Source organism: Streptomyces sp. NPDC047061, from assembly GCF_040643955.1.
Taxonomy (GTDB): domain Bacteria; phylum Actinomycetota; class Actinomycetes; order Streptomycetales; family Streptomycetaceae; genus Streptomyces.
Window position 1 is genome coordinate 54,996 of sequence record NZ_JBEYVI010000028.1, and the last position, 56,521, is coordinate 111,516.

Below are 56,521 nucleotides of genomic sequence, written 5' to 3' on the forward strand. Positions count from 1 at the left end.
GGGCCAGCCACCAGGGCCGCATCCGCTCCGGCGGCGTCGACAAGGACGTCACCCTCGTCGAGGTCACCGAACCCGGCGTCAACGACCGCATCGACGCCGCCTACCGCGCCAAGTACGGCCGCTACGGCGCGCGTTACATCAACCCCATGGTGGCCGCACGGGACACCACCCTGCGGCTCTCCCCTCGCTGAACCACGGCCCTCTCGCACTCCAGGAGAAGCACCTTGCCCGGTCTCGAACTCGTCGTGGTGCTGGGCGTGGCCGTGCTGGTGGGCAACGTCGTGGGACAGCGGCTCGGCATCGCCCCGCCCGTCGTCCTGCTCGTGACGGGTGTGCTCCTGGGGTTCGTCCCGGCAGTGCGGGAGGCACAACTGCCCCCGGACGTAGTGCTGTTGCTCTTCCTTCCCGTCCTTCTGTACTGGGAGAGCCTGACCACCTCCCTGCGGGAGATCCGCACCAACCTGCGCGGCATCCTGCAGCTGAGCACGGTCCTCGTGATCCTCACGGCCTGGGCCGTCGCGGCGGCCGGGCATGCCCTCGGGCTGCCATGGGGGCCGGCGTGGGTGCTCGGCGCGGCCATGGCGCCCACCGACGCGACGGCGGTCGGTGTCCTGGCCCGCGCCCTGCCGCGCCGCCAGGTCACCATCCTGCGCGCGGAGAGCCTGGTCAACGACGGCACCGCCCTGGTCGTCTACGGCCTCGCCGTCGGGATCACGGTCGACGAGGAACACCTGAGCATCCCGCACGTCGGCGGCCTGTTCCTGCTCGCCTACGGCGGCGGGGCCGCGGTAGGCGTGGCGGTCGCGTGGGTCAACATGAACCTGCGGCGCCGCCTGGCCGATCCCCTGCTGGGCAACCTCGTCATGATCCTGGCGCCCTTCACCGCCTACCTGCTCGCCGAACTGATCGAAGCCTCCGGCGTCCTCGCGGTGGTCACCAGCGGCCTGATCATGTCCCAGGTCGCCCCACGCATCATCCAGGCCCAACACCGCACACAGGCACTGGCGTTCTGGCCGCTGGCCACCTTCCTCATCAACTGCTCGCTGTTCGTCCTGGTCGGGGTGGAACTCCAGTACGCCGTCCGCGACCTGGGCCGCGCCGACCTCCGGGACGCGCTGATCGCGGTCGGTGTCATCTGCGTGGTGCTCGTCGCCGTACGCTTCGCGTTCCTGTACGCCTCCACCTACCTGGTCCGCGCCCTCGACCGCCGCCCCCGGCAGCGCACGCTCCGGGTGGGTCACCGCACCCGGGTGGTCAACGGGCTGGCCGGGTTCCGGGGCGCGGTCTCCCTCGCCATGGTGCTCTCGGTGCCGCAGACCCTCGACTCGGGCGAGCCGTTCCCCGACCGCAGCTTCATCGTCTTCGTCACCTCCGGCGTCATCCTCGTGACCCTGGTCGGGCAAGGACTGCTGCTGCCGGTGGCGGTGCGCTGGGCGAAGCTGCCACCCGACACCTCGATTGACGAGGAACACGACCTCGCCGAGACCACCGCGATCGAAGAAGCGATCAAGGCGATACCCCGGCTCGCCGCCGATCTGCGGAGCGAGCCGAACATCGTCGAGTGGCTGCGGCAGGAGTACGAAGCCCACCTCGCGTCCGTCCGCGCCCGGAGCTCCGGCGCCCACGACGACCCCGCGGTCCTCCAGCACCAGGACTACCTCGCGCTGCGCCTGGCCCTCATCGCCAACAAGCGCGCCACCGTCGTCCGGCTGCGCGACGAGCGCCGGATCGACGACACCGTCCTGCGCCGCATACAGGCCGCCCTCGACAGCGAAGAGGTCCGCCTGACTGGGGGCGCAGCAGTCGAATGACTCATCTCCGAGGAAGGACATTCTCATGAAGGCCGTAGGACTGACCGAGTTCGGCGGGCCCGACGTACTGCGGGTCCTGGACCTTCCGGTCCCCGAGGCCGGACCGGGCGAGATACGGATCCGGGTGCACGCGGCGACGGTCAACCCCGTCGACGCGCTGGTACGCCGTGGAATCGCCTTCGTCTCCGACGCCCAGCCGCCCTACGTCCCGGGGATGGACGCGGCCGGCGCGGTCGAGCAGATCGGCGAGGGAACCGACACCGGCCTCGGTATCGGTGACCACGTCATGGCCGTCGCGGTCGTCTCCGGAACGCACGGCGCCTACGCGGAACACCTCGTCGTACCCGCCGAGTCGGTGGTCCGCGTACCGGCGGGTGTGACCGACGTCGAGGCCGCCACGCTGCCGATGAACGGCCTGACGGCCCGTATGGCACTGGATCTGCTGGAACTTCCCGCAGGCGCCACCGTGGCGGTCACCGGAGCGGCCGGCGCGGTCGGCGGCTACGCCGTGCAACTGGCCAAGGCGGACGGACTGCGGGTGCTCGCCGACGCGGCACCGAAGGACGAGACGCTGGTGAAGGAACTCGGCGCCGACGTCGTACTGCCGCGCGGCGCCGACTTCCCGGACCTGGTGCGCAAGGAAGTACCCAAGGGTGTCGACGGACTCGTCGACACCGCGGGCATCGTCGCCCTCATCCTCCGCGCGGTGCGCGACGGCGGCCGGGTGGTGTCGTCGGCCGGCGGTGTCCAGATGCCCGCCGAGCGCGGCATCAAGACCCACAACACGTTCGTCCCGCAGTACGCACGCGAACACGCCAAGCTCGACGACCTTCGACAGCTTGCGGAGGAAGGCCGGCTCACGCCGCGGGTCGCACGGACCCTGCCGGCCGAACAGGCCGTCGAAGCCCACCGGCTGCTGGAGACGGGCGGCCTCCGGGGACGCGTGGTGCTCACCTTCTGAGCAGCGACGCCCCGCACCGACACTCCGCTCCGGCTTGGCCACCGCGCCCTCCTGGCCCAAAACCGGATGCCGGGCACCGGCCGGGTCGGCTACCTTCCTCGTGGTGCAGGTGCGCAGGCAGCGGATACTTCGCCTTCCAAGCGGGTGACGCGGGTTCGAATCCCGCCGTCGGCTCCGGCCGGCGTCGTCCAGCGGCCCAGGACGCCTTACGTCTCCGCCGCCGACCCTGATCTCTGCACGTCACACACGCCCCGCCCACCCAGGGATGGGTGGGCCGGGCGAGTCTTCGGGCAATGTGCTTGCCGCGGACACGGCCAGGTCGCGGAGCAGGCGGCGCTGGTCTATCAGCACTCCGACGAGGACCGACAGCAGGAAGTTGCAACCGGTCTCGACGCGACTGTGCGTAAGGCACGCCAGGAAGCTGCGGCCGTGCCAGAAGACGACGCCGTTGATCCAGACGATCAACGTTGTGGCGCGGATCCGGCACGCCACAACTGATCACGGTGGACAACAAAAGGGCCCAGGTTTCTGACCTGGGCCTTCTCCATGGAGCGGGTGACGAGAATCGAACTCGCGCTCTCAGCTTGGGAAGCTGATGTTCTACCATTAAACTACACCCGCGTAAGACGCCGACGGAGTCGGTGTCCGAACGCTCGCTCACTGTACCCCATGACGGACCCCCGGCGCTGTGACCGTGGGGTCCGTGCGTGTTCCACGGGGTGGGATCCGGCTGCGCGGGGCGGGAGTTGGGGCGTACGGTGGAGGTGTGGGAGAGGGGCCCGGCAGGCCGGAGTGCCGCCTGGAGAGCCGTCCCTTTGATCCCGTAATGTGGCTTTCCGTCGTCACGGCAGTAAGCCCGACGCGGCTCCTGGGGAAGGGACTCAAGGGACTTGATGGAACACACCGTCGTCCGCTGTGCCGAAGGGCACGTGTTCAACACCGCTTCGTTCCCGATGCAGCAGGCCGAGCGGCTCGGCCCCGGTCGGCTCGTGCGGTGTCCTAAGTGCGCCCGGCTGCGCAGCGTCGTACCGGTGGCTCTCGAGAAGCGGTAGCGGCAGAGGAGAACAGCAGTAACAGAGGCGCGTGGACTCGTCATGGTTTTCGCGGGTCCGCGCGCCTTGCGTATCCTCGGGGCGTGCTTCTCTCAGACAAGGACATCCGGGCCGAGATCGATGCCGGGCGGGTACGGATCGATCCCTACGACGAATCCATGGTGCAGCCGTCGAGCATCGACGTGCGGCTGGACCGCTTCTTCCGGGTGTTCGAGAACCACCGGTACCCGCACATCGACCCCTCCGTCGAGCAACCGGACCTCACCCGGCTCGTGGAGCCCGAGGGCGACGAGCCCTTCATCCTCCACCCCGGTGAGTTCGTCCTCGCCTCGACGTACGAGGTCATCTCGCTGCCCGACGATCTCGCGTCCAGGCTGGAGGGGAAGTCCTCGCTCGGGCGGCTCGGGCTCGTCACGCACTCCACCGCCGGGTTCATCGACCCCGGGTTCAGCGGGCACGTGACCCTTGAGCTGTCCAATCTCGCGACCCTCCCCATCAAGCTGTGGCCGGGCATGAAGATCGGGCAGCTGTGCATGTTCCGGCTCTCCTCCCCCGCCGAGCACTCCTACGGCAGTGAGCGCTACGGCTCCCGCTACCAGGGGCAGCGCGGGCCCACGGCCTCCCGCTCCTACCTCAATTTCCATCGGACGCAGGTGTGAGGGACCAGGAAGGGACCAGGAGGGGCCAGTGATGAGCAGCGGCAGTGACACCCGGGAGAACCTGAGCTACGAGCGGTTCGGCGTCGCCGTCCGCGAGCTCGCCCAGACCATTGCCGATGACGGGTACGAGCCGGACATAGTGCTGAGCATCGCCCGTGGCGGGGTGTTCGTCGCCGGCGGGCTCGCCTACGCCCTCGACTGCAAGAACCTGCATCTGGTGAACGTCGAGTTCTACACGGGGGTGGGGACCACCCTGGAAATGCCGGTCATGCTCGCCCCCGTCCCCAACGTCATCGACTTCAGCGAGAAGAAGGTCCTGATCACGGACGACGTCGCCGACACCGGCAAGACGCTGAAGCTGGTCCGCGACTTCTGCCTCGACCACGTGGCCGAGGTCCGGTCCGCCGTGATCTATGAGAAGTCCCACTCGCTCGTGAAATGCGAGTACGTGTGGAAGCGCACCGACGACTGGATCAACTTCCCGTGGAGCGTCGAGCCGCCCGTGGTGAAGCGGGCCGGGCAGGTGCTGGACGCCTGAGGCGCGCGGCAGTGCAGGAAGGGCCCCCGGCGGAGTCGCCGGGGGCCCTTCTCGTGTCTCGTGGGTGATGCGGAGGCCGGGACGTCGGCTAGAACGTGCCCAGCTTCACGATCGACAGGAGGGCGATCAGCTGGATCGCCGACGCGCCCAGGGCCTTCGGCCACGGCAGGTCGTGGGACTTGGAGACCATCAGGGTGAGGAGGGCGCCCGCCGCGACCCAGGTGGCCCAGCCGAGGACCTGGACGAAGCCGGCGTCGCCGCCGAAGAACATGGCGAAGAGGAGGCGGGGGGCGTCCGTGATCGACATGATCAGCATCGAGAGGCCGACCGTCGGCTGCCAGGCTCCGTCGCCGCCGAGCTGGCGGGCCAGGGTGTGGGTCACCACGCCCAGGACGAAGGCGGAGAGGACCATCGCGATCGCCGTCACGAGGACGATCGGGACCGCGTTGGTGAGGGTCGCGTTGATCGCGTCCGCGCGGGCGCCGTCGAAACCGAAGACGGCGAGCAGGCCGTAGAGGAACGTCACGATGAGGGCGGGGGCCCACATCGCGTAGTCCCGCATCTGGAGGAACGTCTGGTTCGGGGCGAGGACGATCCCCTTCAGCAGGTCCTTCCAGTGCAGGCGCGGGCCGATCGGGCCGGACGGCGCCGCCGACCCGGCGTGGTAGGTCGCGCCCTGCGTGTAGGCGCCGGCCTCGTCGACCGAGAAGGCCTGGGTGTGGCCCGGCTGGTTCGCCGCGTACGGGTCGGGACCGCCGGCGCCGTATCCGCCGCCGTAGCCGTTGTCGTCGCCGAAGTACTCCGGGCCGTCGCCGCCGGCGGCCTGGCCCGGGTAGCCGCCGCGCGCCTGCCCCTGCGGCCAGCCGGAGCCGCCGCCTTGCTGCGGGTACGGCTGCGGGGCCGACGGGTACCCGTACGACGGTCCCGCCGGCTGCCCGCCGAAGCTCTGGGGCGGTGCCTGCTGCCCGTACGCGGGTTGTTGCGGTCGCGCTTGCGGGGCTCGGTCGTCCCGGCCGCCGCGTCCGTTCCTGAATCCAGCCACGTCATCGAACGTACCTGGTCCCGGAGATCCGTGTGGCGGGCTCGGGCACCCGAGCCCGCCATTGCGGCAGAGCTGTGACATCCCCTAAGGGACCCTCAGGGGCGCTGAGGGGAACCCTCGGGGGCCCGCCGAGCGCCGGGCGCTCACTGACCGAACAGCGAGCCCAGCTGCGCCGACGTCCCCGACACGCCCAGCGACGCCGCGTGGAAGGACACCGCGCCGGTCGCCGTCGGGCCCGCGGCGGAGCCGGGCAGGGTCCATACCGCGCCCTGTCCGCCGTTCTCGTGCCGGGCACCGACCGCCAGATCCGCCCGGCCGTCGCCGTCGAGGTCGGCCAGGCGTACCGCGCTGCCCCAGAAGTCGTCGGCCTCGTTGAGGTCGGGGACACCGGGGGTGTTCTGGGTCCAGCGGGTCGCACCCTGGCCGGTCAGGCCGGCCGCGGAACCGCGCAGCAGGGTGACCGTGCCGGTCTGCGGGGCCGTGGTGACCGTCTCGTAGGGCGTGCCGACCGCGACGTCGTCGTAGCCGTCGCCGTCGGCGTCACCGACGGCGAGCGAGTCGCCGAACGAGCTGGTGCCCTGGGCCCGGGTGGCGCCGGGGACGCCCGGGCTGTCCTGGGTGATCGCCGCCTGCGGGGTGGGGCTGATGCCGTGCGGGCCGCCGAGGTATGCGATGACCTCGCCGGGTCCGACCTGCGAGCCGTAGACCAGGACGGTGGCGGTGATGACGTCGTCGTAGCCGTCGCCGTTGACGTCGCCGGCGACGACCGGCCGCCGGCCGCTGGTGGCCAGCGTCCGCTGGGCCCTCGGCCGGGAGTCCGCGCCCAGGTACACCACCTGGCCGTCGAAGGGTTCGTCGGACTCCCCCACGATCGTCCCGCTGACGACGAGGTCGTCGACGCCGTTGCCGTTGATGTCGCCGGCGGCCAGGGACCGGACGCCGTAGGACTCGCCGGTGCGGAACGAGGGCACCACCCAGGTGCGGGACGCCGCCCCCGCGGTCTTGGTGAAGCCGCCCCGGAAGATCTGCACGTCGGCGCCGGTGCTGCCGACGGCCAGGTCGGCCCGGCCGTCCGCGGTGAAGTCGCCGATCGCCAGGGACCTGCCGAAGCGGGTGTGGGAGGAGCGGGCCGGGTCGGCGATGATCCGGCCTCCGGTCAGGCCCTTCCTGCTCCCCCAGACGATCGTCACCGACCCGGCCCCGCCGTCCTCGCCCCGGGACCCGACGACCAGGTCGGCGTAGCCGTCCCGGTTCAGGTCGCCGAAGGCGAGCGCCGAGCCGAACTCGTCGCCCTTCTCCGCGGTGCCCGGGACGGACGCCGAGTTCTGGGTGACGACCGTGCGGTTCGACGCCTTGACGCCGGACCCGGAGCCGTAGGTGACGACCACCGCGCCGGCGTCCGTCCTGCCGCCGACCGTGGCGCCCGGCGCGGCGGTGGCGAGGTCGCGGTAGCCGTCGCCGTTGAAGTCGTCCGCGTACTTGGCGGGCGCGGCGGAGGCGGTGGCCGCGGGAAGGGCGGTGAGGAGACCCGTGGTGAGGGCCGTGGCGAGCAGCAGGGTGGTGCGCTTTGTCATGGATGTCCCCCGTGAAGTGGTGAGGTGACGCGGCGTCAAGGGACGCGTCACCGTGGTGAAGGTGCGTCAGCCGGTGAGGCCGGTGCCGAACGCGCCGTACGTGCGGGAGAGCCCGAAGGTGCCCGGGCCGAAGGACTTGGAGCCCGTCGCGGTGATGCCGGAGGCGCTGCCGCGCAGGGCGGTGACCGCGCCGACTCCCTCGTCCTCGAAGGACGCCCCGACGGTCAGGTCCGCCTTGCCGTCCTTGGTGACGTCCGAGAGCACGAGGTCCGAGCCGAAGTAGTCCATGTCCTCGGCGGTGCCGGGGACACCGGCGGTGTTCTGGGAGATCGTCCGGGCGCCGGTGCGCGAGACGCCGTCGGCCGCGCCGTTCATCAGCACGACGAGACCGGTGTCCTCGGCCGCGCCGATGTCCTTGAAGACGACACCGATGGCGAGGTCGCCGTACCCGTCGCCGTTGGTGTCACCGATGGAGACGGCGCCGCCGAAGCCGTCGCCCTCCTTGTCGGTGCCGGGGACGCCCGTGGCGGACTGGGTGAGCTCGGCCATGGGAGCGTCCCCGTTGACCGGGCCGCCCCTGCTGCCGCGGATGACGACGACCTTTCCGCCGAGGGTGCCGGTGTGGTCGTCCTCCTTCGCGAAGACGTTGCCGATGGCGATCTCGTCGTAGCCGTCGCCGTTGATGTCGCCGAGGGCGAGGGAGGTGCCGCCGTTCAGCGGGCGCGGCTGGGTCGCGACCACGCCGCCCGACGCACCGAGGTAGGCGGCGCCCTTGGACCAGCTGCCCGAGGGGTCCGAGGTGAGCGCGGTGCGGTAGGTGAGGACGAGGTCGGCCTTCTTGTCGCCGTTGGTGTCGCCCGCGGCGAGCGCGTCGATGCCGAACTCCGCCTTGTCCGGCGTGGGGACCTTCTGGGCGGCGCCGGTGGTGCCGGACTTGGTGAAGCCGCCCTTGACGATGTAGGCGTACGACGCGGCCGTGCCGGACGCCAGGTCGGCCTTGCCGTCGCCGTTGAAGTCACCGGCGGCCAGCACCGAGCCCCAGGCCTCGTGCTTGGCGGCCGAGGGGTCCTTGACCGTCGTGCCGTTCTTCAGGCCGCTCGCCGAGCCCCACAGGATCGTGACCGAACCGCCGTCGCTGTCGGTGCCGTTGTCCTCGCCGGGCGCGCCGACGGCGAGGTCGGTGTAGCCGTCCTTGTTGAAGTCGGCCACGGCGAGCGCGTCGCCGAAGAAGTCCTCGGTCTCGGCGGTGCCGGGGACACCGGCGGTGTTCTGGCTGACGACCGTGCGCTTGGCGGGGTTGAGTCCGGAGGCGCTGCCGTAGACCACGGCGACGTACCCGGCCATGCTCTTGCCGCCGACCTTGGCGTAGGGGGCGGCGAAGGCGACGTCGCCGTAGCCGTCGTGGTTGAAGTCGGCCTTGTAGGCATGAGCGGCGGCGGCGGACGCGACGGGGGCCGAGAGGGTCAGCAGACCGCCGGTCAGCGCTGCGGCGGTGACCGTCGCGAGGGCGAGGCGGTGTCGGCTGTGTCCGTTCATGGGCAGGGAGCTCCTGAGGTCGTCGTCATCGGTGACGTCGGGCGGGCCCGCCAGCCCTGCGACCGGTGGGCCTGCGGCCGGCGGGCCTAGACGGGCGGGCCTGCCCGAACGCCTTGTGGAAGAGGTCTGTTGACCTGTGGGTCAGTCGGCGAAGACGGCGCCGAGCTGCGGCACGCCGGTCGTGGAGACGCCCAGCTTGCTCGCGGCGAGCGTCCGGGAACCGGTCGTGGTGATCTTCGAGCCGTTGGACGGCAGGTAGGTCACCGCGCCGTCGCCGCCGTTCTCGTACGAGCCGACGACCAGGTCGGCCTTGCCGTCGCCGGTGACGTCGTCGAGCTTGACGTCGACGCCGAAGAGGTCGTTCTTCTCGTCGTCGCCGGGGACGCCGGCCGTGCTCTGCGCGAAGGACTGCGCGCCGGAGGCGAGGTTGATCCCGGTCTGCGAGCCGTAGAGGACGGTCACCTGGCCGGTGTTGGCGTTGCTGCCGATGTCCTCGTACGGGGAGCCGACGACGAGGTCGGCGTAGCCGTCCCCGTTGATGTCGCCGAGGTCGATCTCCCAGCCGAAGTTGTCGCCCTTCTCGGAGGTGCCGGGGACGTTGCCGGTGTTCTGGTTGAACATGGTCACCTTGGCCGGGCCGGAGGCGCTGCCGTAGGTGATGGCCACCCTGCCGCCGTTGGCGGAGTCCGGGAAGACGGTCCCGCCGCTGCTGGCGTCCCAGGAGGCGCCGCTGACGATGTCACCGAAGCCGTCGCCGTTGATGTCGCCGACGCCGGTGACGATGCCGCTCTTCAGCGTCTTGGCGCCGGTGACGGTCAGGCCCGTGGAGGTGCCCGGCAGCCAGTAGTTGGTGTTCCAGTGGTCGCTGGTCTTCGTCTCGTACCCGTCGACGATCAGGTCGGTACGGCCGTCGCCGTTGACGTCACCGGCGGTGAGCTTCATCGGGCCGTACGGGTAGTCGCTGGTACCCGGCTGGATCGGCGGCTTGACGGTGTACCGGCCGCCGGGGGTGCCGCTGCCGGAGAAGCCGCCCTTGAACACCCACAGGGTGGCGGCGGAGCTGCCGACGGCGAGGTCGGCCTTGCCGTCGCCGTCGAAGTCACCGGCGGCGAGCTGCAGCCCCCAGTAGTCGTGGCTGCTCGGCGACGGGTCCTTGATGTCGACGCCCTTGCCGGTGAGGCCGCTCTTGGAGCCCCACAGGAGGGTGACGGTACCGCCGTCGGTGTCGGTGCCGACCTTCTCCGACGGGGAGCCGACGGCGAGGTCGTCGTAACCGTCGGCGTTGAAGTCGGCGTACGCCAGGGCCTCGCCGAAGTCGTCGCCGGCCTCGGCGGTGCCGGGGACGCCGGCGGTGTTCTGGCTGATGGTGGTGCGCTTGGCAGTGGTGACGCCCGAGGCGGAGCCGTAGAGGGCGACGACCTGGCCGGCGCCCTTGTGGCCGTTGACGTAGGCGGTGGTCGCCGAGGTCGCGATGTCGCCGATGCCGTCGCCGTTGAAGTCGGCGCGTGCGACTTTGACGGAGTCCGCGGCCGACGCCGAGGCGGCCGAGAACGAGAGCAGACCGCCCGTCAGCGCGGCCGCGGTGGCCGTCGCGAGGGCGAGTCGCGGGAACGTGTGCATGCGGGTCGTCTCCTGCGGCATGCGGGGGCCGTCCGCACCCGGCGGACGGCCGGAGTCAGTGTTGTCCGGCCATCAGGAGACCCGCGTCAGGGAGTAAGGGTTGTACGTGAGTTCGGTGAATTCTCGGCGACTGGTGTGACCTACACGGACCTCGGCCGCCACTGGTGCGGGACGCCCCCGCGACAGGCGCGTCGCCGCACGACCGGCCCCGGTTGTACGGCGGGGTGGGGCCGGTGGGGGCGGGTCGGGGCGAGTTGCCGCCCTGACGGCGAAGAGGCGGTCTCGCGCCTTGCGGGCGAAGCCTTATCGGTAGCAGACCTCGGTCGGATTGCCCGGGTCGCGCAGGTCGCGCAGGACGACGCGGCCTGGCCCCCGGGGATCACGGCAGTGCGGGCCGTGCAGGTCCAGTGCACCGAGGTCGTCGGCGAGTGCTGTCCCGGCCCCCGCATAATCCCGGTCCAGCTCGAAAGCCACCCGCGTTCCCGCACCGGCCGGAGCATCGAACTCCCGGGGTTCCTCGATGGGGCGGAGCCCGGCAAGCTCCTGCCGGAAGCCGTGTCCCCCGCGCCACACCTCGATCACGGTGCGCGAAGTCAGAGCTGCCGCCGCGGCGCTGTTCCACCGGTCGGGGCCGAGCAGCGAGCCGTAGTAAGCCGGCTGCGGCCGGTCCTGTGCGTCCAGGGCGTCGGCCTGGTCGTCGGCGACCCAGAACTTCAGATCACCGTGGACTGCCGCTTCGATCTGCGGGACGTGGTCCGGTGCGACACGGGTCGCCGGATGCAGGGCGTGCCTCAGCACGGCGCACAGCACCCGGGTTGCCAACTCCGGACTGCCCCGGCCGACCCCGAAGTACATGCTCGGTGTCGCACGCACATGCTGATCGAACTCGACGACCTGGATGTCGGCCGCGCTGTACGTCTTCCCCGCCACAGATGCACGCTACTTTCCGGCCCGGCCGTTATCCAGAGGCGGTTCCGCAGCAGGGGAGACCTGACAAGGAGAACAAGGCGAACAAGGCGAACAAGGCCATGGGCTCGGCGTCCTCGCCCACCGTTCAGGCGCACGGGCTGTGGAAGCATTCCGTGTGGGCCTGGGACAGGGGGACAGTTGGCTGTTGACGGAGACGAGACGACTGCGAGAGGTGCGGCGAGCGCCGCGCAGGGGTTCATGGCGCTGCCGGGGCGCACGGAGGACGGGAGGCAGCTGTTCCTGAGGTGCCTGGCGGACGTGATCCGGGTGCTGAGCCTCGATGTCGCCCCCGAGCCGGACGCCGGTGATGAACGGCAGTGGTCGCGTCACGTGCGCGGTGCCCTGCGCAAGGCATGCCGCCAGGAGCCGGAGTTGCCCGAGGCGTCCTTCGGCGTCCTCATGAAGGCGGCGGTCCATGACCCGGACCCGAGCTTCAACCGCCAGTTCGTCGAGCCGGCTCTGCATGCCTTCGGGTACCGACGCGTCCGCTCCGCGCTGCTGGACTGTCTGCGGACGGGAACCGACCTGGAGCGGGCAGGCGCTGCGCGGGCCTGGTACTGGTCGGCGCTGCCGCTTCGCCCCTCCGGAGTCGGCGCGGAGGGCTCGGACATCGGAGGCCAGGCAGAGGCCGCAGCGGCCGACGACAGGTCTGTCCTGGTGGGTGAGTGGCACGAGGCTGCGCTCCGGGAGTTCGTGCGGAACGAGCACCTCGACGTTCGGCGCTGCATTCTGCCCGGACTGCCGCTCCGGAAGTCGGCGTACCCGCCTGAGCTGCATGATGTCGTGGAGGCGGCGGTGATGATCGCCCGATCGCATCCGGACGAGTACATCCGTCACCGTGTGGAGCACCAGGTCCGTGGTTGACGAGCCGTTGTGGGGCGCGGCGAGGACCTGGGTCGCCGAGGTGTGTAGCGGTCGGCCGCCGGGCGACGACCGTCCGCGTCGCTGAGGGACCCACAACAGGAGCACCGAGGTACTCCCGGCCGTGCCCCGGGGGCAACGCGGCTCCGAGTGGTTGCGCGGGTACCGGTCCCGGTCCCCGGCTGATGCCCTCGCGAGCGGGTGTGCCGGGCACGTACCGCCCGGGGCATCCGCCCGTCTGCTACCTGGTGAGATCGGTCGGGCTGTCGAGTCGTGCCAGCTTCTGCGGGTTGGACGTCGCGTAGATCCGGGTGATGCGCCCGCTCTCGACCAGGAGGCTGACCGCGGCCCGGCCGCCGTCGGATTCGATCCGGATCGCGGGGGCGCCGTTGAGCCACACCAGCATGGTCTCGGACTCGCCCCGTTCCGTGCCGGCGAGCATCGTTGCCACGAGTTCCGCCCCGTGGACGGGGGCCAGGGCGGCGGCCGTGAGCCCGCCTCCGTCGGCGATGAGGATCACGTCCGGAGCCATGATCTCCAGAAGGTCCTGGATGCGACCGGTGTACAGCGCGGCGAGGAACCGGTCCATCACCGCCTTGTGCTCCATCGGGCTGACAGTGACGCGTGGTTGGCGGGCGGCGACGTGGTTCCGGGCCCGCCGGGCGATCTGCCGAACCGCGGCGGGGGTCCTGCCCACGGCCTCGGCCACCTCGTCATGCGGCGTGTCGAAGACCTCACGGAGCACGAACACCGCACGTTCCACCGGTCCGAGCGTCTCCAGGACGGTCAGCATGGCGATGGAGACGCTTTCCGCGAGTTCGACGTCGTCGGCGACGTCGGGGTGGGTCAGCAGGGGTTCCGGCAGCCACTCGCCCACGTAGTCCTCGCGACGGCGTGAGAGCGTGCGTACGCGGTTGAGTGCCTGCCGGGTGACGGCCCGGACGAGGTACGCCCGCGGGTCGTGGACCTGTGTCCGGTCGACGCCGGCCCATCGCAGCCAGGTCTCCTGGACTGTCTGTAAGCACTTGTTTTGGCTCCACTGCCGGGGTGGAGGAGGCGCGAATTGGTGTGATTCACGCCCCTGTAGCAAGGTGATTTGGCTCCACTTCGATCGGGTGGTTCCGCTGGCCCGGGTGGGGGGTGATGACGGTAGTTTTGAAGCCTCGGTGGACCTCCGCCAGCGCGCCCCCGACAGGTGCGTGGAGGGTTGCCGACCCGGCTCGACTCAGGTCGCGGACCTCCCGGTGACCGCGGCGGCTGGACGAGAACGGGCGATGGTGCGGCCGGCACTGGGACTCGACGGCCGGACCCGAAACGGCTGCGGCCGGTCTCCCGCAAGGGAGGCCGGCCGCGGTTGTCGGTGCAGGTCAGCGGCGGCGTTTCCGCTGGGTCTGCGCGAACCGGTAGGACTGGGTGCCGGTCTCGACGATGTGCGCGTTGAAGGTGACCCGGTCGACGATCGCCGTGCAGAGACGGGGATCGGTGAAGGTCTGCTTCCACTCCGAGAACGGGGCGTTTGACGCGATGGCGATGGCCCGGCGTTCTTCCCGCTCGGTGAAGATCTGGAACAGCAGTTTGGCCCCGGCCTTGTCCAGGTCGAGGTAGCCGAACTCGTCAAGACAGAGCAGGTCAACGCGGCCGTAGCGGGCGATGAGGCGGGTCAGCTTCTTCTCGTCGGCGGCTTCTGCGAGTTCGTTGACCAGGTTGACGGTGGTTGTGTAGCGGACCTTGAGCCCGGCCTCGGCCATGGCCGTGCCGATCCCGATCAGCAGGTGGGACTTGCCGGTGCCGGAGTCGCCGATCAGGCAGAGCGGTTGCCCTGCCTTGACCCAGGACGGGTCCGACAGAGTTCCGACGATCTCGGGAGTGACGTTGGGGTTCTCCGCATAGTCGAAGTCCTCCAGCCGCTTGGGACGGGGGAAGTTGGCGTCCCTGACCAGCCGCTGCTTGCGCCGCTCCTCCCGCTCGCCGCACTCGGCTTCCAGCAGGTCGGCGAGGAAGTCCTTGTAGCTTGACCGCTGCCGCATGGCATCGGCGGCCATCTCCTGGACCCTGCTGCGGATCGTGGGCAGGTGCAGGGCCCGGCAGGCTTCGTCGATGGCCGTGTCCACGGCCTCTTCCGGCCCCATGTCCCTGCGCGGCGGAGGAACCAGGGCGGCCGTGGTGTCGGTCGTGCTCATGCGGTGCCTTTCGGTTGACGTGTCAGAAGCTGGTCGTAGTGCGCGACGGTCGGCAGTGGCCTTTTGTCCTCGGGCAGTTGAGCCCGGCGGGCCGTCAGCGAGACCACCCCGCTGGGCTCGGCCCAGGGCGGCGGGGCTCCCTCGTCGTCCAGGTCCTCAGGAGGTGGCGGGGCCAGCGCGGCGGCTCTGCGAGCCTCGACGGCCACCACGTCGGCGGTGATAGCACCCGCCCGGACCGCAGCGGCCATGCCCTGCTCGACAGCCGTCGCCGGCATCCGCCGGTGCAGTAGCAGAACCTCGATCAGTGCCCTCGTCCCGGCCGCGTCGCCGTGGGCGGCCCGGGCTGCGGCCCAGAACGCCTCGTGGATCTCGGTGAACAAACCGCTCTGCCGTGCGGTGACCAGCGCGGTCGAGCCGGCCATTGCCCCGGGCTTGACCAGGAGAATCTCCAAGTAGTGGTCAAGCTCGTCACGGAAGTCACCCCTGCGTGTCAGCCGCGGGTGGCGGGCGACGATCTCCCGTCGTTCGAAGACGAGAAGCTCGTTGCCCCGCAGCAGCACCCGCACGTTCTGGCCGATGAAGCGGGCCGGCACCGAGTAATGGCACTGCCTCACAGTGATCCGGCTGCTGCGGTCGACCTTCGGCGTCAGGGTGATGCCGCACTCGAACTCCTCGAACGGCAACGGCGCCAACTCGTCTGCCTCGGTGAAGAAGTTGAAGCCGACCGTCGTCAGCCTGCCCGCGAGGATCCGTTCGTCCTCGACCGCATCGATCTCCGCGATCTTCGTGTTCAGCTCCTCCAGCGTGGCGACCTCCGGAACAGGGACGAGGTGAGTGCGACGGAAACGGCCGCCCTCGTGCTCAACCCCGCCCTTCTCGTGGGCGCCGTCCTGACCAGGGATGCAGTAGAAGGCGTCGAAGCCGTAGTGGGCCCGAAAGGACACCCATCGCTCCGACTCAATGCGGCTGCGACCAGTGCAGATGCGGTTGACCGCCGGTTTGAGGTTGTCGTAGCGGATGTGCTTGGTCGGCACTCCGCCCAGGACGTTGAACGCCTCGACGTGCCCTTCCATGAAGGACTCCTGGGCCTGCGAGGCATAGACACGGTGGACGGCCTTGCCCGAGTACGACAGTCGCAGCGTGAACAGGTGGCACTTGACGACCTCGCCCGCCAGGCGGACCCAGACATCGGCGAAATCGACCTCGGCTTCCTCACCGGGCAGGTGGACCTGCGGGACCATGCCCGTCAGATGCCGACGGCCCTCCAGCACCTCGGCCTCGATCTGCAGACGCCTGGCCAGCACGTAGTCGCAGACCGTGGAGTAGGAAACCAGGTCGAAGTCGTACTCCTGGGCGAGACGCTGATGGATCCGGCGGGCGGTGTGCTTCTGCTTGCGCGGCGCACTCGCGTCCTCCCGCAGCATGTCGTCGATCCACGGCTTGGCCGGATCGAGGACCGTAGCCCGCGGCACCGGTTTCTTCCGCGGCGGCGGAACCGCAGACAGCAAAGCCTGCCGCACCGTCCGGCGGTGCACTCCGTACTTCTCCGCCAGAGCCCTCTGCGACAGTTCCGGATCAAGACGCCTGTCCCTCCGGATCGCAGCGAACAGCTCCGTCCGCGACAAACCCATCCCGGCCTCCCGACACGACCGTGATCGACGCACAAACCCTGCCGTCACCGGGCGGACGGAGCAGCGCATTCACTCCAAAGAGGGCACGTCGCGGACCTGCCCGTCGGCCTGCTCGCGCGAACGCCGCCGGCCTTCGCGCGGTCCGCCGTACTACTCGCTCTCGTCGAGAGCCCGATAGTCGCGGCTGCGCGGCAGGCCCTTCACCAACTGCAACGTGCTGACCGTCCCCGCCGAGCAGCGGGAAGTACTGGAGAAGCGGTTCGCCTCGCGGGCGCATGCCGTGGAGAACTCGGACGGGTTCGAGTGGTTCGAGCTGCTGCGGCCGCAACAGGTGGGCTGATGTACCACTAGGCCCGCTCAGCAGATCTCCGTACAGGCATCATGTGCGCGTGACTTCGCCACAACCCGACCTCGTTGCGCGCCTTGTGCAGGCGGAGCAGCCCACTGATGTCGTCCACGTCGGCGCCGCCTGCCTGGCACAGAAGCTGGGTGGCTTTGTGTGGGTGAAGTCGAAGCTCTCCCTGGAACGGCGGACGGACGGGCGCCGCGAAGTAATCGGGCTGGCGAAGAGCAAGTACAACAGGGCCGGCCACCTGGTCGAGTTCATCGTGGAGAGCCTGACCGTCTTCGACGACAGGTTGGGCGCCTGGCGTCGGGCCAATGCCGCACTCACCGTGAGCAGGCCGGAATCAGCCGAGTCGATCGTGTGTGCTTCCAGCTTCCTGGACATGTCCAGCGAGCACCGCGCGGTACTGACCCACCCCGGCAAGCGCGTGGCGAACCTGGAACAGCTCGCAATCCACCTGCATGAAACAGCGCTGCCGTGGTTCGCCAGCATGGAAGACCCAAGGTGCCTCGCACAGGCCGTCCCCGATGCTCTACTCACGCCATGGGGCTTCGCCCAGGACCTCATGGAGTTCCTCGTCACCGCCGGCCAAACGGCGCAGGCGCGCGCTGTATGGGCGCGGGTCCGCGACCTCAACCCGAACCACCAGCACGCGTTCATGGCAGGTCATGACATGGCTCGGTCCATTGATCGGCCGTGCTGGCACACGCCTGAGGCCGTCGGGTGGAGCGCAGCGGTCCTGAGCCTGATGTAGACCAACGCTGCTCTGTTCACGGCCGGAGCCGAAAAGGCAGCGGCGCCACTGTCGCCGTACCGTTGAGTCCCGACCTCGCAAAGCGATCGGCCGATACCCCATAGCCTGATCGACCACCTCATCAGCTGAAGGCTCCCGCCCCGGTGGCCAGAAGATCAAGCCGGACATGATCGGAAGGGCATGCCAGGACTCCGCCGAGCCTGTCCAGCCAGTCGGCCACCTCATCGTCTGAGGCGTACTGCGCTTGCATGATCCGCTGCATGAGCGCGACAGCCTCCGCGCGACTCATCCCCACAGCAGTCATCAGCCCCTCCGCCGAGTCACCCTAACGGGATGCGTGATCGCCCGAACAGGTCCCGGTCGCTCACGCCCTCCTGATCAATTCTGCGGCAGGATGGGGGCATGAGCGTAGTCAAGATCAACGTACTGGAAGTGCCGGCCGAGCAACGGGAGACGCTGGAGAAGCGGTTCGCCCATCGCGCCCACGCCGTGGAGAGCTCCGACGGGTTCGAGTGGTTCGAGCTTCTCCGTCCGATCGAAGGCACCGACAGCTACCTCGTCTACACGCGGTGGCGTGACGAGGAGTCCTTCCAGGCGTGGATGGAGGGGCCCATGAAGGCGGCGCATCAAGGTAGTGGTGAAGGAAGCGGCGAGAAGCCGAAGCCAGCCGCTTCAGGTTCAAGCCTGTGGTCCTTCGAAGTGGTCCAGCAGGCCGAACCCAAGAACGCTTAGCTCAGCGGCCGATAAGTTTTCGCTGCCAGCGAAGGCCCGACCCGCAGACTAACCCCGATCAAGTTCCCTCGTTATTCCCCCGTCGCGCTGGACGGGCCTGCTGCGCACGCTATCCTCCCTGCTCCGGACCGGTTAGCGCCCGTACCACATAACAGCAACCAGCCGATTGCCGAAAGAGAGGGCTACATAGTGGCTGAGGCCATCAACCCACGCCGCAATCAGTCCGTTGGAACGGCACGGCGAGCCAACACCCTCGCACGTTGACGACCAGGGCTGAAAACTTTTACGCCTTTCGAGGTCAACGGCTTCAAGTCGAGACCATCAGGACAGCCATTCAGCGAAACATGCTTCACGTTCGGAAGTTCTAGAATTTCCGAGATGTCCTCAAGATTGCTAGCGTGATCTATCGAAACCTTGGAGAGGCTTTTGAGTGAACTAATCCCCGGAAGCTCACGCCCCTGCCACTTATCCAGATAGAGATGTCTTAGATTCGGCATTTTGAGGGGCTCGCCAGAATCAATTACCTTAGTCCCGGTAAGATCGAGAACTTCAATAGACGAGCTATTGAATTCCGACAATGGAACGCCGGCGTCATATTCCTGAATCCCCAGCCATTCCACCTCGCATGACCCCAGAGCATCACGCAATCCTTGCAGGCCACCCGGACTCTCCAGAACGAGAGTCCGCAAACCCCCAAGGCGGGCCAATGGGCCTACATCCCGAAGTTGGCTACATTTTCGCAGAATAAGCCAATTCAACCTCTCCAGGCCCCAGACGGGTTCAAAGTCCCGCACCTCTGCAAGATGCCCCAGGCCGAGCAAATGCAGATCCAACGTACGCAGGGGGTCGAGGTCCGTCATCCCTTCAACCCAGACACGGAACCGACTTAGGCTGGGAAGACGTTCCACCCAATTAAGGTCTTCGATTTCATCGCTTACCAAGATAATATCTTCAAGGCGTGAATGATTTCCAAGTTCACTATGGTCGGCGTCCATTATTTCTCCGTGAAACCTTTTTGTCAGACCACGAACTGGCTCCAACATCGAAGCATCGGGCACTATGCCGTCAAATTCCAATGCCCGAACTTGAGGTAGGTCTTGCACAAACGAAAGGTGCTCAGAGTTACCTAGGGTCAGAACTCCGTCATTCAAAGGGATGCGTGAAACGATTTCCTGGGAATATTCCTCAGAGTCATAGTGATCCCAACCCAGTACCAGCTGCTGCTGAACCAGCGCCCTAGAATCCGACGCATACCCGCTCAGGAGCTCTAGAGCTTCAGGACCGTTAATCAAATAAGCAGACTTCACTACATTGGCGGCAGTGCCCTCCTTCAGACCTGACAGGCTATTAGGGAAGAAGCGCAGTACCGCATCTCCAGCTCTCGGTAGTGAGTTCGCCTCACTTTCACTTCTCGGCGGAATTAGGCTACTCAAACACTCGTCAAGCCTGCTGGATAGATCGCGTGGTACGTCAGGCATGGTCTCAAAACAGGCTGACACCAGCAGTCGCAAAGATCTCCGGTATCTTGGCTCAGCTTCGATCCGACATAGCAGGCCATCAACGAGTTCGCGCCTCAATGGACTATTTGCATGCCCTGTGGCCATAATAACGGTGTCGCGCCATTGATCCAAGTGTGCTTTGGCAACCAAAGGCTCAACGTCGCCATCTTCAGAGGCCTGCTTAGCAGTCAGGTACTCTTGAAATGTCCGATGAATGAAATCAATTCTCCCAAGGACCGGTTCCCTAATTAAGCCACTCCGTTGGATCAAATGATCAAGAACGGCCTCAGCCGGATGATTGAGATGTGGCATTGCCTTGATCTTCTCTTGCACGCGTCGTTGAACGGCATTTTTAGCCATCTCGGAGCGATTAGTCATGGAGAGGCACCAAGCAAGATCTTGGAGAATCAAAACCTTCTGACGCCTCTCCAGTGAGACTTCAAAATAACTGGGAATTTGCCTCTCGGCATCTCGCCTCTCAAGCAACATTTCCAGGGCCGCTGCGTAGAGGCCCATACGGTCCCGGGGCAGCTGCATACGGCGGTCAAGATTCAACGCACACAACATGGCGGTGAGAAGCGGAGTTGTGGCCAGCGCCTGCAAATGCGGCTGACTACTGAGTCTCTGCAAAAGAGCCCTCTGGTAGCCAGGAAGTTCACTCGGTTTACAGGGATATACCCCTGAATCCATAACTGCTGCGTGCCAATGAGAAATGAATTCTCGTACATCGGCCGACGTCATGCGTTCCAGTTGAGCCGACCAAAAACCTTCAGAGTCCAGCCAGGAAGAAGCCGCAGCAGACGGGCGCGAAGTAACGACTATTCGGAGATCCGGGTATGCTGTGATCAGCGACCTCAGCCATGCCCTGACTTTCGGACGTCGTCGTCCTGGAAGTTCATCCACTCCATCAACCAGAAGAAGCGCACGTCCGGTTGCGAGTTGCCTATGAACCCAACCTGCAGGCATTATTCCGGAAATGCTCGGGGTTGTGGCACGTACAAATTCCTCTGGAGCAGGCAGCTCCCCGTCTGAATGACTGCGCAGTTTAATGAGAAAGGGAACCATACCATTCCATGACGCCAGCTCGCGCTTAAACGTAGAACGGGATGCGGATGTTGCAATCCAGTGGAGGAGTGTGCTCTTCCCTGAGCCGGCCTCACCTCTAATAAGGTTACGGGTGCTCCCTGCTAGCACGCTTTCTACGCGCAAGGATTTCCCGGCACCCAGTATGTCCGCTGGCCCTTCGGAGCCGGGCTTCACGTCCGAGTCTTCGCCTTCCTCGGACTCCCATTCGCTGGTAACGCTGAGGCTTATGTAAGCGATACTCAAAGTTGCGCGTGGCGTGAAGTTATTTACCGGCACACCGAAAACTTCGACCTCGCTCAACGAGTCTGCCAGCAGGCGCAGATAGCGGTTTTTGAATTCGCCATCAAATTCCTGACCGTCCGGTGAATCCAATCGCCGAACGGGTATGCGGTCAAGCGCTAGTGACACATTTGCAGAAATTACAGAAAGTCGACTCAAGGCCTCGCTCGTGGCTCTTGCAGTGTACTGAGGGAGGAGCTGCACAATCTGCATCAGGCATTCGCAGCACTCTTGAACGACTAGTTCATAGAACCTTTCCCCTGCTTCCGGAAGTCCCAGGCGTACCAAACTTTCCCGATTTTCTGAGATAATGGATCGGGCTAAGTTAGTTCCCTCAGCATCAGCCTGAAGTACGGAGTCATCTGACAGGTCGGCTTGAGACAGAGCCCGAGTTGCCTCGACTATTGCGGCCAGTTTATCATTTTCGCCGAGCGATCTATATTCAATTTCAGACATTGCCTTAATTCGCTCTGCCACAGAGTCGGAGATATCCTCCAGTTGACGCTCAAGTCGGCGACGGGAAAAAGCGTCCCGGAAATTTATCCCTATAAGTTCAGTAAGGGGCTTGTTGCGATCCGCCGCATTCTTGCGATTCGACAGCCACTGCCGACCCGCCCGATCAACAACCACTCGACCAGCACTCACAGCTGCGGTCTCAAGCAAAGCCATGCCCTCAGCCCCCACTCTGAAGCAACTCAGCATGAGTATGCCAGCGTCACCACATCATCGTGGAGGAATCGGAAGAATCAGTGCGAGCAGAGAATCATGGTGAAACTGAGGCCAACGTGACCCCTCACCTGCCATTCGACCAGGTCAGCGCCAAACCGGTCGTAAATGATCACCGCTTCTCAAGCTGAGGGCTCCGGCCCTCGCTGAGATGGTCTGCTCTGGGTACTGTCCTCAACGTGTGTCCGGTGCACGTCGGGTTGGTCACCCGTGGGCGTGCGCAGGTTGATCGCGCGCGACTAGGGGAGCTGGTTCGGGCATGGCGGTTGACGCTGCTCGGGGGTCGGAAGAAGCGTTCACGTCGGCAGGGGCAACACGTGTGATGGCTGGCGCTTGCCGGCTGGTCGGGCTCGATGCCGCCGACGCAGAGTTGATCAGGTTAGGGGAGAACGCTCTCTTCAGACTGGCCTCGGCTCCGGTGATCGTGCGTATCGCCCGCTCGGTCGAGTACCTGCCGTCCGTGCGTCGAGAGGTTGCCGTATCGCGCTGGCTGGCGGGTGAGGGGTTTCCGGCGGCTCGTGTGGTCAATGACCTTGAGCAGGCGGTCATGGTCGATGGGCACCCGGTGACCTTCTGGCACCTGATTGTTGAAGACGGCCGTGCTGCTACCTATGGGGAGTTGGGTGCCGTCCTGCGGGATCTTCACTCGCTGACGCTGCCTGATGGCTTGGACCTACCTCGATACGACGCTTTCGGGCGTTCGGACTTGCGGCTTGAGCGGAGTGTCGGGGTAGCTGATGACGATCTCGACTTCCTGTGCAAGCGGGGGCAGGAACTAAAGGAGCAGTTGGCGGGGCTGCGGTTCGAGTCGTCGGTGGGGCCGGTGCACGGGGACGCTCACACGGACAACCTGATGGTGGGTCGGGATGGCGTCGTGTACCTGATCGACTTCGAGAACTTCTGCGTTGATCACCCGGAATGGGATCTTGAGGTGGCGGCGCACGAGTACGACCGGTTGGGCTGGGTGACGCAGGAGCAGTATGCCGCCTTCGTAGGCGCCTACGGGCGCGACCTGAGGTCGTGGCCGGGCTTCGGTACGCTGTGTGACGTCCAGGAGTTCAAAATGACTACTTGGCTCATGCAGAACGTGGCTGAGGGCGAGAAGGTAGCCGCGGAGTTCGCGCGTCGGATCGCGTCGTTGCGAGACGAGGGTGCACCGCGCCGGTGGCTCCCCTACTGAGCGCGTAGCGCCTACTCGTCCAAGCTGGCCAGTGCTTCGGAGACTCGGTTGTTGAATTGTTTCACGATCGGCGTTCCTGAGTGGGTACTGATTCCTTGCTGAAAGTCTGTGACGTAGCGAAGGAATCGAGCCGATTGCAGTGATTCGCCTTCTTCAACTGCCTGGGTGGCTGCGACGATTGCGCTGTCCAGTTCGCCGTTCAGGATGTGGCTCTCCGCGAGTACCATGCGGCAAAATCCCAGTGTGCGCGCGTATTGTGGATCGATTTTTGCGACGGCTTTTTCAGCGAATCGGAGTGCCTCGGCTGGCCGTTTGAGGTCGCGAAAGCAGTGGGAGAACTCGCCGATTAGTTCTGCTTCATCGAAGTAGGCGAGCCATTCGGGGTCATCGGCTGTGGCTCCCTCGAAGTGGCGTTCTGCTTCGTTCATCGCGCGTGACGCTCCGGTGAGGTCTCCGGCGCTGGATAGGGCGCGGGCCTCGTGGATCGCGTACATCGCCTTGGCGCGTGGTGTTGCGCTGTCCTTGGCGCCTTCGACTGCGGATCGCGCCAACTGCAACGCGCGTGACGTGTGCCCCAGGTAGTTCGCCTGGTGACTGAGATTGGCCAGGACGGATGCGCCGAACATCCGGTCGCCGGTGACCTGGGTGAGTCGTAGGGCATGGAGGAGGTAGCGGTTCGCGAGTCCGTGATTCCCGATGTCGTACGCCATCCACCCCAGGACTTCGGCAGTCTCCGCGGTCACCGTGAAGAGGGCATGGCCGACTTTTTCCGAGTAGCTGGCATTCAGTAGGGGTAATACTTCGTGTCGAAAATAGTGCCTTAACGCCTTGTGGCCGTGGCCGCCGCCGTACAGGAAGTCCAGGCGCATGAACATCTCGGTAGCGGTGCGGATCGCGCGTACGTCGCGCATTCCAACACGCTGGGCAGTGTGCCTGTCGGCGTCCACTCCGTCCGGACGGGCCACCATCCACGAAAGAACTGCGGCGTTTATATCCCCGTCTGGGACGATCAGAAGGCTGCCCGAACCCGGCTCGGTGCGCTCCTCGGAAAGATCTTCCAGCGCTGTCAGGGCGTCGGGCAAGAGGGCGGTGTACGCAACGGGCTGGGGTGCGGCCGGCTCCGGGGCTCCGAACAGGCCGAGATCTCCCGGAGTGATGCGGCGTGCCAACTTGGAGGCGAACACGTCCGCCATGACTGCGGCTGCCTCCGTCCGGATACCCGCTCCATCCCGCCAACGCTGTACGGCGACGTGGGTCGTTCCGAGTGTGCTGCCGCGCTGCTGCGCGAGATCTCGCATGCGCTTGGCAAGGCCCTTGTTGGAAAACCCCGCCTCATCCATGAGGGAGATCAACTGCGCGTTGGGCTCTCGGTTCATGCTCCCCTGCCAACCCGAGAATGACTGCGAGTGTCCATCGTGTCACGGCGGTGTCGCCCTGGGGGGGGGTTCATTGGTGAACCCCCCTTGTCTTTGCCGGTGTTCACGTGAACCCCCTGGTGAACGCTCCCGGTGACGTCCATTGCGCCGTGTACTGGCTTGCGTGAAGCAAGCGGAGACGTGAGAGCTGCCGGAGGGACACGATGGACGCGGGGAAAACCAAGCACGTGATGAGTGAGCTGGATGCATACGCTCACTGGTTCGTGGCGCCGGATCCGTCCTCCGGCGGGAGCTTCATGACTGTGACGCTCTTCGCCGAGTTCGGTGACACGGGTCGTATCGCCCGCGACACGGCGACCGTCTTCCTGCGCGGCGCGGTTCCGCATGACCTCGTGTATGACGCCCAACTCGCCGTCTCGGAACTGGTCGGGAACGTGGTGAACCATGCGGTGCCGGACCGTCATCGGTCCCATCCCGGCGGATGCCGGCGCATCGACGTCGTTTACAAGCTCTACCCGAAGTGGCTGTTCATCGGAGTTGCGGATGAGGACTCGACGCCCCCGCTCCTGCCCATGGGGGACTTCTACTCGCCGGAGTTGGTGACGGAGTTCTCAGAGGCGGTCCTGGCTGACAGCGGCCGTGGCCTGATGCTCACTCAGCGGATGGCGGCGGCGGTGTGGTGGACGCCGAAAGAGGGTGGGGGCAAAACGGTCTGGTGCCGCTTCGACCTGGACGGCGGAGCTGAGCACAAACCGTACTGATGATCTCCGGTCCGCCGTCCCCACATCACTCCCACGCGATCGGGAGTAGGCGGCGGGCCGGAAACCGGCCGAAGTCTGACCACTTCGGCCAAGGAGCGCGATCACTGGAAGGCCCCGGGGGGGGCTCCCCCTCCCGGGGGTCGCGCTTCATAACCCGATAAGGCCGGGCCACCCTGTCAGCCCTGGAAAGCGATGGGTGGCCCGGCTGGGAACGCGACGGTTCCCGGTGCCTGATGGTACCGGGGCCGTCGTGCTGCATTTCTGCCCTGGTGTAAGGAAATTGACGATCCGTTACCTAGATCAGGGTAGAGGTGGGCAAGGTGACTGGCTCCGGTGAGGGTTGGCTGAGTGACTGGCCCGACGTCCCGGGTACGGACTTCGGGTTCTGGGCATCTGGAGTCGACTACATGGCGGGGTGGCGTGAGGCACGAGAGTCGGCCGATCGCTTGAACCGGGCGCTCCTGGGCATGGGCTTCGAGCTGTCCGCTGTGCGGGCTGTCGCCTCGACGAACGAGGACGGGCGCGGTGTCGTACGGCTGGCGGGCTGGCCTGGTGCGGTGGAGCGCCTCGCCCAGTGCCTGGAGGCGCGTGTGGATGGCGACGGCGGTGCAGCGTGAGGCGCCCTCTCGCTGGTGAGTGGTGCGCGTGGGCACGTCGCCGGCCGCAGAGACTTTGGGCGGTAGCTGCCATGGGGCGAGTGAACAGGGGGCCTTACGCTCGCCAGCGGATCGGGCAGTCCTTGGACCTGCCCGCAATAGCCCGATCGGCCCCCTGTTCTTCGAGGCTCGCCCCATGGGAGCTGCCTAAAGTCTCGGAGGCCTGCGACCCCCAGCCCACCACACCCCGGCCTGCGACGACCGGTCGGTGCCTCGACTCCTTGGGCGTGCTGCGGGCGGGGGCGTCTGCCGGCCGGACGGGACCGGCGGCCACGCCGCACGCCCGGCCGGGGCGGCCGGGCGCCCCGGCGCGCCGAAGGCGCGCCCTTGAGGAAGCGAAGACTGTTTCGACCGATCCGCCTCGTCGGTGCTCAGGCGCGGGTGCGTCGCGTGGGCTGCTTGTCGGCGGTGATCCGGTAGGCGAGTTCGGCTCGGTCGGCACCGATGCGGAGTTCTTCGAGGATCAGGGGCCGGTCGTCGGTGTCGTGGGTGACGCGGGCCAGGTGCAGGATCGGCGTCGCGTCGGGGAGCTGGAGCGTGGTGCGCTCGTCGGGCAGGGGCATGCGGGCGCGCACGGTCTCGGACCAGGTGAGCTTGTGGCCGTCCTCGGTGAGCTGCCGGTAGAGGGCACCCGACCGCTTGTACGGGTCTTCGGCGAGTGCCGGAACCATGTCGGCGACGGCGAACGGGATCAGGGTGCGGTGCATCGCACGCGTGCCCGTGCCGGGATCGAGAAGCAACCGGTCACAGCCGAACAGGGCTTCTTCCTCGGCGAGTTGGAGGAGTCGGCCGGTGGCCTTCGTGGTGTGCGTGCGGTAGGCGCTGGGCTCTTCGCCTTCCTGCCATACGTCGCCGTTGGGCATGACGAACTTGCCATCAGGCGTACGGCTGATCCGGCGCTCGATCGTCAGCGACGGCTGCCCGTCGGACCGGACAAAGCTGCCCTTGCCGTGCCGGACGTCAATCAGGCCTTCCGCTCGCAGGGCTGCGATGGCGTTGCGGACGGTGGGGCGGGATACGCCGTAGCGGGTCATGAGCTGGGCTTCGGACGGCAAGAGGGAGTCGGGAGCGAACTCGCCCGACAGGATCGCTTCGCGGATCGCGGCGGCCACCTGCTGGTAGAGGGCTCCGGGGCGCTGGATCTCCGGCATCTGAGTATCTCCGGCGGGTCGGGGTCGTAGGCACGTCGCACGCGCGGCGTCACTCGTCAGCATAAGTACTTGCGCTCTCGCCGTACAGGGCTCCATAGTCATAACTCGTAAGGACAAGTGACGTCAGAGTGAGTCTGGCGTCTTGATTGGCCAGGGAGGCCGAAGAAATGCAGTCCATTCCCGTGGACACGGCGCGGCTGGGCGTACTGCGGTGCGCCATCGCGCCCGAAGCGAAGATCAACAACAGCGAGACACAGGAGGTGAAGAGGGACCGGGACGGCAATCCGGTCTGGACCGTTGCCGTGACCGTGCGGCAGGACGGGCGGCGGATCTCCGTCATCGAGATCGCCGTCAGCGGCCCGCCCAAGGGCATCGAGGAAGGTCAGATCGTCAAGGTCACCGGACTGACCGCGTTCATGTGGTCGATGGGCGACCGCCACGGCGTCAGCTTCCGCGCCGACGCCATAACGGCCGTGCACGGAACCCCTGTGCAGAGCAAGAGCGGTGACGCCTGATGGGACCCATCCTGATCGCGTTCGCTCTCACCGTGCTGGCTTGGATGCTGGTCGTCGGTGACCTGGTGCGCCGGCACCGGCCGGTCTGGCACTGGTACCTCGCCGGCTACCCGGCAACCACCTTCCGGGTGCTGGCGACCTGGCGCAAGGTCGCGATGCTCAACGACCTGTCCGTGTCCCGGCGCCCGCCCCGCGGGCTCCTCGGCGACCTGGTCGTCAAGGGCGACCCGCTCCGGCCGATCATCCCGCGGGCCTCGTTCCCCCGCGCCACCCGCCTGGGTCTGACCGTGTCCGTGCGCCTGCACGCGGGGCAGACCCCGGCTACCTACATGAAAGCGGCGGATGCCCTGGTGCACGCCTGGAAGGTGCATGCCGTGCGGGTCACCTCGCCGGAACGCGGGCTCGTGCTCCTGACCGCGACCGCCACCGACCCGCTTCAGCGGCCCGGCTTAGCCACCGCGCCGGCCGAACTCCTCAGCGCGCTGATCGGTGTCATGGAGTCCGGCGGCGCCTGGGTCATGAACCTTCGGCTCGTGCCGCACTGGCTGATCGTTGGGGCGACCCGTTCCGGCAAGTCCACGCTGTTGGCCCGGCTGATCACGCAGCTGGCCCGGCAGCGGGTCGCCCTGGTCGGGATCGACTGCAAGGGCGGCATGGAACTCGGCCTGTTCGCCGACCGGCTGAGCGCGCTGGCTACCTGCCGGAAGGAGGCGGTCACCGTGCTGTTCGCGCTGGCGGCTGACATGCGGGACCGGATGAGTGCGTGCCGGTCGGCCGGCGTCCGCTCGATCTGGGAGCTCCCCGACAAGCTCCGCCCGGTCCCGATCGTCGTGATCGTCGACGAGATCGCCGAACTGTACCTGTCCGACGGCACCCGCGAGAGCAAGGCGGAGGCCGAGCAGTGCTCCACGCTCCTCCTCCGGCTGGCCCAGCTCGGGGCCGCGCTCGGCCTGCACCTGGTCGTCGCCGGGCAGCGCGTCGGCTCCGACCTCGGCCCTGGCGTCACCGCCCTACGCGCCCAGCTCAGCGGCCGCATCTGCCACCGCGTCAACGACCCCGGCACGGCAGAGATGGCCCTCGGCGACCTCAACAAGGACGCCATCGCCGTCGCCCAGTCCATCACCGCTCAGGAACGCGGGGTGGCCGTGTGCTCCGGCCCGGACGGCGGCTGGAGCCGCGCCCGCTCCCACCTCACTCCCACTGAAGAAGCCATAGCCGTCACCCGCAAGTACGCCGCTCTCACCCCCGAACTGCCCGTCCTGGTCCGCGTCCTCGCGGTGCCGGAAGGAGACGACAAGTGATCAGCGAAGGTACGGCCTACGGGTTCGCGGTGATCTTCGGGATCATCACCGTCCTCCTCGTCCGATCCCGCGACGTCCGCCCCTGGGAAGCCGTCTGCGTCGGCCTCTTCGGCCTCTACGTCGGCCAGACCCCCGTGGGCCTGACCGTGCATGAACTCGTCACCTGGGCCATCAGCGGCTTCTCCCACACCTGAGCAGAAAGGGACCACCACCATGCCCATGCCTCGCGTGAGGTGCCCGTACTGCAAGGGCGACGGAGCACGGAAGACCTGGACCGGACGACTCCGGCGCTGCCGCATCTGCCGTGGCACCGGCACCATCCGCTGACCCACAACCCATCCACCGGACCGCCGAAGGGACAACCCCATGGACAACGGCGCACCACCACCCACCCAGCGTGCCGCCTCGGCGGCTCACCCCGGAAGGTCACCACCATTACCCCGGAGTTCACCCCGGCCGGCAGGCGCGCCGCCCTCGACCGCGCGGCGCGCCTGCGTCAGCTCCCCGAAACCGACCGCGACGCCATCCGCCTCGCCCAAGACCCGCAATTCCCCCGCTGGCTTCAACAGATCACCGCAACCGGCGGTTGCGCCCACCCCGTCCACCTCTCCGGCTCCACCACCACCCTGGACGGCACAACCGGCGAGATCCTCCACCACTACGACACCCGCACCGAACCCGGTGAACGTCTCCTCGTCCGCTGCCGCAACCGCCGTGCGACCATCTGCCCCGCCTGCTCCCGCCTCCACGCTGGCGACACCTACCACCTCGTCCGCGCAGGCCTCCTCGGCGGCAAGAACATCCCCGAGACGGTCCGCCACCGCCCCCGGCTCTTCGTCACCCTGACCGCCCCGTCGTTCGGCGCTGTGCACCGGACCGGGGAGGTGTGCCGCCCCCGCCGCGAAGGCGGAACCTGCGCACACGGGCGGCCCTTCGGCTGCGGCGCCGTCCATGCCCCGGGCGCTGGTGTCGTCGGACAACCGCTCTGCCCCGACTGTTACGACTACACCGCCCACGTCCTGTGGCACGCGCACGCTTCCAAGCTGTGGGACCGGTTTGTCATCGACGTCCGCCGGCGCCTCGCCACCTCCGCCGACCTCGTGCAATCAAGCTTCACCCAGCACGCCCGGCTGTCCTTCGCCCGCGTCGCCGAGTACCAGAAGCGCGCGGCCGTCCACGTCCATGCCGTCGTACGCCTCGACGGCCCTAACGGCCCGGAAGACCAGCCCCCGGCCTGGGGCACACCGGAACTGCTCATCGACGCGGTACGCGCCTCCGCCCGACGGGTCCTGGTCCACACCCCCTACAGCCCGGCCGCGGGGGAACTGACTCTTCGCTGGGGTGCCCAGGTCGACGCCCGGCCACTGCGCACGAACGGCGACACCCCCGACGATGACGCGGTGGCCGCGTACGTCGCCAAGTACGTCACCAAGGGAGCCGGCGAGACAGGCGCCGGCCTCGATCACCCCGTCACCGACCAGGTGGACATCGAGTCGGCACCCGTGAGCGAACACGTCCGCTCCCTCATGCGGACCTGCTGGCGCCTCGGCCGCCTCCCCGAGTACGAGCCTCTCCGCCTTCGCTCCTGGACTCATACCCTTGGCTATCGGGGCCACATCCTCACCAAGTCCCGGGCCTACTCGACTACCTACGCAGCACTCCGCGCCGAACGCGCCCGCCACATGGGCCATCTCGAAGTGCCCGATGTGACCAGTGAACGGCAATGGCGCTACGTCGGCTCTGGCCACACCCCCGGCGCTGCACTGATAGCGGCTGGCGTTGCCTCCGACATCCTCCTCAACCGGGAGATTGCACGCACTGAGGCGCGTATCGCCGACGGGGGTGCCGTCTGGTGAACGACCCGGATCAAGAGTTGCGGGAATGGGCACGAGCGCACGCTCGCAATGCGCCGCGTTGGTCGGAGCGGAAGTGGCGACGGGTGAACGTCACACTTCGACTGGACGTCACTACCCGGCGCCCGAGTTCTCCTCAGCCCTCGCCATGATGGGGATTCTTGAAAACGGCTCGGGCCGCAATTGCGTGAGGGCTACCCCAGATACTCGTCGCCCACGCAGGCTTCCGGCTCGCACAGCTTGGCAGCGCGGGCACCAGCCCGTCAGCATCCGCTTTGACTGCCAAGTCGCCGTCAGCCGGATGGAGTGGCTCGGTGTTTGGCCAGGGGCATGGCCGGTCACATTGCGATCATGCCCGATTCCCAGGGCGGCGGACGTCAGCACCCGCCGCGGCGCCGGGGCCCGCGCGTGCGTGGCCCCAGGGGGGACCGGCTGTCGCGGCCGGGTCCTCCACGGTGGATGTCGTTGCTAGACAAGGCGGCACGCATCCTCGCGCCGGGAACGCTCGTGATCGGCTTGCTCTACTTTTACGGCAGCACGTACACAGATGCGTACTACTCCTTCTTCGGGGTGCCAGCGCGCGATCTCCAGATGTCCGTGCAGGGCTACTTGACGAAAAGCCCGCAGGCGATTTTTTTACCGCTTTGCACCCTGTCCGTCCTTGGCTTGATCCTGGCGATGTACCTGCTACTGATCAACCATGCGCTGGCAGGCCCCCGGAATGAGGCCCGGCGCCGCGTGGTGGCCAGGTGGTTCATGTACCCCAGCATGGCTGTCTCGCTGTTGATCCCCTGGATGCTCTCGGACTCGGCGGCCGGAGCATCGCGCCTGGCCTCGGCGTGGAAATCACTTTGGCTGTGGGCACCCCTTGTCGTAGCTCTGGGAGCGTCGCTGTGGCTGTTCGGCCTCCGGCTAAGTCCTGGAGACTGGGGTAACCCGGACAAGCGTCAGCCGACCGGCAAACGGGTGTGGTTCGTGGCTGAGGTGATGCTGGTCGTGTTGGCAGTGGCCGCATTGTTCACCTACATGACCCGCTACGCGATGTTCAGTGGCTGGACTGCTGCCCGCATCGACGCAGACAACGGTTTCAAAGACGAGCCATCTGTTGTGATTCACTCGCGGGTGAGGATCACCCACGGTGTTCCGGGCGTCACCGTCAAGGACCAAGGCAGCGGAAGTGCCCCTTATCGATTCCGCTATGACGGCTTCGTCGCCCTTGCGAAAACGCCCACTCACTTCTATCTCGTCTCCCGCAACTGGCAATCCGGACGAGTGGTGCTCGTGCTGCCGGACGACGCCACCATCCGGGCCGAGCTGAAGCCGGCGTGAGTCCAGAATCAGGGCATTCAACACGCTCACACGCCCAGACAGAAGGCTGTGTGAGCGATTCCGTGGTGTGCCGGAGGCCTCTGTAGGCGATGCGTATCTGGCGCAGTCACCACGGAACCACAGTCAGCACCAGATTCAGATGTCGCTATCAGCCAGAGGCGTAGGCCTCATCCTCCGTCCGGAAGAGGGGGGTCAACCTAGTCTGGACTGGCTTGCGCCGTCCGACTGCCGGGCTGACCAATACCGCGGTGAGGGTCTGCTCCACGTACGCCCGCTGTTCTGGCAAGGTGAGTCCCTCCCACTCCGCGCGAAGGTCGACCGGCTTTCCGTGTGCGGCAGACTGCTGTTTGATCCAGCGGTTGCGGTCCCGCGTCAGCCGACGCTCTTGAGCTGTGAGTTCCTGGAGCATGGCGAAGTAGCGCTCTTTGGTCAGGAGGCGTTCCCTGCGGGCTTCCTTGGTCTCCTCGATGTCCTCACGGACGCGTGTCAGTGCCTCCTCTCCATCCCACTCCTGCGGTGCGGCCTCGGCCTGACGTGCTGCTGCTTCCTCCTCGTACTTGGCGATCACAAGCTCGGTGACCGCCTTGTCCGTCTCGGGACCGGGGATCCTCGTACCGCCTCCGCACCCGCCCTGCCCCTTGTCCGGGCACATGTAGTAGAAGAACCCTTCGGGCTTGTTGGCGCTCTTCGGGGCCTTCATCGCCCGGTGGGCGGCGCCGCACTCGTCCTTGTCGCAACGGAGAGTTCCGGTCAACAGGTACTTGCGGGCGTTGTGCCCGTTGCCGGGCTGCATGTTCTCGCCGATGACTTCGAGCAGGGCTTCCCACTGGTCGACGGAGATGATCCTGTCCCACTGTCCACGGACCGGTTCGCCATCGTCCCCGTAGACGATCTCCCACCGTTCGTTCTCGGTTCCCGTGTCGGGGTTGAGGGTGCGCGCCTTGCGAGAACGGATCCCGCATATGCGCGGATTGCGCAGCACCATTTTGAGCTTGGTGGGGTTCCACGCGCTTCCGCGCGGAGTCGTCACGCCGGCCTCGTTCCAGCGGACCGGGTAGGCGCGCACCGGGGCACCGCCGAGAATGGCAAGTGCCGCTTCGCGTAGGAGTTTTGATTCGACCGGGTGCAGAGTCCGCTTGTCGGCCTGCCAGCCGAACGGTCGTGCTCCCCCGGTCGGGATCCCCTCGCGCTCCAACGCCCGGTGCTTACGGCGGACGCGCCTGGCGGTGTCCGCGGACTGCTTGTTGCTCATCGCCACGACCACGCGAGCCGTGGCGCGTCCGTTCTCCGTGAGCAGGTCAAGGCTGCCGTTGATGTCGATGATGGGCCGTCGGTGGCGCTCCACGACGTCGATGGCGTCTTCAAGGTGACGGTTGTCGCGTGTCAGGCGGTCGATGTCGTAGACGATCAGGCCGTCGAGACGTTGGCCTTCGGGCGCCCGACCGGACTTGAGGTCCTCCAACGCGCCTTCGAAGACGGGGCGGACGACTCGGTACACGACACGGCCGTCGGGCAGGCGGATGCGCTTCTTGCGCCATGCGGACGTGTCGGGCTCATAGTAGATGTGTACGCAAGTGCCGCCGTGGCGGGCTATGTAGTCCCGGCCGTCTCGCTCCTGCTCCTTGGTGCTCTTGATGTCGCGGCCGGTCATGGGGCCGCGTCGCTGCCCGCCCTCGGAGGGTTCGCCGGCGGGCTCGTCGTCGTCCTCGTCGGTGGAAAGGCGGACTAGAACTGCCCAGTTCTGGTTCTCTAAGTTCCCCCACTGTGCGCGAGAGACCAAGTCATCTTCGCTCATGGTTCGTAAGGTACATCCGCACATCCTGTGCCCGGTCGAGGGGACCGAGCAGTACCTGGTGTACACGCGTTAGAGGGACGAGGAGTCCTTCCAGGCGTGGTTGGAGGGGCCGATGAAGGCCGCGCACCAGGGGGGTGCGGAGGGTGAGCGGCCGAAGCCGGCGGCTTCCGGTTCGACCCTGTGGTCCTTCGAGGTGGTGCAGTCGGCAGGGCCCAAGGGCTGACCGTAGGCCCTGCCGGTGGGGTGCGGTCAGGCCGGGGTCGTGGTCGGGAGCGGGGTGTCCGTCGGCGCCGGGGCCGGTTGCGGGACGGCGCGGCGGCGCCGGGCCGGGAGGCCGAGCGTCGGGTGGGCTACGGCCCAGGCCGCGCCCTTGCAGATGAGTTCCTTGTAGAGGGCGGCGGTCCGGCCCGTCAGGGCCGCCCGTACGACGCAATCGTCGGCCGTGACGTACTGGATCAGGCCCTCCGCGCGGCCCAGCGAGACGCACTGGTTGACATAGCGCAGCGGGGTGTTCGGGAGCTTTCCGCCGGTCAGGCGGGCCGCGATGGCGTCGGCGGCCTGCCAGGCCATCGGGAGGCCCGAGGCGCAGGACATGCGCAGCGGATTGCCGGCCGGGCCGGTCGCCATGGCCGCGTCGCCGATGGCGTACACGTCCGGGTGCGAGACCGAGCGCATGGTCCGGTCGACGACGATCCGGCCGGCGGCCGTGACCTCCAGGGCGGTGGCCCGGGAGATCGGGTGGACGGCGAAGCCGGTGGTCCACAGGGTGACGGCGGCCGGGACGGCCGTGCCCTCGGCCGTGCTGACGTGGCCGGGCGCGACGGCCGTGACGGCGGTGTGCTCGTGCACGGTGATGCCGAGGCCGTCCAGGACCTTCCGCAGGTGCCGGCGGCCCTTCGGCGAGAGCCAGTCGCCGAGGGCGCCGCGGGCGGCCAGGGCGACGTCGAGGTCCGGGCGGGCCTCGGCGATCTCGGTCACGGCCTCCAGACCGGTGAGGCCGCCGCCGACCACGACGACGGGCTCCCCGGCCGCCAGACCGGCGAGGCGCTCGCGCAGCCGGAGCGCTCCGGCTCGGCTCGCGATCTGGTCGGCGTGCTCGGCGGCACCGGGGACGCCCTGGTCGTTCCAGGCGCTGCCGAGGGCGTACACGAGGGTGTCGTACTCCAGTTCCAGGGCGTGGTCCCCGTCGGGGCCGGCCACCTCGGCGGTGACCGTCTTCCGGTCGACGTCCACGGCGGTGACCCTCGCGAGCCTCAGCTCCACGCCGGTCCCGTCGAACATCTCGGCGAAGGGCCGGGGCCTGAGCTCCTGGCCGGTCGCCAGCTGATGCATCCGGACGCGCTCGACGAAGTCGGGTTCGGCGTTGACGAGGGTGAGGGCGACGTCTTCGCGGCGCAGCCGCCGGGCGAGGCGGCCGGCGGCGACGGCTCCGGCGTATCCGGCGCCGAGGACGACGATGCGGTGCTGCATGTCCGTGCTCCTGTCATCCAGCTCTTCAGCGGGTCGCCCCCTGAACCGGGCGGTCCGCCGTTTCCTGACAGGAGGGCGGTGTGAAGCGGCTCACATCGGCTCACATCAGAGCCCGCATCAGGTCAGAAGAGGCGGAGTAGCGGGGCGCCGTGGTCGGTCGCCGCCCACTGCCTCGTCGCGCGCTCCAGCTTGTCCGGGTTGACCTGGTTGCGGAACGCGGCGATGCCCTCGGTGGTGATCTCCAGGCACATCACGCCGAAGACCCGGCCGCCGACGAACGCCAGCAGGGCGGGGCCGCCGTTGGCGGTCGTGGCGTACAGCTCGACGGAGCCGCCGGCCAGGGCCCGCTGGGCCGGGCCCTGCTTGAACAGGCCCCGCATGAACTTCGCGACCGCGACGGCACCCTCGAACGCCCTGGCCGCGGCCGGGACCTTCCCGCCGCCGTCACCGACCGCGACGGCGTCCTCGGTGAGCAGCCGGACCAGCGGCTCGGTCCGGCCGCTGGTGGCCGCCGCGAGGAACTCCTCGATGATGCGCCGGGCGGCGGCCTCGTCGACCGCCGTGCGGGCCCTGCCCTCCGCGACGTGCTTCCTGGCCCGGTGCAGGATCTGCTGGCTGGCGGCCTCGGTGAGGTCGAGGATCCGGGCGATCTCCCGGTGCGGGTAGTCGAAGGCCTCCCGCAGCACGTACACCGCGCGCTCGGCCGGGGTGAGGCGCTCCAGCAGGACCAGGACGGCGTACGACACCGACTCCCGCCGTTCCGCGGTGTCGGCGGGGCCGAGCATCGGGTCGCCGGCGAGCAGCGGCTCGGGGAGCCACTGGCCCACGTAGGTCTCGCGCCGGGCACGGGCCGAGGTGAGCTGGTTGAGGCAGAGGTTGGTGAGGACCTTCGTCAGCCAGGCCTCGGGGACCTCGATGCGGCCGGTGTCGGCGGCCTGCCAGCGCAGATACGTCTCCTGCACGGCGTCCTCGGCCTCGCTCGCGGAACCGAGGAGCCGGTAGGCGATGGCGGCCAGGCGCGGCCTGGCCGCCTCGAACCGGTCCACGTCGGTCACGGTCAGCGCCATGGGCCGGATCCTAGTCCTGCCGGTCGGCGGCGGCCCGACCGCGGTGGCGGTGGGAGCGGTAGTAGGTGACGGTGTCCGTCGTCGAGTAGTTGCCGTGGTCGACGTCGAGGACCGCGACCACCGCGATGTCGCCGTTCGTCGTGTCCCGCAGGCAGAAGGTGCGGCCGGGCGGGGCGTCGCGGAAGTGCAGGATGTCTTCGGCGGGGTGGTGGACGGCCTTGGCGGCGCACTGTGCGGCGGTCGGCGCCGCCTTGCCGGACACGACGTACACGTCGGTGAGCGGCTGGATCTCGAAGGCGCCGTCACCGTCGTGGCCCGAGTTGGTGCTGATGCTCCACTCGGTCTCCTCGGAGCCGGACACACCGGCGCGCAGGTCGAAGTAGTAGTGGTAGTCCTTCAGGAACAGCCTCCGGTGGGCGTACACCCGCGTGTAGCTCTCCGAGGCCGAGGTGGACGAAGAGGCCAAGGAAGCCGTGCCGGTGTGGTCGTGGTCCGGTGCCAGCGCCGCGTAGACGATCCCGCTCGCCGTGGCCGCGACGGCCACCGCCACCACGGCGGTGGTCACCCGGTCCCGGGCCCGTAATCGACGTCCCGGAGCGGACGGCTCCGGCGTACGCACGGAAGGGTCCCCGTCCGGGCCGCCGCCCGACGGGTTCCCGGGCGGCGGGGGGTCGGAAGGGTCCCCGGAGGGCGCGGGGTCGGAAGGGTCCGGGGACGGCGGAGGGGCGGGCGGGTCTCCCCTCGGGTCGTCGTCCTGGGCGGCCGGCGGTTCTGCGGGCGGGACGGCCTGGTCGGCCCAGGGCGACACCGCCTTGTCCACCGCCCCGGACGCCGCGACGGCGAAGGCGATGGCGATCGCCCACCGGTCGGCCGAGTCATGGGACGTCCACAGCCCCGTCAGCGCGTACGCCCCGGCCAGCGCCGTGCCGAACGTCCCCAACGTCACAAGGAGTAGAACCGCTCTCCGGCGCCCTGCGCTCACGTCCGCTCCCCCTGCCCCTCACGGCCCACCCAGCTTGGCATGGAACCGACATGCCGGGGAGGGGTGATACCGGGCATCCGCCCGCCCTCGTCGGACGACGGCGGTCCGGGCGACCCGGGTCGCTGTTGCCGGGGGAAGCTGTGCACATATTGTCGTGAATAGGCGGTATGCACCTCTCCAGGGGAACGCCCGCGTACGAGGCGTGCCTCCCACCGCACACGACCGGAGGGCGAACGTCATGCGGCTCCGTGCCCGGCCCGGGAGTGACCTCCCGGTCGACGACGCCCTGGGCGTGGCGCTGGCCGACATGGTGCGCCGGACGGGCGCGGCGATCGGCGGCCTGTACCTCGTCGAGGAGCCGGCCGCGCTGCTGCGCCTGGTGGCGCTGTGCGGACTGCCCGTCGACTTCACCGCGCCCTGGCAGCGGCTGCCGCTGACCGCGCCGGTCCCGGTGGCCGACGCGATCGCGGCGGACCAGCTGGTCTGGATCGGCTGCCAGGACGAGATGGCGCGCCGCTACCCGCGGGCGGCGGCCGTCCTGCCGTACCCCTTCGCGCTCGCCGCGGCCCCGGTGCGCGGGGTGCGCCGCCGGTGGGGCGGGGTGGTGCTGATGTGGCCCGCCGACCACCCCTCCCGGGCCACCACCCGCGAACGCCACCACATCACCGCGAGCGCCCGCCGGCTGGCCCGGCTCCTGGACGACTCCCCGGTGCCGCCCGCTCTCCCCGACCGGCCGCGTGTCGTGGCCGTGGACTCGCTGCACCACCCGGCCCAGACCGCACTGGCCGCGGTCGACTACCTCGACCGGATCCCGGACGGCGCCCTGGCCCTGGACCTGGAGGGCAGGATCACCTTCATGTCCGCCCCGGCCGCACGGCTGCTCGGCCGGGACGCCGACCGGCTGCTCGGCACGCGGCCGTGGCAGTCGCTGCCGTGGCTGGACGACCTGAGGTACGAGGAGCGGTACCGCCTGGCGGTCGTCAGCCGGGCGCCGGTCGCCTTCAGCGCACTCCGCCCGCCGGACCACTGGCTGACCTTCCACCTCCACCCGGACGCCAGCGGCATCAGCGTGCGCATCACCGCCGGTGCGGAGACGGCGGCCGGGGCGAGCGGGCGCGCGGAGCCCGCGCCGACCACGCCCGGACGCCTCTACCAGCTGATCCACCTGGCGGCCGCGCTCACGGAGACGGTGACCACCCGGGACCTCGTCGCACTCATGGCGGACAACGTCCTGACCGCGTTCGGCGCCCAGGGGCTCGTGATCAGCATCGCCGAGGCGGGCCGGCTCCGGATCGCCGGGATACACGGCTACTCCGCCGAAGCCGCCGAACGCCTCGACGCCCTCCCCCTCGACACCGGCGTCACCCCGGTCGGCCAGGTCATGGCGAGCGGTGTCCCCGCCTTCTTCGGCAGCCCGGCCGAGCTGACCGCCGTCTACCCCCGGGCACCCCAGGTCAGCGGGAAACAGGCGTGGGCCTTCCTGCCCCTGATCATCTCGGGGCGCCCGGTGGGCTGCTGCGTGCTCTCCTACGAGCGCCCGCACGCCTTCACCGCCGACGAACGCGCCGTCCTCACCCCACTGGCCGGTCTGCTCGCCCAGGCCCTGGACCGGGCCCGCCTCTACGACACCCAGCACCACCTCGTCCACCAGCTCCAGCAGGCGCTGCTGCCGCGCAGCCTCCCCGCCCTGCCCGGTCTCGACGTCGCCGTCCGCTATCTGCCGGCCGGGCACGGCATCGACGTCGGCGGCGACTTCTACGACCTGCTGCGCCTGGACGACACCTGCGCGGCCGCCGTCATCGGCGACGTCGAGGGCCACAGCATGGCCGCGGCCGCCCTGATGGGCCAGGTCCGCACCGCCATCCACGCCCACGCCACCGCCGGAGCCACCCCGGACCAGGTCATCGCCCGCACCAACCGGCTGCTCGCCGACCTGACCCCCGACCTCCTGGTGACCTGCCTCTACGTCCACCTCGACCTGGCCCGCCAGGAGCTCACCCTGGCCGGCGCCGGCCACGTACCGCCGCTGCTGCGCCCGGCGCCCGGCCGGGCCCACCCCCTCTACCTCGACCCCGGGCCGCCGCTCGGCGTCGACGCCTGCGCCCGCTACCCCGTCACCCGCGGCGCACTCCCGGCGGGCGCCGTGCTCGCCCTCTACACCGACGGCCTCGTCGAACGCCCCGGGACCGACGTCGACCGCGCCACCGCCGACCTCGCCGAGCACCTCGCGCACGCGGACGCCGACGACCTGGAGCGCCTCATCGACAGCCTCGTCCACCAGGCCTGGCCGGCCGGCGGCCACACCGACGACCTCGCCGTGCTCCTGCTGCGGACCGGGCGCCCGGGATCGTCGAGCGAGATCCGCTGACGGCCGCTCGGGACGCGGGGGATACTCGCCGCATGCCGACGCTCTTTTCCCGGATCCTCGCCGGAGAACTGCCCGCCCGGTTCGTCTGGCAGGACCCCGAGGTCGCCGCGTTCCTCAGCATCGCCCCGCTGACCCCGGGGCACACCCTGGTGGTGCCCCGGCGGGAGGTGGACCAGTGGACGGACGCGGACGGCGAACTGCTGGCCCGCTGCGTCACGGTGGCCCAGGCGGTCGGCCGCGGGGTGCGGCGCGCCTGGGACGCGCCCCGGGCCGGTCTGGTCATCGCGGGCTTCGAGGTGCCGCACCTGCACATCCATGTCGCACCCGCCTGGGGCATGGCCGAACTCGACTTCTCCCGGGCCACGTTGGAGAAGGACGAGGCCGCCCTTGACGAGGCCGCGGCACGGCTGCGCACCGCGCTGCGCGAGCTCGGGTTCGCCGAACAGGTCGAGCAGGCGGCGGCGTCCGGCGGCTGACGCCGACCCGGCCGGCCCCGCGGGCCCGTCAGCGGGGGTGGGCCGTGAAGACGTCGTGCAGGACGTCCATGTAGGCGCCGTGGCCGCTGGCGCTGGCCCAGTCCGTGGCGGACTCGGCGGCCGTGCCCTCGCCCCATTCGTTGTAGGTGACGAGCAGCTGGAACGGCGCGCCGGAGGTGGCGACGGTCGTGGCGTCCCGGCGGAAGCGGTCCAGGTCACGGGGGACGACGGGCTTGTCGGCGTCGTACTTGTAGAAGCCCGGCGAGAGGATCGCCGAGTAGCCCTGCTGGAGGTCCAGGCCGGACGCGTACTGGTGCCAGCCCTGCGGCTGGTTCGCGCACGTGCGGTAGCCGCCGAACACCTTCAGGACGACGTAGTAGCCGGCGGTGCGGTTGGCCTCGGTCCACCGGTCGACCATGGCGCAGCCGTCGTCGCCCGCCGCGTACACGAAGATCACCGGCTTGCCGTCGACGTGCAGCCAGGTCTTCTGGTCGGAGTACTTGCGCAGGTACACGAGGTCGCTGTGGATCTGGGTCGCGGACGGGTTCCCGTACGCCTCGTTCTCGTAGTACGTCGTCCAGGAGAAGCCCAGCCTGGCGCCCTCGGACATGAGCAGCGGCATCCGCTTGTCCTCACGCTTGCCGGCGCCCCACCAGGAGGCGATGCCGGCCTGGAGGCCGCCGTACTGCATGTCCTTGATCTGCCGGTCGACGGTGGCGGGATCGTCCTGGTCGTAGTCGGCCGCCGACGCGGTGTACTGACCGGATTCAAGCGGTCGTTGCAACACCGGCTTGTTGAATCAACTGTAGCTGCTCGTTGAGTGCTTCGGCGGGTGTCTTCCAACCGAGCGTCTTGCGGGGTCTGCTGTTGAGAGTGTGAGCGACGGCCTCGACTTCCTCGGCGGACCATCTGGAGAGATCGGTGCCTTTCGGAAAGTACTGACGCAAGAGCCCATTGGTGTTCTCGTTGGTGCCGCGCTGCCATGGACTATGTGGATCGGCGAAGAACACGGGAATGCCAGTCTCGACCTTGAATTGAGCGTGTGCCGACATCTCCTTTCCTCGATCCCACGTCAGCGACCGTGCCAGTTGCTCGGGCAGGTGCAGCACGGTGATGGTGAGGTCGGCGAAGTCGGCGCCGGGATCGGCGAGTTGCGCGGTCTCGTCCAGCCACTCGGCGTCGGCCTGCGGCGGCGCCGCCCGCCGCAGCCGCCAGTGCCGGCGCACCTGGCGCATCGCGATCGCCACCAGCCACGAGCGGAACGCGGCGGGATCGCGCAGCTGCCCCACGTCGCGGACCATCTGCAGCATGACGTCCTGGACGACGTCGTCGGTGTCGGAGGGCGCGTTCAGGGCACGCCCGACGACGTTGTAGACGAGGGGCAGATGGTCCGCCACGAGCACGTCGAGCGCCCGCTGGTCGCCGGCCTGCGCGGCCCTGACGACGGCGGTCTGCGCGTCATGTCCACTGGGTGAGAAGTCGCTCATGCAAGGGGAGGGTCGGTCGACGCCGTCGGCATGACAGAAAACCGCGGCCAGACTAGCGAGCGGGTGTCCGCCGCCCGACAGCCTGTACGACGGCGGCCGTCAGGTGGCCGGTGTCGTCCCCCTGGCCAGCCGCTCCACCCGGTCGTGCAGGTACTCGACGTGGTCCTCCGACTCCGGCTTCATGAGGACGCTGCGCAGGATCCGGGCGTCGTCCGCGTCCGCGGTGACCTTGGGGTGGCGGGCGGCGAAGGCGTCGCGGTCGGCCTTGAGGGTGCTGAGGAAGACCGGTTCGGGGGCGGTCATGCCGTCGGTCAGGACGCGGGCGGAGGCGGCGTCGATGGTGGTGAGGGCGGCCGGGTCGGTGGCCGGGAAGAAGGTGACGATGTCCAGCTGGGGTCGCTGGTAGAGCTCCAGGGCGTCCGACGCCTCGATCAGGTCCGCCCAGCGCAGGGCGGCCCGGCGCCCGGCCGCCAGTACCTGGCCGAGGCCGTCGGGCGTGGGCGGCAGGAGTCGGAAGGTGAGCCACAGGGCCGCCGCCGCGGCACCGGCACGGGAGCACTCCAGGCTGATCTCGCCCAGGTGGAGCTCGCCGGAGGTGAAGTAGGTGTACGGCGAGTCGTGCAGGTAGAAGCGGCCGACGTCGGGGTCGCGGAAGAGGACGGCTCCGCAGCCGTAGGGCTGGAGTCCGTGCTTGTGCGGGTCGACGACGATCGAGTCGGCGCGGGCGAGGGCCCGCCAGGGCTCGGGCGGCAGGCCCTCGGGGCCCGCGGCACCGGCGAGGAGCGTGAAGAAGCCGCCGTAGGCCGCGTCGACGTGCACGCGGACCCCGTGGCGTTCGGCGAGCGGCAGGATCTCGTGGACGGGGTCGACGGCACCGAGCCCGGTGGTGCCGGCGGTGACGACGACGGTGCCGACGGCACCGGTCGCCAGGACGTCCGCGAGTGCGTCGAGGTCCATCCGGCCCTGGTCGTCGGTGCGGACGGGGTGGCTGGTCATGTCCAGGACGTGGCACATACGGCCGTGGGTGTAGTGGGCGTCGGCGCTGTGCGCGATGCCCCGGCCGGGGTGGAGCTCGCGGGCGACGAAGAGGGCTTCGAGGTTGGCGATGGTGCCGCTGGTGGTGAGGTGGCCGAGGTGCGTGTCGTACCCGAACATCGCGGCGAGCTGCGCGACCGCCTCACGTTCCATCTTCGCCGTGGCGGGGCCGCCGTCCAGGGCGTGGTTGTTGGGGTTGATCAGCATCGCGGTGAGGTGGCCGACCACCGCGGCGGGGTGCGGGGGCTTGAGCATCTGGCCCGCGTAGTGCGGGTGGAAGAAGGGGTAGTTGTCCTTGAGCCGGTCCGTGAACTCCGCGAAGACCGGCGCGAAGCGGTCGTCGGCGACGTCGAGGGACGGGTGGCGCCGGTAGAGGCCGAAGGTGTCGGCCCACTCCTGTATCGCGTCGGTGGCTCGGCCGAGCCAGTGCTGCAGATCCACGGATCTTCCTCTCGCTCGCGGTGCTCCCACCGTACGATTTAATTGACTAGTCAGCAATCATCTAGTCAGCAATTGAGTGCGCAGACATCACCTCTGCGGTGAGTGCCGTCGCAGTAGGGTCGGTCGCGATGAACTCCACGCCCGAGCACGACGCCGAAGCCGCCGCCCGCGCCGCCAACAGTCCGCTCGTCCGGGACTTCGGGCTGCTGATCACGTCCGCCACCCGTCTGGAGCAGCGCATCGACAGCGCACTGCGCCGGGAGTGCGGGATCAGCCACACCATGCTGGAGGTGCTGATCCTGCTCTGCCGCCGGTCCGGCGAGGAGATCTCCCAACGGCAGCTGGCCGACGACCTCACGCTCACCAGCAGCGGTACCACCCGCCTGATCGACCGCATGGAGGAGGCCCGGCTGGTCCGGCGGGTGCCGTCCCCCGGGGACCGGCGGGTGGCCCTGGTGGAGCCGACCACCGAGGGGCGGACGGCTTTCCTGGCCGCGGCCGCGGTGCACGCCCGGGTCGTGGAGGAGTTCTTCGTCGGACCCCTGACCGCCGACGACTACACGCGGCTGACCGGTGCGCTGGCCGCGATCGACCGGGCCCTCCGCGAGGACACCGGGTGACGGCTTCACTACCCTGATACCGGACATTTTATATGGGGTGATTCTTGGGCACATCACCCAAAGAGTCGGTCATGGGTCCGGTTACTGGTCCGGTCATCGCTCTGGGCAGGGGGCTCGTCATGAGTCTCGGCGTTTCGGGTGGGCGGCGGAGGCCGTTCGTCCGGGCGGTCGTCGCGGTCGCCGTCGGCGCCGGGTTCGCGCTGACCGGCGCCTGCGGCGGGACCGGAGGCGGGGGTGGAGGCGGGGGTGGGCAGGGGGCGGGGCTCAGTGTCGGCGTGCTGCTGCCGGGGGGCGGTGCCTCGCGGTTCGGGCAGTTCGACCGGCCGTTCATCGAGCAGAAGCTGAAGCAGCTGTGCCCGCACTGCCCGGCCGCGGCCGTCGTGGCCACCCCCGAGCCGGACGTCCAGCAACAGCAGCTCGACGCCATGATCACCCGCCGCGTGGACGTCCTGATCCTCTCCGCCATCGACCCCAGGTCGCTGCGCTCGTCGGTGGAGGCCGCGCACCGGGCCGGCATCCCGGTCGTGGCCTACGACCGGCTCGCCCTGGGGCCGGTCTCCGGTTACGTCACCTTCGACGGCGCGGCGATCGGCAGACTCCAGGGCGAGGCGCTGCTGCAGGGCATGGGGGCGAAGGCGGACGACGGCCAGATCGTCATGGTGAACGGCGCCGCGTCCGACCCCAACACCGGCTGGTTCGAGCGGGGCGCGCTCTCGGTCCTGCGGGGCAAGGTGCGGATCGGCAAGTCGTACGACACCCCCGGCTGGCGGCCGGACAACGCGTACACCGAGATGGCCGGGGCCATCGCCGCCCTGGGCGCGGACAACATCCACGGTGTCCTGGCCGCCAACGACAGCCTCGCCGGTGCCGCGATCTCCGCGCTCGAGGCCGGCGCGGTCCGGCCGCTGCCCCCGGTGACCGGCCAGGACGCCGACCTCACGGCGGTGCAGCGGATCGTCGCGGGCCGGCAGTACATGACCGTCTACAAGTCCTACCGGGCCGAGGCCGGGGCCGCCGTCGAGATGGCCGTCGCCCTGGGCCGCGGCGAGCCGGTCGGATCCGTCGCCGCCACCACCGTCGACAGCGCGACCACCAGGGACATCCCCGCGGTGCTGCTGCCGGCCCACTCGGTGACGACCGGCACGATCAAGGACACTGTGGTGAAGGACGGTATCTACACGATCGACCAGATATGCACCCCCAAGCTGCGGTCCGCCTGCGCCAAGGCCGGACTCACCTCATAGGGCCCGGGGAAGGAGGTGGTGGCCCGTGGTCCAGCCCCTGCTGGCGCTGCACGGTGTCTCCAAGCGGTTCGCCGCCGTCCAGGCGCTGGTCGACGTCGACCTGGAGATCCGGGCCGGGGAGGTGGTCGCCCTGGTCGGCGGGAACGCGGCCGGCAAGTCCACACTGGTCAAGGTGATCTCCGGGGTCGGTCCCCCGGACCGGGGCGTCATCGCGTGGGAGGGCCGCCCCGTCCAGATCAGACGCCCCCACGACGCCCGGGCGCTCGGCATCGCGACCGTCTACCAGGACCTCGCCATGTGCGGGAACCTCGACGTCGTCGGCAACCTCTTCCTCGGCCGGGAGATCCAGCGGTACGGCGTCCTCGACGAGGTCGAGATGGAGCGCCGCACCCGTGAGCTGCTGCGGACCCTGCCCATCGACATCCCGGACGTGCGGGCCCCGCTCGCCACGCTGTCCGGCGGCCAGCGGCAGGTCGTCGCGATCACCCGGTCGTTCCTCAGCGCGCCCCGGCTGCTCCTTCTCGACGAACCCACCGCCTCCCTGGGCATCGAACAGACCAACCATCTCCTCGACCTCGTCGAGGAGCTCCGCGACCGGGGCACCGGGATCCTCCTCATCAGCCACAACATGGGGGACATCAAGGCCGTCGCCGACCGGGTCGCCGTACTGCGCCTCGGCCGCAACAACGGCCTGTTCGACGTCGGCACCACCTCGCAGGAGCAGATCATCGCCTCCGTCACGGGCGCGGCGGACCACTCCGGCCGGCACCGCCCGTCCGCCGACCCCGGGGAGAGATGGTCGTGAGGGGGCCCTTCACCGGACGCTTCCGTCGAGGCCGCCTCGGACAAGACCGTCTCCGACAGGACCGCCTCCGCGCATACGCGGACACCGCGCGCCGCCGGCTGCACGAGGGCGGCCTCGGTCCGGCCCCGGTGCTGCTCGCCCTCGGCGTGATCTGGGCGGTCTTCCAGAGCCTCAACGCGAACTTCCTGTCGCCGCGCAACCTGTCCGTGCTCAGCGTGGACATCGTCGGGACCGGGATGGTCGCCGTCGGTGTCGTCTTCGTCCTGCTGATCGGCGAGCTCGACCTGTCGGTGGGGTCGCTGGCCGGCCTGTCGGGCGCCCTGTTCGCGGCGCTGAACGTGAACCACGGGGTGCCGGGGTGGCTCGCCGTGCTGGTCGGGGTCGCGGTGGGGGCGGGCGCCGGGGCCTTCCACGGGTTCGTGTACACGAAGACCGGGGTGCCCGCGTTCGTCGTGACCCTCGCGGGGCTGCTGACCTGGAACGGCCTGATGCTCTACCTGCTGGGCCCGGAGGGGTCCATCGACTTCGACGGGGACGGGCTGGTCGCCGCGCTGACCAGCCGCCACTTCCCGGCCGCCGTCGCCACCTACGGCCTCGCCGCGCTCGGTACGGCCGCCTACCTCGCCGTCTCCTTCCACGACCGCGGCCGCCGGGCCGCCGCCGGCATGCCGAACCGGCCCACGGCCGAGATCTGGGCCCGCACCGCCCTGCTCGCCGTCGCCGCCTTCGCCGCCGCCTACGTCCTGGACCGCTTCGAGGGCCTGCCCCTCGCCCTCCTGATCTTCCTCGCGGTCCTCGTCGCCTCCGACCTCCTGCTGCGCCGCACGGCCTACGGCCGCCAGGTCCTCGCCCTCGGCGGCCGTGCGGAGGCGGCCCTGCGGGCAGGTGTCGCGGTGGCCCGGGTACGGGTCTCCGTCTTCCTCGTCTCGGGCGCGCTGGCGGCGGTGGGCGGCCTGTTCGTGGCCTCCCGGCTGACCTCGGCGACCACGGTGCCGGGCTCCGGCATGCTGCTGATCAACGCCATCGCCGCCGCCGTCATCGGCGGCACCAGTCTCTTCGGCGGCCGCGGCTCGACCTGGTCGGCGCTGCTCGGCGTCCTCATCATCCAGTCGATCGCCTCGGGCATGGCGCTGCTGGGGGTCCAGCCCGCGGTCCAGTTCATGATCACGGGCGGGGTGCTGCTGATCGCGGTGGTCTTCGACGCCCTGGCCCGACGGGCGGCGGCGGGGCGGGCGCGGGCCTAGCGGCTGTCGGGGCGGTCCGGCGGCGCCGCGCGTCCTGTGCCGGTTGAGCGGAGCAGCGCCTGGCGGGATCCTTGGAACGGGGTGGGGCGGGGTACCGGGACGGGTACCCGGACGTCCGGAGGCACCATGGAAGGACGCATACCGGAGGACCTGGCGGTCGTCGTCGACGCCGACGGCGTGGTCCTGGTGTGGAGCGCGGGTGCCCGGCGGCTGCTCGGGTACGAACCCGCCGAGGTATGCGGCCGCTCCACCCGGATGCTGCTCGCCGCCGAGCTGCCCCCGTCCGCGCGCCGCCACCTCGCCGACGGGCAACGGTGGTCCACCGAGGTGGCGCTGCGGCACCGCAACGGCGACCGGATCGTCGTACGCCTCCAGGGAACCCCGCTCGCGGACACCGGCGACAGGCCGCTCTGGCTGGTCACCGGTGGCCCGCCGGCGACCGTGACCGGACGGGACCAGCCGGGCGCGGCGACCCTGTGGGACCTCACGCTCGCCCAGCTGCCCACGCCGGTGGCGATCTACGACCGCGAGGCCCGGTTCGTCGCCGCCAACGACGTCATGTCCCAGATCATGGGCCTGCCCGCGGCGGAGATGCGGGGCCTGACCCTGTCGGAGATCGAGCCCAGCTTCCCCTTCGACGAGTACGACCGCCTCCAGCGGCAGGTCCTGCGCACCGGGCGGACGATCTTCCACGAGCAGCACGCCCAGGCGCCCGGCGAGACCCGGGAGCACTCCTGGTCGATGTACTTCTCCCCACTGAAGGACGAGGACGGCACGGTGCAGGGCCTGTCCGCGGTCGTCTTCGACACCACGGAGCAGTACTGGGCCCGCCGCCACCTGGCCGTCCTCAACGACGCCGGCATGCGCATCGGCACCACCCTGGACGTGACCCGCACCGCCGAGGAGCTGGCCGAGGTGGCCGTGTCCGGGTTCGCGGACTTCGTCACCGTCGACCTGCTGGAGTCCGTGGCCCTCGGCGACGAGCCGGAGCCGCTGACACCGGGCGAGCCGGTCGCCGTGCGCCGTACGGCACAGCGGTCGGTGCTCGAGGGCTGCCCGGAGGCGGTGGCCGACCCCGGCGACGCGTTCCGCTACCCGGTGGACACGCCTCCGATGTGGACCCTGCTGGCCGGCCGCGGCACCCGCCACCGGCCCGGCGACCCCGGCATGCAGGAGTGGCTCAGGACCTCCCAGGCCCGCGCCGACTCCGTCGCCCGGCACATGATCCACTCGGTGCTGATGGTCCCGCTGCGGGCCCGCGGCGTCACCCTCGGCCTGGCCCACTTCCTGCGGCACCGCACGCCCGAGTCCTTCACCGAGGACGACCAGCGGCTCGCGGAGGAGATCGTCGCCAGGGCCGCGGTGAGCGTCGACAACGCCCGCCGCTACACCCGCGAGCGCCGCACCGCCCTCGCCCTGCAGCGCAGCCTGCTGCCCGGCCGGCCGCCCGGCCTGGCGGCGACGGAGGTGGCCTACCGCTACCTGCCCACCGGCTCCGGCGCGGACGTCGGCGGCGACTGGTTCGACGTCATCCCGCTCTCCGGGGCCCGGGTCGCGCTGGTCGTCGGCGACGTAGTCGGCCACGGCATCCACGCCTCGGCCACGATGGGCCGGCTGCGGACCGCGGTACGGACGCTGGCGGACGTCGACCTCGCCCCCGACGAACTCCTCACCCAGCTGGACGACCTGGTCATCCGGCTCGACCGCGAGGAGGGCCCGGAGGTGCCCGGCCGGACGGACGCGGCGTCCTCCGGCGAGGTGGGCGCGACCTGCCTGTACGCCGTGTACGACCCGGTGACCCGCCGCTGCACCATGGCCCGCGCCGGCCATCCGCCGCCGGCCCTGGTCACCCCCGGCGGCGACGTCCGCTTCCTCGACCTCCCGGCCGGCCCGCCGCTCGGCCTCGGCGGCCTGCCCTTCGAGTCCGCCGAGGTGGACCTGGCCGAGGGCAGCGTGCTCGCCCTCTACACCGACGGCCTGGTGGAGACCGCCGACCACGACATCGAGGTGGGCCTCGGCCTGCTCCGCCGCGCCCTGGCCGACCCGGCCGCGCCCCTGGAGGAGACCTGCGACCACGTCCTGCGCACGGTCCTGACCGGCCGCCCGGCCGACGACATCGTCCTGCTGCTCGCCCGCACCGCCGCCCTGGACACCGCGCAGGTCCGCACCTGGCAGCTCCCCCAGCACCCGGCCGCCGTCGCCGGGGCCCGGAAGATGGCCTGCGAACAGCTGGAGGCGTGGGGCCTGACGGACACGGTCTTCGCCACCGAACTGATCGTCAGCGAACTGGTCACGAACGCGGTCCGCTACGGCGACGGCCCGATCGCCCTCCGCCTGATCCGCGACGCGTCCCTCATCTGCGAGGTCTCCGACGGCAGCAGCACGGCCCCCCATCTGCGCCGGGCCCGCGTCTACGACGAGGGCGGCCGCGGCCTGCTCCTGGTCGCCCAGATCTCGGAACGCTGGGGCAGCCGCCAGACCCCGACCGGCAAGACGATCTGGGCGGAACAGTCGCTGTCCGCCTGACTCACCGGGGCAGCGGCAGGTCCCGCCGCAGGGTGTCGGCCACGGCGGAGACGACGGCGGTGGCGACGAACGTCCCGGCCATGACCAGCACCACGCCGACCACGAAGAGCCCGCTGGCGTCGTCCGCCCAGTCGACGCAGGCGGCGAGGGTGAGCCCCGCGGTGGTACCGCCCACGGCGGCCGCGCTGTGGCCCCGGGCCGCCGCCCAGCAGACGGGCACGAGCAGGGTGAGGACCAGCCCGACGACCTGCCAGACCGCGTACGGCCCGCTGGTCGACCCGTCGGGCCGTACGTCGTACTGCTGGTCCCAGCCCAGCCAGGCGGCCCAGGCCGCCACCGACACACCGGCGAGAACGCACACCGGTACCGACGCCCTGAGCACAGGCTTGTGAAGTCGCATGCCCCCAGCGTTCCTTCCGGGCCGGTCATCGGACAGAGTGCGCGTACTCAGACCGGCCGTCCGGATGCCCCGGGGGCGACCTGAGTACGGGCCCGGCCCGCCGTACCACCGCCTGCACCACCGCCTGCACCACGAACAACACCACGAACAATGCGGCGAACAACAACCCGACAACACCCGGGCAACGAACCATTGATTGACTGCTTTGCCTAACCGTCACATGAAGCGGTGGCGCATGTGCGCGCCCCGTACCGCCCAGGAGAGCCACCCGATGAACCCCCGGCCAGGACAGGAGATGCGGTTCGGCGTGCTCGGCCCCGTGGAAGTCCTCCGGGACCACGTGCCCCTCGACCTGGGGCCCCGGCAGCGCCGGTTGCTGCTGCTGCGGCTGCTCGTCGAGGACGGCCGGCCCGTCTCGCAGGAGACGATCCTGCGCGACCTGTGGCCGACGGACCGGCCGACCGGCGCCGCCTCCTCGGTGCGCGCCCACGTCAGCAGGCTGCGCGCGGTCCTCGACCCGGTACGGCAGGGCAGGTCCGCCATGCTGGTCAGCGGCACCTCCGGGTATGCCCTGAAACTGCCCCGCGAGGCCCGGGACACCGTGCTCTTCGAGGACGGCGTGGGCCGGGCCCGCGAGGCGCTGCGGAACCGTCAGTTCTCCTTCGCCCGGCAGGAGATCGACGCGGCGCTCGGGCTGTGGCGCGGCGAGGCCCTGGCCGAGGCCGGTGAGCACGCCTTCGCGATCCGGGAGCGCACCCGGCTCGACGGCGCCCTCCACGACGCCAGGGAGCTGCGGGCCGCGCTCCTCGTCCAGCAGGGCGAGACGGAGCAGGCGATCGACGTCGCCGAGAGCCTCGTCCTCAGGGCCCCGCTCCGGGAGACCTCCTGGGCGCTGCTGATGCGCGCCCTCTACACGGCCGGACGGCCGGTCGAGGCGCTGAAGCGGTACGAGCGGTTCCGCGACATGCTCGCCACGGAGCTCGGGCTGGACCCGAGCCCCCGGCTGCGGGACCTGCACACCGCGATCCTGCGGCACGACGTTGTCGTCCTCGGTGCCGCCGGGCCGCAGCCGCCGCCCCCGGGGCCCGAGTTCACCGCCGCCGGCACGCACCCGCGACCGGCCGCCGCGGCCGCGCCGTTCGCGGGCCGCGGCGAACAGATGGCGCAGCTGGCCGCCCTGCTGTCGGAGGCGACCGCGAACCGCCCCCACTGGGCCGTGGTCGCCGGCGAACAAGGGGCGGGCAAGACCCGGCTGGTGGAGGAGACCGCCGCCCGTGCCGAGGCCGCCGGTTTCACCGTCGCCCGCACCCGGGCCGGTCAGGCGCTCAGCGGCAACCGCGGGATCGTCCAGACCTGTCCCACCGTCCAGCTCCTGGACGCGCTGCGGCAGGACGGCAAGGACTCCGCCGAGGACGAGGTCGCGCAGAAGGACCCTCTCGCCACGGTCGTCCGCGAACTCACCCAGGCGCCCACGCTCGTCGTCGTCGACGACCTCGACCGGGCGCCGCAGGGCTTCCACCGTCTGCTGCGGCGGCTCGCCCAGGTGCTGCGGGAAGCCCCGGTGCTGTTCGTGTGCACCCTGCGCAACCCGGACGCCCCCGTCTCCAGCACGCTGCTCGCCGAACTGGCTCTGCTCGGCGCGGCCTGGCTGACCCTGGAGCCGCTGACCGCCGACGACGTGGCGGACATGCTCACGGCACACGGCGAGGAGGCCCCGCCCGAGACGGCGGCCGCGCTGCACCGGCGTGCCGAGGGCCACCCGTTCGCCCTGGCCGAGCTGCTCAGGCTCCCGCCCCACCGGCGCCTCGGACCGGAGGCCCAGGTACCGGCCGCCGTCCGCAACATCGTCCACGCCCGCCTGGTCGAGCTCCCCGAAGCGGCCCGGACCATGCTCACCTACGCGGCCGCCGACGGCGACCGGCTCGACCTCGACCTGCTCGCCGCGGTCCAGGGCGTCGCCCCGGACGAGCTCCTGCACCTGATCGACGCCGCGGTGACCGCCCGGATCCTGGTCTGGGACGCCGACCCCGGCGCGGCCGGCACCGGCCGCTACCGGCTGCCCGAGCTGCCCCGCGACGTGGTGCTGAGCACCCAGACCCCGTCGGCCCGGCAGCTTCGGCACGCCGCCCTCGCCCGCACGCTCGCGGGCCGCGACGACAGCGACCCGGCCCGCCTCGACCGGCACCGCCGGGCGGCGGGCCCGACGGCGCCGACGCCTCCCTGACCGGGGCCCGCCCCCTGTCACTCCTGCCACCTCTGCCACCCCCCTCCACAGCTCTCCATCTCTCCGGCGGATCAGCAGATCCCCGGCCACACACTCACCTCAGGAGTCGTGATGAGCACGAAGACGGGACCCCAGCGCTACCCCGGCGCCAGCCGCGCCAACTGGTACCAGGACGACTTCGGCGGAGACCCGATGGAGGTCAACGTCGTCGTCCTGCACACCACGGAGGGCTACTCCCTGCCCACCTACGAAGGCGGGGCCACCGCCCCCAATCTGACGGCGGTGCCCGACCTCGCAGCCAAGAAGCTGAAGTGGTACCAGCACTTCGACATAGAGACCTCCTCCCGCGCGCTGGTCAATCTGAAGGGCGGCGTCGAGACCAACACCATGAACGTGTGCCAGGTCGAACTGACCGGCACCTGCGACCCGAAGACCCACGCCAAGTGGACGTCCGCCGGCCACGACCACGTCTACTGGCCGGACGCGCCGGACTGGGCCCTGAAGGGGGTCGCCGCCTTCCTGGCCTGGATGCACGAGCAGCACGGCGTCGCGCTGTCCGGCCCGAAGTCCTGGCCCGCCTACCCCACGTCGTACGGCGACGGCGCGGGCCAGCGGATGACGGGTGCGCAGTGGACGGACTTCAGGGGGGTGTGCGGGCACACGCACGTCCCCGAGAACGTCCACGGCGACCCCGGTGCCATCGACTTCGCCCGGATCGTCAAGTACGCGAAGGCCGACCTGGACGTGGAGGACGACCCGGCGCCGAAGACCACCACCAAGCCGAAGGTCCCCGCCTTCCCCGGCCGCAAGTTCTTCGTGACCGGGGCCTCGAACTCCTACGTCCTCAAGCTCGGCAAGCAGCTGGTCAAGCGCGGCTTCGGCGACCACTACAAGGTCGGCCCGAGCCGGACCTGGGGCGACGCCGACCGGCTGAACGTGCGGGACTTCCAGAAGTCCCGCAAGGAGCTCCGCGGCGACGCCGACGGCACTCCCGGCCCGCTGACCTGGCGCCTCCTCTTCTCCTGATTCTCCTGACACCCCCGGTGAAGGCCCGGGCCGACGCGGCCCCGGGCCTTCGCGGCCCTCTCCTCCGCCAACTCGGCGAAGCCAACCAGCGAAGCCAACTGACGAAGCCAACTGACGAAGCCAACTCGGCCAAGATGTAAGGCTGTTCCTGCCCCCTTCCGGAAGGAGAGCCTCATGGCCGAGGAGTTCCCGCCCGTCGAGCCGTATGCCCATGGTCTTCTCGATGTCGGGGACGGCCAGCGGATCCACTGGGAGACCAGTGGCAACCCGGAGGGGAAGCCGGCCCTGTGCGTGCACGGCGGCCCGGGCAGCGGGGGGCGTCGATGGAGCCGCCGGATGTTCGACCCCGAGGTCTACCGGGTCGTCCTCTTCGACCAGCGCGGCTGCGGCGAGAGCCGGCCGCACGCCTCCGACCCGTCGGTCGGCCTCGCGCACAACACCACCGACCATCTGATCGCCGACATGGAACGGCTGCGCGAGCACCTCGGCATCGAACGCTGGCTGCTCTACGGCGGCTCCTGGGGCTCGACGCTGATCCTCGCCTACGCCGAACGGCACCCGGAGCGGGTCTCCGAGATCGTCATCGCCGGTGTCACCATGACCCGCCCCGAGGAGACCGACTGGCTCTACCACGGTGTGGGCCGCCTGCTGCCCGGCCCCTGGGAGGCCTTCCGCGACGCCCTGCCGCCCGCCGACCGCGACGGCAGTCTCGTCGTCGCCTACAACAGGCTGCTGAACAGTCCGGACGCCGCGGTCCGGGTCGCCGCCGCCCGTGCCTGGGTCACCTGGGAGGACGCCGTCATCGCCCACGAGGTGCTGGGCAGCCCCGGCGCCTACAGCGACCGGCCCGACGACTCCCTGATGGCCTTCGTCCGCATCTGCGCGCACTACTTCGCCCATGACGCCTGGCTGGAGGACGGACAACTGCTGCGGGACGCGCACCGGTTGGCCGGTATTCCGGGGGTGCTGATCCATGGCCGGCTGGACATCGGCAGCCCGCTGAAGACGGCGTGGGAGCTGGCGAAGGCCTGGCCGGACGCGGAGTTGAAGGTGATCGACGACGCGGGCCACACCGGCAGTCCCACGCTGCGGCGGACGACCCTGGCGGCGATCGCCCGCTTCGCCGAAGGCGGGTGACCGGGGCCGGGACTAGACCGACCTGCCCTGCGCGCCTGGGCCGCGGCGGCGCAGCGCCGGGTCGAGGAGGGCGGGCGGGGTGTCGTACTTCTCGTGTGCGGCCAGGTCGGTGCCGGGGGCGACGATCGCGTCGATGGCGTCCAGCACGTCGGCGGGGAGCACGGTGTCGGCGGCGGCGAGCTGGGAGCGCAGGTGCTCCGGGGTGCGGGGGCCTATGAGGGCGGTGGTGACGGCGGGGTGCGCGGTCACGAAGCCGAGGGCGAGCTGGATCAGGGTCAGCCCGGCCCCGTCGGCGACGGTGGCCAGCCGCTCCACCGCGTCGAGCCGGGCCTGGTTGGCCGGCAGGGTGAGGTCGAAGCGGTCGGGCAGCATACCGGCGCGGCTGGTGGTGATGGACCGGCCCCTGCGCACGGCGCCCGACAGCCAGCCGGAGGCCAGCGGGCTCCACACCAGCACGCCCATCCCGTACTCCTCGGTCACGGGCAGGACATGGGACTCGACGCCCCGCTGGAGGATCGAATAGCTGGGCTGTTCGGTGACGTACCGGCTCAGGCGGTGCTCGCGGGCGGCCCACTGGCCCTGCACGATCCGGTACGCCGGGTAGGTCGAGGAGCCGAAGTGGCGGATCTTCCCGGCGCGTTGCAGATCGGTCAGCGCCGACAGGGTCTCCTCGTCGCTCGTGGCCGGGTCCCAGCGGTGTATCTGGTAGAGATCGACGTGGTCGACGCCGAGCCGCCGCAGGCTGTTCTCCAGCTCGGTGACCAGCCACCGCCGTGAACCGCCCCGGTGGTTGCGCTCGTCCCCCATCGGCATGCCGGCCTTCGTGGCCAGCACGATGTCGTCGCGCCGGCCGGCGATGGCCTTGCCGACCATCTCCTCCGACTCGCCCTGCCCGTACATGTCGGCGGTGTCGATCAGATTGATCCCGGCGTCCAGGGCGGCGTCGACGATCTCGGTCGCCTCCTCCTGGGTGGTACGCCCGATCGCCCCGAAGTTCATCGCGCCGAGCCCGAGCGCGCTGACCTGCACGCCGGTACGGCCCAAGGTGCGGTACTGCATGACCGAGTCTCCTCACATGGCGGAAAGACAGCTACCCCAAACGGGACCGCGTCCCGTTTCGCGTCTTCGACAATACGGAACGCTGTCCCGTTTGACAACGCCCCGATAGGGTGACGGCCGGAGGGTGCGCAACGATGAGGGATCACGACGATGAAGGATGAGCAGCGGCCGACCCGGCCCCGGCGGGCGGACGCCCGGCGCAACGAGGTGACGTTGCTGGAGGCGGCCGCTGCGGCGTTCGTCGCGTCGGGCGTGGACGCGCCGGTGCGCGACATCGCGGCCCGCGCGGGTGTCGGCACGGCGACGATCTACCGGCACTTCCCGACCCGTGCCGACCTGATCATCGCGGTCTACCGGCACCAGGTGGACGCCTGCGCCGAGGCCGGTCCGGCCCTGCTGGCCTCCGCCCCGACCCCGTACGACGCGCTGCGCGAGTGGATCGACCTCTTCGTGGACTTCCTGGCCACCAAGCACGGCCTCGCCGCCGCCCTGCACTCCGACCAGGCGGGCTTCGACACCCTCCACACCTACTTCCTGGACCACCTCGTCCCCGCCTGCGCGCAGCTCCTCGACGCGGCGACCGCGGCCGGCGAGATCCACGCCCCGCTGACGGCGTACGAGCTGATGCGCGGCGTCGGCAACCTCTGCATCGGCGCGGAGCACGACCCCGGTTACGACGCCCGCCGCCTGGTCGGCCTGCTCGTCACGGGGCTACGTCGCGTGGCCTGACTCGCCGGGCGGGACAGGCGGGAGCGAGGCCTGCCGCGACCCCGCCGCCGGGCGGGGCCGGGCGTCTCACCCGGCCGGACCGCCGAGCGCGGCGGCGATCAGTGCTTCGAGCCGGGCCGCCACCCGGTCCAGCGGCGCCATGTCGCGCGCGGCGCGGCACATGGCGATCGCGCCCTCCACCGAGGCCACCACGAGGGTCGCCAGCTCGGCGGCCCGGTCGGGGTCGACTCCGTGCTCCCGCAGGGAACCGGCGAGCAGCCCCTCCCAGCCCTCGAACGCCTCGGCCGCCGCGGCGAGCGCGGGCGGGACGTCGTCGCCCGGGGGCGGCTCCTCGACGGCGACGGCCAGGACGGGGCAGCCGGCCCGGAAGTCGCTCGCCACGACGATCCCGCGCCACAGCCCGAGGAA

General features: G+C 69.5%; 46 protein-coding genes, 1 tRNA gene and 6 pseudogenes (2 of these 53 only partly in view). 29 read left to right on the forward strand and 24 right to left on the reverse strand.

Features of this window, described 5'->3' with window-relative positions; translation table 11 throughout:
* The 3 genes in view from ABZ887_RS32725 to ABZ887_RS32735 are tightly spaced (at most 33 nt apart) and all read left to right on the forward strand, a layout consistent with a single transcriptional unit that may run on beyond the window.
* Positions 1-191, forward strand: the 3' portion of a protein-coding gene (locus ABZ887_RS32725) for a DUF2255 family protein (protein ID WP_361297274.1). Its footprint begins 181 nt before the window's first position; the window shows 191 of its 372 coding nt (coding positions 182-372); its start codon lies off the left edge, out of view; it ends in the stop codon at positions 189-191.
* A gap of 33 nt (positions 192-224) precedes the next feature.
* Complete coding sequence (locus ABZ887_RS32730) at positions 225-1,811, forward strand: Na+/H+ antiporter (RefSeq protein WP_361297277.1); 1,587 nt, start codon at positions 225-227, stop codon at positions 1,809-1,811.
* Positions 1,812-1,836: 25 nt separating this feature from the next.
* Entirely contained in the window at positions 1,837-2,772 is a 936-nt protein-coding gene (locus tag ABZ887_RS32735) for an NADP-dependent oxidoreductase (RefSeq protein ID WP_361297280.1), read from the forward strand.
* Between the two features lie 547 nt (positions 2,773-3,319).
* On the opposite strand, the gene ABZ887_RS32740 is transcribed toward ABZ887_RS32735, so the two are convergent.
* Positions 3,320-3,393 (reverse strand) — tRNA-Gly (locus ABZ887_RS32740).
* A gap of 514 nt (positions 3,394-3,907) precedes the next feature.
* Here ABZ887_RS32740 and dcd point away from each other — a divergent pair.
* Positions 3,908-4,483, forward strand: a complete 576-nt coding sequence (gene dcd, locus ABZ887_RS32745; RefSeq protein ID WP_133023558.1) for a dCTP deaminase — start codon at positions 3,908-3,910, stop codon at positions 4,481-4,483.
* A gap of 31 nt (positions 4,484-4,514) precedes the next feature.
* Complete coding sequence (locus tag ABZ887_RS32750) at positions 4,515-5,021, forward strand: phosphoribosyltransferase (protein ID WP_361297284.1); 507 nt, start codon at positions 4,515-4,517, stop codon at positions 5,019-5,021.
* Between the two features lie 88 nt (positions 5,022-5,109).
* On the opposite strand, the gene ABZ887_RS32755 is transcribed toward ABZ887_RS32750, so the two are convergent.
* From ABZ887_RS32755 to ABZ887_RS32775, 5 genes are all read right to left on the reverse strand, one after another.
* Entirely contained in the window at positions 5,110-6,144 is a 1,035-nt protein-coding gene (locus ABZ887_RS32755) for a YIP1 family protein (protein WP_361297287.1), read from the reverse strand.
* A 62-nt stretch (positions 6,145-6,206) separates the two neighbouring features.
* A complete protein-coding gene (locus ABZ887_RS32760; RefSeq protein ID WP_361297290.1) occupies positions 6,207-7,637 on the reverse strand; it encodes an FG-GAP-like repeat-containing protein in 1,431 nt (476 codons plus the stop codon).
* A gap of 66 nt (positions 7,638-7,703) precedes the next feature.
* Entirely contained in the window at positions 7,704-9,173 is a 1,470-nt protein-coding gene (locus ABZ887_RS32765; protein ID WP_361297293.1) for an FG-GAP-like repeat-containing protein, read from the reverse strand.
* 141 nt (positions 9,174-9,314) lie between these two features.
* Positions 9,315-10,793, reverse strand: a complete 1,479-nt coding sequence (locus ABZ887_RS32770; RefSeq protein ID WP_361297296.1) for a VCBS repeat-containing protein — start codon at positions 10,791-10,793, stop codon at positions 9,315-9,317.
* Between the two features lie 303 nt (positions 10,794-11,096).
* Complete coding sequence (locus ABZ887_RS32775; protein ID WP_361297299.1) at positions 11,097-11,723, reverse strand: hypothetical protein; 627 nt, start codon at positions 11,721-11,723, stop codon at positions 11,097-11,099.
* A 177-nt stretch (positions 11,724-11,900) separates the two neighbouring features.
* Here ABZ887_RS32775 and ABZ887_RS32780 point away from each other — a divergent pair, with 177 nt between their 5' ends.
* The gene (locus ABZ887_RS32780) at positions 11,901-12,626 is read left to right on the forward strand and encodes a hypothetical protein (RefSeq protein ID WP_361297302.1); all 726 of its coding nucleotides are present in this window, start codon (positions 11,901-11,903) and stop codon (positions 12,624-12,626) included.
* A 238-nt stretch (positions 12,627-12,864) separates the two neighbouring features.
* Here ABZ887_RS32780 and ABZ887_RS32785 read toward each other — a convergent pair.
* The 3 genes and pseudogenes from ABZ887_RS32785 to istA form a co-directional block, all read right to left on the reverse strand.
* Positions 12,865-13,635: pseudogene (locus ABZ887_RS32785) on the reverse strand (sigma-70 family RNA polymerase sigma factor); the annotation flags it as partial.
* A 355-nt stretch (positions 13,636-13,990) separates the two neighbouring features.
* Positions 13,991-14,803 carry an IS21-like element helper ATPase IstB gene (gene istB, locus ABZ887_RS32790; RefSeq protein ID WP_361297305.1) on the reverse strand — a complete coding sequence of 271 codons (813 nt, stop codon included), beginning with the start codon at positions 14,801-14,803 and terminating at the stop codon, positions 13,991-13,993.
* Positions 14,800-16,434, reverse strand: coding sequence for an IS21 family transposase (gene istA, locus ABZ887_RS32795; RefSeq protein ID WP_361297308.1), 1,635 nt, complete (start codon positions 16,432-16,434; stop codon positions 14,800-14,802). Before istA ends, istB begins: the two co-directional genes overlap by 4 nt.
* Positions 16,435-16,618: 184 nt before the next feature.
* Between istA and ABZ887_RS32800 the strand changes: the two are divergent.
* Positions 16,619-16,759 (forward strand): annotated as a pseudogene (locus ABZ887_RS32800) (antibiotic biosynthesis monooxygenase); the annotation flags it as partial.
* Positions 16,760-16,823: 64 nt separating this feature from the next.
* Positions 16,824-17,534: a hypothetical protein gene (locus ABZ887_RS32805; protein ID WP_361297498.1), complete on the forward strand. Its 711-nt coding sequence runs from the start codon at positions 16,824-16,826 to the stop codon at positions 17,532-17,534.
* Between the two features lie 78 nt (positions 17,535-17,612).
* On the opposite strand, the pseudogene ABZ887_RS32810 reads toward ABZ887_RS32805, so the two are convergent.
* Positions 17,613-17,838 (reverse strand): annotated as a pseudogene (locus ABZ887_RS32810) (e9imm peptide); the annotation flags it as partial.
* Between the two features lie 98 nt (positions 17,839-17,936).
* On the opposite strand from ABZ887_RS32810, the gene ABZ887_RS32815 reads away from it, so the two are divergent.
* Positions 17,937-18,266: an antibiotic biosynthesis monooxygenase gene (locus ABZ887_RS32815; protein ID WP_361297311.1), complete on the forward strand. Its 330-nt coding sequence runs from the start codon at positions 17,937-17,939 to the stop codon at positions 18,264-18,266.
* Between the two features lie 218 nt (positions 18,267-18,484).
* On the opposite strand, the gene ABZ887_RS32820 is transcribed toward ABZ887_RS32815, so the two are convergent.
* A complete protein-coding gene (locus ABZ887_RS32820) occupies positions 18,485-21,799 on the reverse strand; it encodes an NACHT domain-containing protein (protein ID WP_361297314.1) in 3,315 nt (1,104 codons plus the stop codon).
* 316 nt (positions 21,800-22,115) lie between these two features.
* Between ABZ887_RS32820 and ABZ887_RS32825 the strand changes: the two genes are divergently transcribed.
* Entirely contained in the window at positions 22,116-23,036 is a 921-nt protein-coding gene (locus ABZ887_RS32825; protein WP_361297317.1) for an aminoglycoside phosphotransferase family protein, read from the forward strand.
* 11 nt (positions 23,037-23,047) lie between these two features.
* Here ABZ887_RS32825 and ABZ887_RS32830 read toward each other — a convergent pair whose 3' ends face one another.
* Complete coding sequence (locus tag ABZ887_RS32830) at positions 23,048-24,412, reverse strand: tetratricopeptide repeat protein (RefSeq protein WP_361297319.1); 1,365 nt, start codon at positions 24,410-24,412, stop codon at positions 23,048-23,050.
* A gap of 203 nt (positions 24,413-24,615) precedes the next feature.
* On the opposite strand from ABZ887_RS32830, the gene ABZ887_RS32835 reads away from it, so the two are divergent.
* Together ABZ887_RS32835 and ABZ887_RS32840 are read left to right on the forward strand one after the other, a co-directional pair.
* Complete coding sequence (locus ABZ887_RS32835) at positions 24,616-25,173, forward strand: ATP-binding protein (protein WP_361297322.1); 558 nt, start codon at positions 24,616-24,618, stop codon at positions 25,171-25,173.
* Positions 25,174-25,493: 320 nt separating this feature from the next.
* On the forward strand, positions 25,494-25,790 hold the full coding sequence (locus ABZ887_RS32840) for a hypothetical protein (protein ID WP_361297325.1): 297 nt from the start codon (positions 25,494-25,496) through the stop codon (positions 25,788-25,790).
* Positions 25,791-26,200: 410 nt separating this feature from the next.
* Here the strand turns inward: ABZ887_RS32840 and ABZ887_RS32845 are convergent, their stop codons facing one another.
* Entirely contained in the window at positions 26,201-26,980 is a 780-nt protein-coding gene (locus tag ABZ887_RS32845) for a GntR family transcriptional regulator (protein WP_361297327.1), read from the reverse strand.
* A 167-nt stretch (positions 26,981-27,147) separates the two neighbouring features.
* On the opposite strand from ABZ887_RS32845, the gene ABZ887_RS32850 reads away from it, so the two are divergent.
* From ABZ887_RS32850 to ABZ887_RS32870, 5 genes are all read left to right on the forward strand, one after another.
* Positions 27,148-27,495 (forward strand): hypothetical protein, encoded by a 348-nt coding sequence (locus ABZ887_RS32850; RefSeq protein ID WP_361297330.1) that lies wholly within the window; start codon positions 27,148-27,150, stop codon positions 27,493-27,495.
* On the forward strand, positions 27,495-28,796 hold the full coding sequence (locus ABZ887_RS32855) for an FtsK/SpoIIIE domain-containing protein (protein ID WP_361297333.1): 1,302 nt from the start codon (positions 27,495-27,497) through the stop codon (positions 28,794-28,796). Before ABZ887_RS32850 ends, ABZ887_RS32855 begins: the two co-directional genes overlap by 1 nt.
* Positions 28,793-28,990: a hypothetical protein gene (locus ABZ887_RS32860; RefSeq protein ID WP_361297336.1), complete on the forward strand. Its 198-nt coding sequence runs from the start codon at positions 28,793-28,795 to the stop codon at positions 28,988-28,990. The genes ABZ887_RS32855 and ABZ887_RS32860 overlap by 4 nt, the downstream gene beginning before the upstream one ends.
* Positions 28,991-29,287: 297 nt before the next feature.
* The gene (locus ABZ887_RS32865) at positions 29,288-30,652 is read left to right on the forward strand and encodes a replication initiator (RefSeq protein ID WP_361297487.1); all 1,365 of its coding nucleotides are present in this window, start codon (positions 29,288-29,290) and stop codon (positions 30,650-30,652) included.
* 456 nt (positions 30,653-31,108) lie between these two features.
* Entirely contained in the window at positions 31,109-31,978 is an 870-nt protein-coding gene (locus tag ABZ887_RS32870) for a hypothetical protein (RefSeq protein WP_361297339.1), read from the forward strand.
* A gap of 148 nt (positions 31,979-32,126) precedes the next feature.
* Here ABZ887_RS32870 and ABZ887_RS32875 read toward each other — a convergent pair whose 3' ends face one another.
* Positions 32,127-33,773, reverse strand: coding sequence for a recombinase family protein (locus ABZ887_RS32875; protein ID WP_361297342.1), 1,647 nt, complete (start codon positions 33,771-33,773; stop codon positions 32,127-32,129).
* Positions 33,774-33,795: 22 nt separating this feature from the next.
* Here ABZ887_RS32875 and ABZ887_RS32880 point away from each other — a divergent pair.
* A pseudogene (locus ABZ887_RS32880) lies at positions 33,796-33,996 on the forward strand (antibiotic biosynthesis monooxygenase); the annotation flags it as partial.
* Between the two features lie 26 nt (positions 33,997-34,022).
* Here ABZ887_RS32880 and ABZ887_RS32885 read toward each other — a convergent pair.
* The 3 genes from ABZ887_RS32885 to ABZ887_RS32895 form a co-directional block, all read right to left on the reverse strand.
* On the reverse strand, positions 34,023-35,243 hold the full coding sequence (locus ABZ887_RS32885) for an FAD-dependent oxidoreductase (RefSeq protein ID WP_361297345.1): 1,221 nt from the start codon (positions 35,241-35,243) through the stop codon (positions 34,023-34,025).
* 122 nt (positions 35,244-35,365) lie between these two features.
* The gene (locus tag ABZ887_RS32890) at positions 35,366-36,310 is read right to left on the reverse strand and encodes an RNA polymerase sigma-70 factor (protein ID WP_361297348.1); all 945 of its coding nucleotides are present in this window, start codon (positions 36,308-36,310) and stop codon (positions 35,366-35,368) included.
* Between the two features lie 10 nt (positions 36,311-36,320).
* On the reverse strand, positions 36,321-37,256 hold the full coding sequence (locus ABZ887_RS32895) for a hypothetical protein (RefSeq protein WP_361297351.1): 936 nt from the start codon (positions 37,254-37,256) through the stop codon (positions 36,321-36,323).
* Positions 37,257-37,530: 274 nt separating this feature from the next.
* On the opposite strand from ABZ887_RS32895, the gene ABZ887_RS32900 reads away from it, so the two are divergent.
* Both ABZ887_RS32900 and ABZ887_RS32905 read left to right on the forward strand, forming a co-directional pair.
* Positions 37,531-39,660, forward strand: coding sequence for a SpoIIE family protein phosphatase (locus ABZ887_RS32900; protein WP_361297354.1), 2,130 nt, complete (start codon positions 37,531-37,533; stop codon positions 39,658-39,660).
* 32 nt (positions 39,661-39,692) lie between these two features.
* Complete coding sequence (locus ABZ887_RS32905; protein ID WP_361297357.1) at positions 39,693-40,136, forward strand: HIT family protein; 444 nt, start codon at positions 39,693-39,695, stop codon at positions 40,134-40,136.
* Between the two features lie 28 nt (positions 40,137-40,164).
* Here the strand turns inward: ABZ887_RS32905 and ABZ887_RS32910 are convergent, their stop codons facing one another.
* From ABZ887_RS32910 to ABZ887_RS32925, 4 genes and pseudogenes are all read right to left on the reverse strand, one after another.
* The gene (locus ABZ887_RS32910) at positions 40,165-40,920 is read right to left on the reverse strand and encodes a hypothetical protein (RefSeq protein ID WP_361297360.1); all 756 of its coding nucleotides are present in this window, start codon (positions 40,918-40,920) and stop codon (positions 40,165-40,167) included.
* Positions 40,904-41,248 (reverse strand): annotated as a pseudogene (locus ABZ887_RS32915) (IS30 family transposase); the annotation flags it as partial. The pseudogene ABZ887_RS32915 and the gene ABZ887_RS32910, both read right to left, overlap by 17 nt.
* A 93-nt stretch (positions 41,249-41,341) precedes the next feature.
* A pseudogene (locus ABZ887_RS32920) lies at positions 41,342-41,623 on the reverse strand (sigma-70 family RNA polymerase sigma factor); the annotation flags it as partial.
* Positions 41,624-41,722: 99 nt separating this feature from the next.
* Complete coding sequence (locus ABZ887_RS32925) at positions 41,723-43,099, reverse strand: aminotransferase class I/II-fold pyridoxal phosphate-dependent enzyme (RefSeq protein WP_361297363.1); 1,377 nt, start codon at positions 43,097-43,099, stop codon at positions 41,723-41,725.
* Between the two features lie 128 nt (positions 43,100-43,227).
* Here ABZ887_RS32925 and ABZ887_RS32930 point away from each other — a divergent pair, with 128 nt between their 5' ends.
* The 5 genes from ABZ887_RS32930 (at position 43,228) to ABZ887_RS32950 (ending at position 49,538) form a co-directional block, all read left to right on the forward strand.
* A complete protein-coding gene (locus tag ABZ887_RS32930; protein ID WP_361297366.1) occupies positions 43,228-43,719 on the forward strand; it encodes a MarR family transcriptional regulator in 492 nt (163 codons plus the stop codon).
* A gap of 119 nt (positions 43,720-43,838) precedes the next feature.
* Positions 43,839-44,963 carry a substrate-binding domain-containing protein gene (locus ABZ887_RS32935; RefSeq protein WP_361297369.1) on the forward strand — a complete coding sequence of 375 codons (1,125 nt, stop codon included), beginning with the start codon at positions 43,839-43,841 and terminating at the stop codon, positions 44,961-44,963.
* A gap of 25 nt (positions 44,964-44,988) precedes the next feature.
* Complete coding sequence (locus tag ABZ887_RS32940) at positions 44,989-45,768, forward strand: ATP-binding cassette domain-containing protein (protein ID WP_361297372.1); 780 nt, start codon at positions 44,989-44,991, stop codon at positions 45,766-45,768.
* A 98-nt stretch (positions 45,769-45,866) separates the two neighbouring features.
* Entirely contained in the window at positions 45,867-47,012 is a 1,146-nt protein-coding gene (locus tag ABZ887_RS32945) for a sugar ABC transporter permease (protein ID WP_361297489.1), read from the forward strand.
* Between the two features lie 126 nt (positions 47,013-47,138).
* Positions 47,139-49,538, forward strand: a complete 2,400-nt coding sequence (locus tag ABZ887_RS32950; protein WP_361297375.1) for a SpoIIE family protein phosphatase — start codon at positions 47,139-47,141, stop codon at positions 49,536-49,538.
* Position 49,539: 1 nt separating this feature from the next.
* Here ABZ887_RS32950 and ABZ887_RS32955 read toward each other — a convergent pair whose 3' ends face one another.
* Complete coding sequence (locus tag ABZ887_RS32955) at positions 49,540-49,938, reverse strand: hypothetical protein (RefSeq protein ID WP_361297378.1); 399 nt, start codon at positions 49,936-49,938, stop codon at positions 49,540-49,542.
* A 271-nt stretch (positions 49,939-50,209) separates the two neighbouring features.
* On the opposite strand from ABZ887_RS32955, the gene ABZ887_RS32960 reads away from it, so the two are divergent.
* The 3 genes from ABZ887_RS32960 (at position 50,210) to pip (ending at position 54,325) form a co-directional block, all read left to right on the forward strand.
* Complete coding sequence (locus ABZ887_RS32960) at positions 50,210-52,162, forward strand: BTAD domain-containing putative transcriptional regulator (RefSeq protein WP_361297381.1); 1,953 nt, start codon at positions 50,210-50,212, stop codon at positions 52,160-52,162.
* Positions 52,163-52,273: 111 nt separating this feature from the next.
* The gene (locus ABZ887_RS32965) at positions 52,274-53,188 is read left to right on the forward strand and encodes a peptidoglycan-binding protein (protein ID WP_361297383.1); all 915 of its coding nucleotides are present in this window, start codon (positions 52,274-52,276) and stop codon (positions 53,186-53,188) included.
* Between the two features lie 174 nt (positions 53,189-53,362).
* The gene (gene pip / locus ABZ887_RS32970) at positions 53,363-54,325 is read left to right on the forward strand and encodes a prolyl aminopeptidase (protein ID WP_361297386.1); all 963 of its coding nucleotides are present in this window, start codon (positions 53,363-53,365) and stop codon (positions 54,323-54,325) included.
* Between the two features lie 12 nt (positions 54,326-54,337).
* Here pip and ABZ887_RS32975 read toward each other — a convergent pair whose 3' ends face one another.
* Positions 54,338-55,384, reverse strand: a complete 1,047-nt coding sequence (locus ABZ887_RS32975; protein WP_361297389.1) for an aldo/keto reductase — start codon at positions 55,382-55,384, stop codon at positions 54,338-54,340.
* A gap of 150 nt (positions 55,385-55,534) precedes the next feature.
* Here ABZ887_RS32975 and ABZ887_RS32980 point away from each other — a divergent pair, with 150 nt between their 5' ends.
* Positions 55,535-56,113, forward strand: a complete 579-nt coding sequence (locus ABZ887_RS32980; protein ID WP_361297392.1) for a TetR/AcrR family transcriptional regulator — start codon at positions 55,535-55,537, stop codon at positions 56,111-56,113.
* Positions 56,114-56,179: 66 nt separating this feature from the next.
* On the opposite strand, the gene ABZ887_RS32985 is transcribed toward ABZ887_RS32980, so the two are convergent.
* On the reverse strand, positions 56,180-56,521 hold the 3' portion of the coding sequence (locus tag ABZ887_RS32985; protein WP_361297395.1) for a TetR/AcrR family transcriptional regulator. The gene runs 255 nt beyond the window's last position; only the last 342 of its 597 coding nucleotides appear in the window; the start codon falls outside the window, past its right edge; it ends in the stop codon at positions 56,180-56,182.

Bases quoted from the DNA above. Each gene is read 5' to 3' on its own strand.
- ABZ887_RS32735 (WP_361297280.1), top strand. From the start codon at position 1,837: ATGAAGGCCGTAGGACTGACCGAGTTCGGCGGGCCCGACGTACTGCGG.
- ABZ887_RS32750 (WP_361297284.1), top strand. From the start codon at position 4,515: ATGAGCAGCGGCAGTGACACCCGGGAGAACCTGAGCTACGAGCGGTTC.
- ABZ887_RS32755 (WP_361297287.1), bottom strand. From the start codon at position 6,144: ATGTCACAGCTCTGCCGCAATGGCGGGCTCGGGTGCCCGAGCCCGCCA.
- ABZ887_RS32760 (WP_361297290.1), bottom strand. From the start codon at position 7,637: ATGACAAAGCGCACCACCCTGCTGCTCGCCACGGCCCTCACCACGGGT.
- ABZ887_RS32765 (WP_361297293.1), bottom strand. From the start codon at position 9,173: ATGAACGGACACAGCCGACACCGCCTCGCCCTCGCGACGGTCACCGCC.
- ABZ887_RS32770 (WP_361297296.1), bottom strand. From the start codon at position 10,793: ATGCACACGTTCCCGCGACTCGCCCTCGCGACGGCCACCGCGGCCGCG.
- istB (WP_361297305.1), bottom strand. From the start codon at position 14,803: ATGAGCACGACCGACACCACGGCCGCCCTGGTTCCTCCGCCGCGCAGG.
- istA (WP_361297308.1), bottom strand. From the start codon at position 16,434: ATGGGTTTGTCGCGGACGGAGCTGTTCGCTGCGATCCGGAGGGACAGG.
- ABZ887_RS32815 (WP_361297311.1), top strand. From the start codon at position 17,937: ATGAGCGTAGTCAAGATCAACGTACTGGAAGTGCCGGCCGAGCAACGG.
- ABZ887_RS32820 (WP_361297314.1), bottom strand. From the start codon at position 21,799: ATGGCTTTGCTTGAGACCGCAGCTGTGAGTGCTGGTCGAGTGGTTGTT.
- ABZ887_RS32825 (WP_361297317.1), top strand. From the start codon at position 22,116: ATGGCGGTTGACGCTGCTCGGGGGTCGGAAGAAGCGTTCACGTCGGCA.
- ABZ887_RS32830 (WP_361297319.1), bottom strand. From the start codon at position 24,412: ATGAACCGAGAGCCCAACGCGCAGTTGATCTCCCTCATGGATGAGGCG.
- ABZ887_RS32835 (WP_361297322.1), top strand. From the start codon at position 24,616: ATGGACGCGGGGAAAACCAAGCACGTGATGAGTGAGCTGGATGCATAC.
- ABZ887_RS32845 (WP_361297327.1), bottom strand. From the start codon at position 26,980: ATGCCGGAGATCCAGCGCCCCGGAGCCCTCTACCAGCAGGTGGCCGCC.
- ABZ887_RS32850 (WP_361297330.1), top strand. From the start codon at position 27,148: ATGCAGTCCATTCCCGTGGACACGGCGCGGCTGGGCGTACTGCGGTGC.
- ABZ887_RS32855 (WP_361297333.1), top strand. From the start codon at position 27,495: ATGGGACCCATCCTGATCGCGTTCGCTCTCACCGTGCTGGCTTGGATG.
- ABZ887_RS32870 (WP_361297339.1), top strand. From the start codon at position 31,109: ATGTCGTTGCTAGACAAGGCGGCACGCATCCTCGCGCCGGGAACGCTC.
- ABZ887_RS32875 (WP_361297342.1), bottom strand. From the start codon at position 33,773: ATGAGCGAAGATGACTTGGTCTCTCGCGCACAGTGGGGGAACTTAGAG.
- ABZ887_RS32885 (WP_361297345.1), bottom strand. From the start codon at position 35,243: ATGCAGCACCGCATCGTCGTCCTCGGCGCCGGATACGCCGGAGCCGTC.
- ABZ887_RS32890 (WP_361297348.1), bottom strand. From the start codon at position 36,310: ATGGCGCTGACCGTGACCGACGTGGACCGGTTCGAGGCGGCCAGGCCG.
- ABZ887_RS32900 (WP_361297354.1), top strand. From the start codon at position 37,531: ATGCGGCTCCGTGCCCGGCCCGGGAGTGACCTCCCGGTCGACGACGCC.
- ABZ887_RS32905 (WP_361297357.1), top strand. From the start codon at position 39,693: ATGCCGACGCTCTTTTCCCGGATCCTCGCCGGAGAACTGCCCGCCCGG.
- ABZ887_RS32930 (WP_361297366.1), top strand. From the start codon at position 43,228: ATGAACTCCACGCCCGAGCACGACGCCGAAGCCGCCGCCCGCGCCGCC.
- ABZ887_RS32935 (WP_361297369.1), top strand. From the start codon at position 43,839: ATGAGTCTCGGCGTTTCGGGTGGGCGGCGGAGGCCGTTCGTCCGGGCG.
- ABZ887_RS32950 (WP_361297375.1), top strand. From the start codon at position 47,139: ATGGAAGGACGCATACCGGAGGACCTGGCGGTCGTCGTCGACGCCGAC.
- ABZ887_RS32955 (WP_361297378.1), bottom strand. From the start codon at position 49,938: ATGCGACTTCACAAGCCTGTGCTCAGGGCGTCGGTACCGGTGTGCGTT.
- ABZ887_RS32960 (WP_361297381.1), top strand. From the start codon at position 50,210: ATGAACCCCCGGCCAGGACAGGAGATGCGGTTCGGCGTGCTCGGCCCC.
- ABZ887_RS32965 (WP_361297383.1), top strand. From the start codon at position 52,274: ATGAGCACGAAGACGGGACCCCAGCGCTACCCCGGCGCCAGCCGCGCC.
- pip (WP_361297386.1), top strand. From the start codon at position 53,363: ATGGCCGAGGAGTTCCCGCCCGTCGAGCCGTATGCCCATGGTCTTCTC.
- ABZ887_RS32975 (WP_361297389.1), bottom strand. From the start codon at position 55,384: ATGCAGTACCGCACCTTGGGCCGTACCGGCGTGCAGGTCAGCGCGCTC.
- ABZ887_RS32980 (WP_361297392.1), top strand. From the start codon at position 55,535: ATGAAGGATGAGCAGCGGCCGACCCGGCCCCGGCGGGCGGACGCCCGG.